The 57671-nt window shown below is 73.6% G+C and carries 41 protein-coding genes and 2 rRNA genes (2 of these 43 only partly in view); 31 read left to right on the plus strand and 12 right to left on the minus strand.

Annotated features, from left to right (window positions below; all coding sequences use genetic code 11):
• The 3 genes from ACZ5GH_RS24160 to ACZ5GH_RS24170 form a co-directional block, all read left to right on the plus strand.
• Positions 1 to 909: ribosomal RNA gene (locus ACZ5GH_RS24160) — 23S ribosomal RNA — on the plus strand (it extends 2211 nt beyond the left edge of the window).
• Positions 910 to 989: 80 nt separating this feature from the next.
• Positions 990 to 1106: ribosomal RNA gene (rrf, locus tag ACZ5GH_RS24165) — 5S ribosomal RNA — on the plus strand.
• A gap of 59 nt (positions 1107 to 1165) precedes the next feature.
• Positions 1166 to 2011 (plus strand): phosphatase PAP2 family protein, encoded by an 846-nt coding sequence (locus tag ACZ5GH_RS24170; protein WP_387760788.1) that lies wholly within the window; start codon positions 1166 to 1168, stop codon positions 2009 to 2011.
• 32 nt (positions 2012 to 2043) lie between these two features.
• On the opposite strand, the gene ACZ5GH_RS24175 is transcribed toward ACZ5GH_RS24170, so the two are convergent.
• The gene (locus tag ACZ5GH_RS24175) at positions 2044 to 2607 is read right to left on the minus strand and encodes an acetate uptake transporter (protein WP_464335213.1); all 564 of its coding nucleotides are present in this window, start codon (positions 2605 to 2607) and stop codon (positions 2044 to 2046) included.
• A 270-nt stretch (positions 2608 to 2877) separates the two neighbouring features.
• A complete protein-coding gene (locus tag ACZ5GH_RS24180; RefSeq protein ID WP_387760786.1) occupies positions 2878 to 5565 on the minus strand; it encodes a SpoIIE family protein phosphatase in 2688 nt (895 codons plus the stop codon).
• A gap of 449 nt (positions 5566 to 6014) precedes the next feature.
• Between ACZ5GH_RS24180 and ACZ5GH_RS24185 the strand changes: the two genes are divergently transcribed.
• The 9 genes from ACZ5GH_RS24185 to ACZ5GH_RS24225 all read left to right on the plus strand — a co-directional run bounded on the left by ACZ5GH_RS24185 (position 6015) and on the right by ACZ5GH_RS24225 (position 19201).
• On the plus strand, positions 6015 to 10523 hold the full coding sequence (locus ACZ5GH_RS24185; protein ID WP_464336858.1) for a HAMP domain-containing protein: 4509 nt from the start codon (positions 6015 to 6017) through the stop codon (positions 10521 to 10523).
• A 293-nt stretch (positions 10524 to 10816) separates the two neighbouring features.
• Positions 10817 to 11455 (plus strand): response regulator, encoded by a 639-nt coding sequence (locus ACZ5GH_RS24190; protein ID WP_387760789.1) that lies wholly within the window; start codon positions 10817 to 10819, stop codon positions 11453 to 11455.
• A 147-nt stretch (positions 11456 to 11602) separates the two neighbouring features.
• Complete coding sequence (locus ACZ5GH_RS24195; protein WP_464335214.1) at positions 11603 to 14275, plus strand: FtsK/SpoIIIE family DNA translocase; 2673 nt, start codon at positions 11603 to 11605, stop codon at positions 14273 to 14275.
• Between the two features lie 283 nt (positions 14276 to 14558).
• Positions 14559 to 15422: a helix-turn-helix domain-containing protein gene (locus tag ACZ5GH_RS24200; RefSeq protein ID WP_387760784.1), complete on the plus strand. Its 864-nt coding sequence runs from the start codon at positions 14559 to 14561 to the stop codon at positions 15420 to 15422.
• Between the two features lie 96 nt (positions 15423 to 15518).
• The gene (gene rimO / locus ACZ5GH_RS24205; protein ID WP_387760783.1) at positions 15519 to 17024 is read left to right on the plus strand and encodes a 30S ribosomal protein S12 methylthiotransferase RimO; all 1506 of its coding nucleotides are present in this window, start codon (positions 15519 to 15521) and stop codon (positions 17022 to 17024) included.
• Positions 17021 to 17659 (plus strand): CDP-diacylglycerol--glycerol-3-phosphate 3-phosphatidyltransferase, encoded by a 639-nt coding sequence (gene pgsA, locus ACZ5GH_RS24210; RefSeq protein WP_387760782.1) that lies wholly within the window; start codon positions 17021 to 17023, stop codon positions 17657 to 17659. Before rimO ends, pgsA begins: the two co-directional genes overlap by 4 nt.
• A gap of 17 nt (positions 17660 to 17676) precedes the next feature.
• Positions 17677 to 18159 carry a CinA family protein gene (locus ACZ5GH_RS24215; RefSeq protein ID WP_464335215.1) on the plus strand — a complete coding sequence of 161 codons (483 nt, stop codon included), beginning with the start codon at positions 17677 to 17679 and terminating at the stop codon, positions 18157 to 18159.
• Positions 18160 to 18477: 318 nt separating this feature from the next.
• Positions 18478 to 18846, plus strand: a complete 369-nt coding sequence (locus ACZ5GH_RS24220) for a helix-turn-helix domain-containing protein (protein ID WP_049660741.1) — start codon at positions 18478 to 18480, stop codon at positions 18844 to 18846.
• A gap of 103 nt (positions 18847 to 18949) precedes the next feature.
• Positions 18950 to 19201, plus strand: coding sequence for a hypothetical protein (locus ACZ5GH_RS24225; RefSeq protein WP_387760780.1), 252 nt, complete (start codon positions 18950 to 18952; stop codon positions 19199 to 19201).
• A 63-nt stretch (positions 19202 to 19264) separates the two neighbouring features.
• Here the strand turns inward: ACZ5GH_RS24225 and ACZ5GH_RS24230 are convergent, their stop codons facing one another.
• Positions 19265 to 23998, minus strand: coding sequence for an ATP-dependent helicase (locus ACZ5GH_RS24230; RefSeq protein WP_464335216.1), 4734 nt, complete (start codon positions 23996 to 23998; stop codon positions 19265 to 19267).
• 177 nt (positions 23999 to 24175) lie between these two features.
• Between ACZ5GH_RS24230 and ACZ5GH_RS24235 the strand changes: the two genes are divergently transcribed.
• The 6 genes from ACZ5GH_RS24235 to ACZ5GH_RS24260 all read left to right on the plus strand — a co-directional run bounded on the left by ACZ5GH_RS24235 (position 24176) and on the right by ACZ5GH_RS24260 (position 30407).
• Positions 24176 to 25726 (plus strand): S8 family serine peptidase, encoded by a 1551-nt coding sequence (locus tag ACZ5GH_RS24235; protein ID WP_464335217.1) that lies wholly within the window; start codon positions 24176 to 24178, stop codon positions 25724 to 25726.
• 304 nt (positions 25727 to 26030) lie between these two features.
• The gene (locus tag ACZ5GH_RS24240) at positions 26031 to 26615 is read left to right on the plus strand and encodes a GNAT family N-acetyltransferase (RefSeq protein WP_401116715.1); all 585 of its coding nucleotides are present in this window, start codon (positions 26031 to 26033) and stop codon (positions 26613 to 26615) included.
• Complete coding sequence (locus tag ACZ5GH_RS24245; protein WP_387759440.1) at positions 26612 to 26806, plus strand: DUF3046 domain-containing protein; 195 nt, start codon at positions 26612 to 26614, stop codon at positions 26804 to 26806. Before ACZ5GH_RS24240 ends, ACZ5GH_RS24245 begins: the two co-directional genes overlap by 4 nt.
• A gap of 36 nt (positions 26807 to 26842) precedes the next feature.
• Positions 26843 to 28072, plus strand: coding sequence for an AI-2E family transporter (locus ACZ5GH_RS24250; protein WP_464335218.1), 1230 nt, complete (start codon positions 26843 to 26845; stop codon positions 28070 to 28072).
• Between the two features lie 195 nt (positions 28073 to 28267).
• Entirely contained in the window at positions 28268 to 29392 is a 1125-nt protein-coding gene (gene recA, locus ACZ5GH_RS24255; protein ID WP_387759444.1) for a recombinase RecA, read from the plus strand.
• Between the two features lie 4 nt (positions 29393 to 29396).
• Entirely contained in the window at positions 29397 to 30407 is a 1011-nt protein-coding gene (locus ACZ5GH_RS24260) for a regulatory protein RecX (protein WP_464335219.1), read from the plus strand.
• A 57-nt stretch (positions 30408 to 30464) separates the two neighbouring features.
• On the opposite strand, the gene ACZ5GH_RS24265 is transcribed toward ACZ5GH_RS24260, so the two are convergent.
• From ACZ5GH_RS24265 to ACZ5GH_RS24285, 5 genes are all read right to left on the minus strand, one after another.
• Entirely contained in the window at positions 30465 to 32192 is a 1728-nt protein-coding gene (locus ACZ5GH_RS24265; protein ID WP_387759446.1) for an FAD-dependent monooxygenase, read from the minus strand.
• 122 nt (positions 32193 to 32314) lie between these two features.
• A complete protein-coding gene (locus ACZ5GH_RS24270) occupies positions 32315 to 33163 on the minus strand; it encodes an amino acid ABC transporter permease (RefSeq protein WP_387759448.1) in 849 nt (282 codons plus the stop codon).
• Positions 33160 to 33810, minus strand: a complete 651-nt coding sequence (locus tag ACZ5GH_RS24275) for an amino acid ABC transporter permease (protein ID WP_464335220.1) — start codon at positions 33808 to 33810, stop codon at positions 33160 to 33162. Before ACZ5GH_RS24275 ends, ACZ5GH_RS24270 begins: the two co-directional genes overlap by 4 nt.
• A gap of 53 nt (positions 33811 to 33863) precedes the next feature.
• Positions 33864 to 34769 carry a glutamate ABC transporter substrate-binding protein gene (locus ACZ5GH_RS24280; RefSeq protein ID WP_464335221.1) on the minus strand — a complete coding sequence of 302 codons (906 nt, stop codon included), beginning with the start codon at positions 34767 to 34769 and terminating at the stop codon, positions 33864 to 33866.
• Positions 34770 to 34884: 115 nt separating this feature from the next.
• Positions 34885 to 35658, minus strand: a complete 774-nt coding sequence (locus ACZ5GH_RS24285) for an amino acid ABC transporter ATP-binding protein (RefSeq protein WP_387759454.1) — start codon at positions 35656 to 35658, stop codon at positions 34885 to 34887.
• Positions 35659 to 36050: 392 nt separating this feature from the next.
• Here ACZ5GH_RS24285 and ACZ5GH_RS24290 point away from each other — a divergent pair, with 392 nt between their 5' ends.
• Both ACZ5GH_RS24290 and ACZ5GH_RS24295 read left to right on the plus strand, forming a co-directional pair.
• On the plus strand, positions 36051 to 36809 hold the full coding sequence (locus ACZ5GH_RS24290; RefSeq protein ID WP_387759456.1) for a response regulator transcription factor: 759 nt from the start codon (positions 36051 to 36053) through the stop codon (positions 36807 to 36809).
• Positions 36810 to 36815: 6 nt separating this feature from the next.
• Positions 36816 to 38240, plus strand: a complete 1425-nt coding sequence (locus ACZ5GH_RS24295; protein ID WP_464335222.1) for a sensor histidine kinase — start codon at positions 36816 to 36818, stop codon at positions 38238 to 38240.
• Positions 38241 to 38322: 82 nt separating this feature from the next.
• Here ACZ5GH_RS24295 and ACZ5GH_RS24300 read toward each other — a convergent pair whose 3' ends face one another.
• Entirely contained in the window at positions 38323 to 39342 is a 1020-nt protein-coding gene (locus ACZ5GH_RS24300; protein ID WP_387759460.1) for a TAXI family TRAP transporter solute-binding subunit, read from the minus strand.
• Between the two features lie 96 nt (positions 39343 to 39438).
• On the opposite strand from ACZ5GH_RS24300, the gene miaB reads away from it, so the two are divergent.
• Both miaB and ACZ5GH_RS24310 read left to right on the plus strand, forming a co-directional pair.
• A complete protein-coding gene (miaB, locus tag ACZ5GH_RS24305; RefSeq protein ID WP_387759462.1) occupies positions 39439 to 40941 on the plus strand; it encodes a tRNA (N6-isopentenyl adenosine(37)-C2)-methylthiotransferase MiaB in 1503 nt (500 codons plus the stop codon).
• Between the two features lie 108 nt (positions 40942 to 41049).
• Complete coding sequence (locus tag ACZ5GH_RS24310; protein ID WP_387759463.1) at positions 41050 to 41748, plus strand: class III extradiol dioxygenase subunit B-like domain-containing protein; 699 nt, start codon at positions 41050 to 41052, stop codon at positions 41746 to 41748.
• 4 nt (positions 41749 to 41752) lie between these two features.
• On the opposite strand, the gene ACZ5GH_RS24315 is transcribed toward ACZ5GH_RS24310, so the two are convergent.
• Entirely contained in the window at positions 41753 to 42001 is a 249-nt protein-coding gene (locus tag ACZ5GH_RS24315) for an antitoxin (protein ID WP_464335223.1), read from the minus strand.
• A 193-nt stretch (positions 42002 to 42194) separates the two neighbouring features.
• Here ACZ5GH_RS24315 and miaA point away from each other — a divergent pair, with 193 nt between their 5' ends.
• The 5 genes from miaA (at position 42195) to hflX (ending at position 49034) form a co-directional block, all read left to right on the plus strand.
• A complete protein-coding gene (gene miaA / locus ACZ5GH_RS24320; RefSeq protein WP_387759467.1) occupies positions 42195 to 43154 on the plus strand; it encodes a tRNA (adenosine(37)-N6)-dimethylallyltransferase MiaA in 960 nt (319 codons plus the stop codon).
• A gap of 228 nt (positions 43155 to 43382) precedes the next feature.
• Entirely contained in the window at positions 43383 to 43895 is a 513-nt protein-coding gene (locus ACZ5GH_RS24325; RefSeq protein WP_387759469.1) for a hypothetical protein, read from the plus strand.
• A gap of 78 nt (positions 43896 to 43973) precedes the next feature.
• Positions 43974 to 44879, plus strand: a complete 906-nt coding sequence (gene dapF, locus ACZ5GH_RS24330; RefSeq protein ID WP_387759470.1) for a diaminopimelate epimerase — start codon at positions 43974 to 43976, stop codon at positions 44877 to 44879.
• Between the two features lie 211 nt (positions 44880 to 45090).
• A complete protein-coding gene (locus tag ACZ5GH_RS24335; protein ID WP_464335224.1) occupies positions 45091 to 47322 on the plus strand; it encodes a RelA/SpoT family protein in 2232 nt (743 codons plus the stop codon).
• A 209-nt stretch (positions 47323 to 47531) separates the two neighbouring features.
• Complete coding sequence (gene hflX / locus ACZ5GH_RS24340; protein WP_387759474.1) at positions 47532 to 49034, plus strand: GTPase HflX; 1503 nt, start codon at positions 47532 to 47534, stop codon at positions 49032 to 49034.
• Between the two features lie 70 nt (positions 49035 to 49104).
• Here the strand turns inward: hflX and ACZ5GH_RS24345 are convergent, their stop codons facing one another.
• The gene (locus tag ACZ5GH_RS24345; RefSeq protein WP_464335225.1) at positions 49105 to 50223 is read right to left on the minus strand and encodes a trypsin-like serine peptidase; all 1119 of its coding nucleotides are present in this window, start codon (positions 50221 to 50223) and stop codon (positions 49105 to 49107) included.
• Between the two features lie 94 nt (positions 50224 to 50317).
• Entirely contained in the window at positions 50318 to 51532 is a 1215-nt protein-coding gene (locus ACZ5GH_RS24350; RefSeq protein WP_464335226.1) for a trypsin-like serine peptidase, read from the minus strand.
• A gap of 381 nt (positions 51533 to 51913) precedes the next feature.
• On the opposite strand from ACZ5GH_RS24350, the gene ACZ5GH_RS24355 reads away from it, so the two are divergent.
• The 4 genes in view from ACZ5GH_RS24355 to ACZ5GH_RS24370 are tightly spaced (at most 9 nt apart) and all read left to right on the plus strand, a layout consistent with a single transcriptional unit that may run on beyond the window.
• A complete protein-coding gene (locus tag ACZ5GH_RS24355; RefSeq protein WP_387759479.1) occupies positions 51914 to 53827 on the plus strand; it encodes an IucA/IucC family protein in 1914 nt (637 codons plus the stop codon).
• On the plus strand, positions 53776 to 54450 hold the full coding sequence (locus ACZ5GH_RS24360; protein WP_464335227.1) for a GNAT family N-acetyltransferase: 675 nt from the start codon (positions 53776 to 53778) through the stop codon (positions 54448 to 54450). Before ACZ5GH_RS24355 ends, ACZ5GH_RS24360 begins: the two co-directional genes overlap by 52 nt.
• A gap of 9 nt (positions 54451 to 54459) precedes the next feature.
• Positions 54460 to 55917 carry a lysine N(6)-hydroxylase/L-ornithine N(5)-oxygenase family protein gene (locus ACZ5GH_RS24365; protein WP_464335228.1) on the plus strand — a complete coding sequence of 486 codons (1458 nt, stop codon included), beginning with the start codon at positions 54460 to 54462 and terminating at the stop codon, positions 55915 to 55917.
• Positions 55895 to 57671: the 5' portion of an IucA/IucC family protein gene (locus tag ACZ5GH_RS24370; protein WP_464335229.1), read on the plus strand. Its footprint extends 47 nt past the window's final position; only the first 1777 of its 1824 coding nucleotides appear in the window; its start codon is at positions 55895 to 55897; its stop codon lies beyond the right edge, outside the window. Before ACZ5GH_RS24365 ends, ACZ5GH_RS24370 begins: the two co-directional genes overlap by 23 nt.

Below are 57671 nucleotides of genomic sequence, written 5' to 3' on the forward strand. Positions count from 1 at the left end.
TGTCTCAACCATAGGCCCGGTGAAATTGCATTACGAGTAAAGATGCTCGTTTCGCGCAGCAGGACGGAAAGACCCCGGGACCTTTACTATAGCTTGATATTGGTGTTCGGTTCGGCTTGTGTAGGATAGGTGGGAGACTGTGAAGCAGCAACGCCAGTTGTTGTGGAGTCGCCGTTGAAATACCACTCTGGTCGTGCTGGATGTCTAACCTGGGTCCGTGATCCGGATCAGGGACAGTGTCTGGTGGGTAGTTTAACTGGGGCGGTTGCCTCCTAAAGGGTAACGGAGGCGCCCAAAGGTTCCCTCAGCCTGGTTGGCAATCAGGTGTTGAGTGTAAGTGCACAAGGGAGCTTGACTGTGAGACTGACGGGTCGAGCAGGTACGAAAGTAGGGACTAGTGATCCGGCGGTGGCTTGTGGAAGCGCCGTCGCTCAACGGATAAAAGGTACCCCGGGGATAACAGGCTGATCTTCCCCAAGAGTCCATATCGACGGGATGGTTTGGCACCTCGATGTCGGCTCGTCGCATCCTGGGGCTGGAGTAGGTCCCAAGGGTTGGGCTGTTCGCCCATTAAAGCGGTACGCGAGCTGGGTTTAGAACGTCGTGAGACAGTTCGGTCCCTATCCGCTGTGCGCGTAGGAGTGTTGAGAAGGGCTGTCCCTAGTACGAGAGGACCGGGACGGACGAACCTCTGGTGTGCCAGTTGTTCTGCCAAGGGCATGGCTGGTTGGCTACGTTCGGGAGGGATAACCGCTGAAAGCATCTAAGCGGGAAGCCTGCTTCGAGATGAGCACTCCCACCTCCTTGAGAGGGTAAGGCTCCCAGTAGACGACTGGGTTGATAGGCCGGATATGGAAGCCCTGTGAGGGGTGGAGTTGACCGGTACTAATAGGCCGAGGGCTTGTCCTCAGTTGCTCGCGTCCACTGTGTTGTTCTGAAACAACGACCCGCCCGTGTCCACGGGTGTGCGGTTGACAGTTTCATAGTGTTTCGGTGGTCATAGCGTGAGGGAAACGCCCGGTTACATTCCGAACCCGGAAGCTAAGCCTTACAGCGCCGATGGTACTGCAGGGGGGACCCTGTGGGAGAGTAGGACGCCGCCGAACAATTTTTCCAAAAAGCCCCTTCCCGTCCGGGAAGGGGCTTTTTGCGTTACCCTCTGCCAATGCAGAACCTGACCCTGACCTGGCAGTCCGCCGGGGCCGCCGCGATCGGCCTCCATGCGAGCGCGTACGCCATGGCGAAGGGCCGGAAGCCGGTGCTGTCCTCGCTGTTGCGGGAGGCCGGCACGCTGCTGGCGCTGTTCGCGCTCTGGCAACTGGTCGGGCACCTCTCGGTGATGAGTACGGACCACGCGCTGGACCGCGCGAGCTGGATCCACCACGCCGAGCAGGTGGTCGGGCTGCCGGACGAGGCCTCCTGGCAGAAGGCGGTGACGCCGTACCCGGTGCTGGTGAGGCTGGCGAACTACTACTACGCGGTCATGCACTTCGCCGTCATGCTCGGCGTCCTGCTCTGGGTGTTCGTACGGCACCGCGAGCGTTACGCGTGGGTGCGCAACACGGTGGTGATCACGACCGCGGTCTGCCTGCTGGTGCAGTTCGTCCCGGTGGCGCCGCCGCGGATGCTGCCGGAGAACGGCTTCGTCGACGTGGCCGCCCAGTACGGGCAGTCGGTGTACGGCGGTGCGGTCGGCGGTGTGGTGGTGGCGGACCAGTTGTCGGCGATGCCCTCGGTGCACGTCGCCTGGTGCGTGCTGGCGGCGGTCGCGGTGATCCGGGTCTCGCGCAGTTCACTGCGTTGGGTGATGGTGCTGCACCCGGTGCTGACGGTGGCGGTGGTGGTGGTGACGGCCAACCACTTCTGGCTGGACGGCATCGTGGCCGTGGTGATCCTGCTCCTCGCCTACGCCGTGCTGGCGCTGTCGGCACGCCGACGGGGCCGGGCCTCCGCCGAAACGGAGTTCCGGCCCCGCGGCACCGCCGGGGAGCGGCTGGAGCAGGTCGGTTGAACCGGGGCTGATCCACGGCGCTCCCGGGCCGGTCACTTGACCGGCAGGGCGATCCTCCCCCAGGAGCCGTTGCTCAGTGCGGAGGTGGCCCAGTACCAGGCGGCGAGCCCGGAGACGGCCGCGATCCAGCCGGCGGCCTTGGCCAGGCCGCCGTAGCCGCCGAAGGAGCCGATGGCGGAGAGCACCAGGGAGAGCGTCAGCAGGCCGTAGACGGCGCGCCCGATCAGGTTCGCGCCCCAGCTCGCGGCGGTGAGGGTGAGGGCGAGCAGGGCCCACAGCAGCAGGAAGAGGCCGGCGGCGTTCTTGCCCGCCCCGCCGGCCGCGGACCAGGTCGCCCAGAAGGCGCCGAGGCTGGTGAAGGCGGTTCCGGTGAAGCCCTCGCCGCCGCGGAGCTGCCAGAGCCCCGCGATGAAGAGGGTGGCACCGCCGAGGACATGGGCGAGGTGGGCCGCGCTCCCGACTCCGGCGCCGTGCAGGACGCCGGTGGAGAGCAGGCCGTAGGCGAGCAGTGTGAGACCGAGCGCGAGGTAGCCGAGGCTACCGGCGTCGGCTCCGGTGGAGCGGGCGTTCGTTGCCCCGGTAGCGTCGTTGCTCACCGGAGGCTCCTTTCACTCTGGGCGCGCGCAGGGCGCAGTGACGCTGTGGTGTCGTCTCGATGAGTGGATGCGCGCGACCGCGCCGAGGGCGCACGGCGGTGAGCGTGCGCGGGCTGCGGTCGGAAGTGAGGGGCCGTCGGAAGTGACGGGCCGGCGCAGAGCCGCCGGTCACGTCCCCGCCGGAGGGAATCTCCGGTGGGATCGGTCTACCCGACCCGATCCGCTTGTACCATTGTGAATATAACAATTTGTGACTGCGTCAGCCGGGGCTCACACCTGGCGCTGGGTGGGCACCCGCAGGGTCAGGATCGCCATGTCGTCGGACGGCGGCTCCGGGGCGAAGCGCTCGACGGCCCGCTGCACCCTCGCCGCGACCGCCCCGGCGGTCAGGCCCGTGCAGCCGGTGAGCACCTCGGCGAGACCGTCGTCGCCCAGCATCCGCCGGCCCTCGCGGCGTTCGGTGACGCCGTCGGTGACGCAGAGCAGGACCTCGCCGGGGGCGAGCACCAGGTGCTCGGCGGTGAGGTCGAGATCGTCCATGACACCGAGCAGCGGCTGCGGGGTGGCGGCGCGGTCGACCTGGCCGTCGGTGCGCAGCCGCAGCGGCAGCGGATGGCCGGCGCAGACCAGCGAGAGCTCGGTGCTGCCGTCCGGGCGGGGCGTCAGCTCGCCGTAGAGCAGGGTGAGGAAGCGGCTGCGCGCGCCCTCGTCCAGGATGGCCGCGTTGAGCCGGCGCAGCACCTGCGGCGCGTCCAGGCCCTCGCGGGCGAGCAGCCGCAGCGAGTGCCGGGCCAGGCCGGTGACCGAGGCGGCCTCGGGCCCGGTGCCGCAGACGTCGCCGATGGCGAAGCCGTAGGTGCCCTCGCGGATGGTGAACAGGTCGTAGAAGTCGCCGCCGACCTCGTTGCCCTCGCCGGCCGCCTGGTAGTAGACGTCCACCTCGACGCCGGGGATCTCCGGCAGGTCCGGCGGGAGCAGGCTGCGCTGGAGGGCCTGGCTGGTGGCGGTGCGCTCGGAGTAGAGGCGGGAGTTGTCCAGGGCCAGGGCGGCCCGGCGGGAGAGGTCCTCGGCGAGTTCGAGGATCTCCTGGCGGAACCGGACGCCGGCCGGGACGCCGAGCACCAGCAGGCCGATGACCCGGTTGCGGGCGGTCAGCGCGAGGACGACGGTCTCGCCGAGCAGGCCGGCGAGTTCCGGGCTGTCGACGAGGCCGCCGGCCTCGGCGGTCTCGGTGGGGGCCGCCCAGAACCGGACGCCGCCGTGGGTGGGGCCGGCCTCCGGGGCGGGGGTCTTGTCGAGCAGGTCGCGCAGCGGGTCGATGCGGTCCTCGTCCTCGTGCAGGACGAAGGCGAGCCGGGCCGTCGAGGCGTGGTCGGCGGTGGTGTAGACGGCGCACCAGGAGGCGAGGGTGGGGACGGCCATCTGGGCCATCAGCGCGAGGGTCTGCTCGTGTTCGAGGGTGCCGGCCAGCAGGTCGGAGGCCTCGACCAGGAAGGAGAGCGAACCGCGGCGCAGCTGTTCGAGCTCGGTCAGCCGGGTGCTCTCGACGGCGAGGGCGACCCGGTCCGCGGCGAACTGGAGGCGCAGCGCGTCCTCGTTGTCGTAGCGGCCGGGCACGGCGGCGGCGATGCCGAGCGAGCCGATCAGCCGGCCCTCGACCTTGAGCGGGACGGTGACCAGGGAGCGCATGCCGCTGTCGGAGAGCAGGGGCAGGCCGGTGGGCCGGGCGGAGAGGTCCTCGTGGACGGAGGGCAGCCGGGCGGAGTCGTAGCGGTTGCCGGTCCCGACCGGGAAGCGGGCGTGCCGGCGGTGTCCGGCGGTGAGGCCGGTGGCGGCGCGGACCTCGAACTCGGCCTCGTCGTCGGTGGTGAGCAGCAGGTACGCGGCGTCGCCGTCGAGCAGGTCGCGGGCGCGTTCGACGGTGCGCTGGAGCAGGGTGTCCAGGTCGTCGGTGGGGACCGGGCCGGCCAGCAGGTCGAGCCGGGCGCCGGCCGGGTCGGGGCGCTCGCCGGGCAGGGCGCGGGCGGGGGAGCGCAGCACCGCGCGGTCGGGTTCGAGGACGAGCAGACAGAGCGTGGAGGGGACGCCCACGGTGTCGCGCAGCCGGACCTGCACGCCGTACACCTCGACCTCGCGGCCGTCCTGGCGGCGGACGCCGTAGCCGCCCTCCCAGCGGGCCATCCGCAGGGTGTCGGTCAGGCCGAGGCCGCGGGCGGGTGACTGCGGCCAGACCGCGAGGTCGGCCCAGGGGCGGCCGAGGACGGTGGTGGCGGGGTACTGGAAGAGCGCCTCGGCGTCCGGGTTCCAGGCCAGTACCCGGCCGTCCTCGTCGAGTTGGACGACGGCGACGTGCACCGGGCCGGGGCCGCTGGGCAGGTCGCTGCCGGGGGTGGCGGGAACGGCGTAGCGGGTCCCGAGCACCTGTGCGGGCAGTGCGAGGCGGAACCAGACGGTCTTGCGGCCGGCCGCGTACTCGACGCCCCACCGCTCGGAGAGCGCGGAGCACATCAGCAGCCCGCGGCCGCCCTCGCCGTCCGGGTCGGCGTAGCGGTCGGAGGCGTTGACCGGGCCGTGGCCGAGCGAGGGCAGACCGCGCTCGGGGTGGTGGTCGGTGACCTCGATCCGGACGCTCTGCTCCTCGCGCAGGCAGCAGACCTCCGCGGCGGTGCCGGCGTGCACGACGGCGTTGGTGACGAGTTCGCTGACCAGCACGACGGCGTCGTCGACGACCTCGGGCAGGCCCCAGCCGAGCAGCGCGTCCCGGACGAAGCCCCGTGCGGCGGCCGCGGACCGGCCGTCGGGGTCGAAGGTGGCGGCTGCGCGCGCGGTGACCACGTTGCCACTTCTCCTCTGCTGCTCTTGCCCTGGCTGTCCGGGGGTGCGGCGCCGACTCCCGGTGCGCGCCGTCGGGGTGGGCGGCGGCGCTGGGTCGGGTCGTGGCCCGGTGCAGCGCTCCACCCTACTTTCCGCTTGGTTCCCCGTGGGGGCGGGGAGCCGAAACAGGCACCAGAGGGTGATTCTGCCCACCTGTTTCGGGCGGTGCGGTACGAACCGAGCGCAACCGGCCGTTCACCCGGCGCCGTTGCTGCCAGACTGGGGGGTCCGCGACGGCCGGTGGGAGCAGTACGGTCGTCTGGGTGCCGGCGCGTCCAGGGCCGCCGGTACGCAGCCCAGCCGGGCCGGTGCCCGGGTGCGTGCCGCCCCGGCACGGCCGGTCACCGGACAGTTCACGATGTGGGAGGGGCCCGTTGAGTTCGGCCACCAAGGACGCAACCGGAACGACGCCGCCCGCTCCGCGCGGTGGGCGCCCCGGGGCCGTGCCGCGGAACGCGGCCGGCCGTCGGGCGAGCCACAACCGTGGTGCGGAGCCCGCCGAGCTGCGCAAGCTGCTGTCGGCGCTGACCGCGATGCGGGACGGCAACTTCCGCCGCCGACTGACGGTGCCGGGGGACGGGCCGCTGGCCGAGATCGCCGCGGTGTTCAACGAGGTCGCCGAGCGCAACCAGCACCTGACCGGTGAACTGGCGCGGGTCCGGCGCGCGGTGGGCCGGGAGGGGCGGCTGAACGAGCGGCTGGAGACCGGTGCGGGCGAGGGCGCCTGGATGGCGGCGGTCGACAACTGCAACGCGCTGATCGACGACCTGGCCCGCCCGATGGCCGAGGTGGGCCGGGTGCTCACCTCGATCGCCGAGGGCGACCTGGACCAGAAGATGGAGCTGCGCTCGCTGCACAGCAACGGGGTGAGCCACCCGCTGCGCGGCGAGTACCTGAAGATCGGGCGGACCGTCAACGGGCTGGTGGACCAGCTCTCCGAGTTCACCGACGAGGTGACCCGGGTGGCCCGCGAGGTCGGCACCGAGGGCAAGCTCGGCGGCCAGGCCAAGGTCCGCAGCGTCTCCGGCAGTTGGAAGGACCTGGCGGACTCGGTCAACACCATGGCGGGCCGGCTGACCGCCCAGGTGCGCAACATCGCCCAGGTGACCACGGCGGTGGCCAAGGGAGACCTGTCCCGCAAGGTCACCGTCGAGGTGGCCGGCGAGATGCTGGAGCTGAAGAACACCGTCAACACGATGGTGGACCAGCTGAACGGGTTCGCCGCCCAGGTCACCACGGTGGCCCGGGACGTGGGGACGGAGGGTCGGCTCGGCGGTCAGGCCCAGGTGCCCGGGGTGGCCGGGGTCTGGCGGGACCTGACCGACTCGGTGAACTTCATGGCCGACAACCTGACCGGCCAGGTCCGCAACATCGCCCAGGTGACCACGGCGGTGGCCCGCGGGGACCTCTCGCAGAAGATCGAGGTGGACGCGCGCGGCGAGATGCTGGAGCTGAAGAACACCATCAACACGATGGTGGACCAGCTCTCCGGCTTCGCCGAGCAGGTGACCCGGGTGGCCCGCCAGGTGGGCACCGAGGGGCGGCTCGGCGGTCAGGCGCAGGTGCCCTGGGCGGCCGGGGTCTGGCGGGACCTGACCGACAACGTCAACTTCATGGCGAACAACCTCACCGATCAGGTGCGCAACATCGCCCAGGTGACGACCGCGGTCGCCAAGGGCGACCTGTCGCAGAAGATCCAGGTGGACGCGCGCGGGGAGATCCTGGAGCTGAAGAACACCATCAACACGATGGTGGACCAGCTGGGCGCCTTCGCGGACGAGGTCACCCGGGTCGCCCGGGACGTCGGCACCGAGGGCATCCTGGGCGGCCAGGCCAGCGTGCCCGGCGTGGCCGGCATCTGGAAGGACCTGACCAACTCCGTCAACCTGATGGCCAACAACCTGACCAGCCAGGTCCGGAACATCGCCGAGGTGACGACGGCGGTGGCGCGCGGCGACGTCTCCAAGAAGATCACCGTCGACGCCCGGGGCGAGATCCTGGAGCTGGTGACGACCGTCAACACCATGGTCGACCAGCTGTCGGCGTTCGCCGACGAGGTGACCCGGGTGGCCCGTGAGGTGGGCACCGAGGGCATCCTGGGCGGCCAGGCCCGGGTGCGCGGGGTGTCGGGCATTTGGAAGGACCTGACCGACAACGTCAACTTCATGGCGTCGAACCTGACCGGGCAGGTGCGCAACATCGCCGAGGTCGCCGGTGCGGTGGCCCGCGGCGACCTCTCCAAGAAGATCTCCATCGACGCGCAGGGAGAGGTGGCGGCGCTCGCCGCGACCCTCAACACCATGGTCGACCAGCTGTCCTCCTTCGCGGTGGAGGTCACCCGGGTGGCCCGCGAGGTGGGCACCGACGGCACCCTGGGCGGTCAGGCGAGCGTGCCGGGCGTGGCCGGGATCTGGAAGGACCTGACCGACAACGTCAACCTGATGGCCAACAACCTCACCGGCCAGGTGCGGAATATCGCGCTGGTGATCACGGCGGTCGCCCGCGGCGACCTCTCGCAGAAGATCGACGTCGACGCGCGCGGCGAGATCCTCCAGCTCAAGACCAGCATCAACACCATGGTCGACCAGCTCTCGGCGTTCGCCGACGAGGTCACCCGGGTCGCCCGCGAGGTGGGCACCGACGGACGGCTCGGCGGCCAGGCCCGGGTGCCCGGCGTGGACGGCACCTGGCAGGACCTCACCGAGTCGGTGAACGAGCTGGCCAACAACCTGACCCGGCAGGTGCGCGCGATCGCCCAGGTCGCCACCGCGGTCACCAGGGGCGACCTGAGCCTGCGGATCGACGTGGACGCCGCGGGCGAGCTCGACGAGCTCAAGGACAACATCAACCAGATGATCGCCAACCTGCGCGAGACCACCCGCACCAACCAGGAGCAGGACTGGCTCAAGACCAACCTGGCCCGGATCTCCGGCCTGCTCCAGGGCCGCCGGGACCTGGAGGCGGTCGCCTCGCTGATCATGACCGAGCTGACCCCGGTGGTCTCCGCCCAGCACGGCGCCTTCTTCCTCGCCCAGCCGGCCGGCCGCACCGCCGAACTGATCACCGAGGACGACGACGAGAACGACACCGTGCTGCGCCTGATCGGCAGCTACGGCTACCAGCGGCGGGCGATGCCGACCACCTTCCGGCCCGGCGAGTCGCTGATCGGCCAGGCCGCGGTGGAGAAGCGGGCGATCATCCTCAAGGAGGCGCCGCCCGGGTACCTGAAGATCGCCTCCGGGCTCGGCGAGGCCTCCCCGGCCCACATCGTGGTGCTGCCGGTGCTGTTCGAGGGCCGGCTGCTGGGCGTGATCGAGCTGGCCACCTTCAGCTCCTTCACCACCGTCGCGCTGGACTTCCTGAACCAGATCGCCGACCTCATCGGCGTCACCGTCAACACCATCAGCGTCAACACCAAGACCGAGGGCCTGCTGCTGGAGTCCCAGCGCCTCACCGCCGAACTCTCCATGCGGTCCGCCGAGTTGGAGGCCCGACAGGAGGAACTGGAGCGCACCAACGAGGAGTTGCAGGAGAAGGCCGAGCAACTCGCCCAGCAGAACCGCGACATCGAGATCAAGAACGGCGAGATCGAGGAGGCCCGGCAGGTCCTGGAGGAGCGCGCCGAGCAGCTCGCCCTGGCCTCCCGGTACAAGAGCGAGTTCCTCGCCAACATGTCGCACGAGCTGCGCACCCCGCTCAACTCGCTGCTGATCCTGGCCAAGCTGCTCTCCGACAACAACGAGGGCAACCTCTCGCCCAAGCAGGTCGAGTTCGCCGACACCATCCACGGCGCCGGCTCCGACCTGCTCCAGCTGATCAACGACATCCTCGACCTGTCCAAGGTCGAGGCCGGCAAGATGGACGTCCGCCCGGCCCGGATCGCCCTGGTCCAGCTGGTCGACTACGTCGAGGCGACCTTCCAGCCGGTCGCGCTGGACAAGAACCTGGACTTCGCCGTCCGGGTCTCGCCCGCCCTGCCGGTCACCCTGCACACCGACGAGCAGCGGCTCCAACAGGTGCTGCGCAACCTGATCTCCAACGCGGTGAAGTTCACCGACGCCGGAGCCGTCGACTTCTCGATCCGCCCGGCCGGCCGGGACGTCCCGCAGCACGTGCGCGAGCGGCTGCTGGAGTCCGGCTCGATCCAGGGCCCGGACGACGAGCTGATCGCCTTCGCGGTCTCCGACACCGGCATCGGCATCCCCGGCAACAAGCTGCGGGAGATCTTCGAGGCGTTCAAGCAGGCCGACGGCACCACCAGCCGCAAGTACGGCGGCACCGGCCTCGGCCTGTCCATCAGCCGCGAGATCGCCCGGCTGCTCGGCGGCGAGATCCACGCCGAGAGCGAGCTGGGCAAGGGCTCCACCTTCACGCTCTACCTGCCGCTGCGCACCGAGGGCCCGGAGAGCGCCGGCGAGCCGCGCCAGACCGCGCCGAACGGCCTGGCGGCCCGCGCCTCGGTCGGGGTGACCCCGGTGGGCCTGCCGGTGCCGGTCGGCGAGAACCCGGCCGACCACTGGGCCCAGGAGGTCCGCGAGCTGGCCGAGGAGCGCCGCCGCGGCGCGGTGGAGCGCCGGCGCGCCGCCGCCCTGGAGAGCGCCGCCGGGCCCCGGACGGTGGAGCCCGCACCGCCCCGCCCGGTCAACGGCGACCGGCGCTTCGACGGCCAGCAGGTGCTGATCGTGGACGACGACGTCCGCAACGTGTTCGCCCTCACCAGCGTGCTGGAGCAGCACGGCCTGACCGTGCTGTACGCCGAGAACGGCCGCGAGGGCATCGAGATGCTGGAGCAGCACGAGAACGTGGCGCTGGTCCTGATGGACATCATGATGCCGGAGATGGACGGCTACGCGACCACCGAGGCGATCCGCCGGATGCCCCAGTTCGCCGGCCTGCCGATCATCGCGCTGACCGCCAAGGCGATGAAGGGCGACCGCGAGAAGTCGCTGCAGGCGGGGGCCACCGACCACATCACCAAGCCGGTGGAGACCGACCACCTGCTGTCGGTCATGCGTGAGTGGCTGAACGGGGACCGCGCGTGACCGCACGGGGAGGCGTGAACCCGGACCGGACCCTGCGGTTCACCCCGGCCCGGCGGTCGGCTTGCTGGCGGTCGGGCCCGGGAACCGGGTAGGGTCACCGATCGTTGCGAACAGTGACCGGACGGCGACACGCTGCTGAGCGTGCGCCGGAGCACTGGCTGCGCGCCGCTCCGGATCGGGTCACGACGGGGCGATGTGCCGGGCGAGGGGGTGCGGCTAGCATGACCGGGGTAGCGGTGGGCGGTACGCGGGTGCCTGCACCGAGCGGCAGGCAGGCGACAGGAGGGCGAGCCCTGATGCAGAAGGCCAAGATCCTCCTGGTCGACGACCGACCGGAGAACCTGCTGGCGCTGGAGGCGATCCTCTCGGCCCTGGACCAGACGCTGGTGCGCGCGGCCTCCGGCGAGGAGGCGCTCAAGGCGCTGCTCACCGACGACTTCGCGGTGATCCTGCTGGACGTCCAGATGCCGGGGATGGACGGCTTCGAGACCGCCGCCCACATCAAGCGCCGCGAGCGCACCCGGGACATCCCGATCATCTTCCTGACCGCGATCAACCACGGCCCGCACCACACCTTCCGCGGTTACGCGGCCGGTGCGGTGGACTACATCTCCAAGCCCTTCGACCCGTGGGTGCTGCGCGCCAAGGTCTCCGTCTTCGTCGACCTGTACGCGAAGAACTGCCAGCTGAAGGAGCAGGCCGCGCTGCTGCGCCTGCAACTGGAGGAGGGCGGCGACGGGCAGTCCCTCGGCGGGGTGCTGCTGGGCGAGCTGTCCGCCCGGCTGGCGGCGGTCGAGGAGCAGGCGGAGGCGCTCGGCAAGCAGCTGGACGGCGGCGAGGACGCCGGGGCGGCCGCCACCGCCGCGCACCTGGAGCGCAAGCTGGCGGCGCTGCGCCGGGCCCTGGACGCGATGCGCCCCGGCAGTTCCTGATCCCCCGCCGGCGGTTCACCCGTCCGGGTGGTCCGACGCGGCGACCGGGTGAATCAGGATCAGGGTGACGGTGTGTCGGCGACACGTCCGGGCGCCCGGACTCGGGCGCATGTGCAGTGGTCGCCCGCCCCGGTAGGCTGCTGACCCATGGCCACTCGCACGCCCGGGAACGCAGCACGTAAGACGAGTCCGGGTCCGTCCAAGAAGGCCGCGGCGAAGACCCCGGGCAAGCCGCCCGCGAAGAAGGCGGCGGCGAAGAAGGCGGCTCCCGCGAAGAAGACGGCGGCCAGGCCGGCCGCGCCCCCGCCGAAACCGTCCAGGTCGGTGCTGATGGGCGCGCTCAACGCGCTGGCGAGCCCGATAGCCGCGATCTTCCGGGGCTTCGGCGACGGGGCCAAGAACCTCGACCCGGCCCACCGCAAGGACGGCGTCGGCCTGCTGCTGTTCGCGCTCGCGCTGGTGACCGCGGCCGGCACCTGGTTCAGCCCGCAGGGCTGGCTGGGCGAGGCGGCCACCGCCGTGGTGTCCGGGCTGTTCGGCCGGCTCGACGTGCTGGTGCCGTTCCTGCTGGCCGCGATGGCGATCCGGCTCTGGCGCCACCCGGAGCTGCCGGAGGCCAACGGCCGGATCATGATCGGGCTGAGCGCGCTGCTGGTCGGCGTCCTCGGCCTGGTCCACATCGGCTGCGGCGCGCCCATGATGGGCAGCGGCGCCTCCCGGATAAGGGCGGCCGGCGGGATCATCGGCTGGGCCGCGTCCACCCCGATGATGGCCGCCGCCGGCCCCGCCCTCGCCGTTCCGCTGCTCCTGCTGCTGGCCTTCTTCGGCCTGCTGGTGGTCACCGCGACCCCGGTCAACCGGATCCCGGAGCGGCTGCGGTCGATCGGTGTACGGCTCGGGGTGGTCGAGCCCGGGCCGGAGGACGGGCACTGGGGGCGCACGCCGGAGCGCGAGCTGTCCACCGACCCGCCGGAGGACGCCGACCCCGACGCGCTGCCGTTCACCGTGGACTCCGACGGTGACGACCCCTCGGACGAGGTGGCCGCCCGCCGGCGCCGCCGCCGGCGCAAGCCGGCCGAGGAGCCGGGGGACGCCGAGCGGATCTCCCTGGACAAGGAGCCGCCGGACCCGTACGCCACCCGCAACCTCGCCGCCGGCGCGGCGGCCGACCTGGACGGCGCGCTGGTCTACGGCGTGCCCGCCTCCTCCGCGGTGGCGGACATGATGCACCAGGTGCAGGACCGGACCGCCCCGCCGGAGGAGGCCGCCGTCCCGGCCGCCCGCAGCGGCGGGGTGGGGGCGCCCGAGGGGCACGGCGAGGCGCCGGTGCGGATGGAGCAGCTCCAGCTCGGCGAGGGCGTCACCTACGCGCTGCCCTCGCTCGACCTGCTGGAGCGCGGCGGCCCGGCCAAGGCCCGCAGCGCCCTCAACGACGAGGTGGTCGCCCAGCTCACCAGCACCTTCGCCGAGTTCAAGGTGGACGCCCGGGTCACCGGCTTCACCCGGGGCCCGACGGTCACCCGCTACGAGGTCGAGCTCGGCCCGGCCGTCAAGGTGGAGCGGATCACCGCGCTCGCCAAGAACATCGCGTACGCGGTGGCCAGCCCGGACGTGCGGATCATCAGCCCGATCCCGGGCAAGTCCGCGGTCGGCATCGAGATCCCCAACCGGGACCGCGAGATGGTCAACCTCGGCGACCTGCTGCGCTCGCGCACGGCCGCCGAGGACCCGCACCCGATGGTCGTCGGCATGGGCAAGGACGTCGAGGGCCACACCGTGATGGCCAACCTCGCCAAGATGCCGCACATCCTGGTGGCCGGCGCGACCGGCGCGGGCAAGTCCTCCTGCATCAACTGCCTGATCACCTCGATCCTCGCCCGGGCCACCCCGGACGAGGTGCGGATGGTGCTGGTCGACCCCAAGCGGGTCGAGCTGACCGCGTACGAGGGCATCCCGCACCTGATCACGCCGATCATCACCAACCCCAAGAAGGCCGCCGAGGCCCTCCAGTGGGTGGTGCGCGAGATGGACATGCGCTACGACGACCTCGCGGCGTTCGGCTTCCGGCACGTGGACGACTTCAACGCGGCGGTGCGGGCCGGCAAGGTCACCCCGCCGCTGGGCAGCGAGCGCGAGCTGACGCCGTACCCGTACCTGCTGGTGATCGTCGACGAGCTGGCCGACCTGATGATGGTCGCGCCGCGCGACGTCGAGGACTCGGTGGTCCGGATCACCCAGTTGGCCCGCGCGGCCGGCATCCACCTGGTGCTCGCCACCCAGCGGCCCTCGGTGGACGTGGTCACCGGCCTGATCAAGGCCAACGTGCCGTCCCGGCTGGCCTTCGCGACCTCCGCGATGGCCGACTCCCGGGTCATCCTGGACCAGCCCGGCGCGGAGAAGCTGATCGGCAAGGGCGACGCGCTCTTCCTGCCGATGGGCGCCAGCAAGCCGATCCGCATGCAGGGCGCGTTCGTCACCGAGGCGGAGATCGCCAAGGTGGTGCAGCACTGCAAGGACCAGCTGACCGCCGTCTACCGGGACGACGTGATGGTCGGGGGCGGGCCGAAGAAGGAGATCGACGAGGAGATCGGCGACGACCTGGACCTGCTGATCCAGGCGGCCGAGCTGGTGGTCTCCACCCAGTTCGGCTCGACCTCGATGCTCCAGCGCAAGCTCCGGGTCGGCTTCGCCAAGGCGGGCCGGCTGATGGACCTGATGGAGTCGCGCGGGATCGTCGGCCCGAGCGAGGGTTCCAAGGCCCGCGACGTGCTGGTGAAGCCGGACGAGCTGGACGGGGTGCTGATCACCCTTCGGGGCTGACCGCCCGGGCCCGAGCGGGGCCCGGGCCGTGTCCTGACCGAGGTGTCACTCGTTCGGTGGAGGGTAGGCGGCGTGCGGGGAACCGAACGTGCGTACACCGCGTCACACGGCGGAAAGCGGACCCCGGGACCCACACGCGGCTCCGCCGACGTCCCGTCAGCGGAGTGTCGGACCCCGGTGAGAACGGGTATGCGCATTCGGGCCCGTTCCGCTTGAGAAACGATCCGCCCCCGCCCCTAGACTGTTCCCCAGCAGGTGGCCATCCGCTCGAAAGGCGTGCCCCGTGACCATCGGCAAGTCCTCCGATCGCGAGAACACCATGCCGTCCCCCGAGCCGGCCGACGACGTGGTGCAGGCGGCCGATGCCCCGAGCATCGGCCGGATGCTGTCCACCGCCCGGATCGACGCGGGACTCACGGTGGACCAGGTGAGTACCGCCACCCGGGTGCGGGTGCCGATCGTCCATGCCATCGAGGAGGACGACTTCGCCCGCTGCGGCGGCGACTTCTACGCCCGCGGGCACATCCGCCTGATCGCCCGGGCGGTCGGCCTGGACGGCGAGGCGCTGGTCGCCCGGTACGACGCCGCGCACGGCGGCTCGCCCGCCGCCAGGCGCCCGTCGACCCAGCTGATCGACAGCGGCCCGATCAAGGTGCCCCGCCGCGGCCGGCCGAACTGGGCGGCCGCCATGGTCGCCGCGATCGTCGCCGTGGTCGCGCTGATCGGCTTCAACCTGGTCAGCGGCAAGGACGGGCGCGGCACCACCGGCTCGGCCAGCGCGCCGCTGCCCAGCGGCTCCGGGACCGGCTCGGTGGCCCCCGCCGCCACGCCCACCGTCCAGCCGCCGGCGCCCGCGCCGAGCGCCGCCGCGATCGCCGCCGTCCCCGCCGACAAGGTCACCGTGAAGCTGGTCGCCGAGGGCACCAGCTGGGTATCGGCGATGGACGGCACCGGCAAGTCGCTGTTCCAGAACAACATCAGCAGCGGCCAGGACCAGACCTTCACCGACCCCAAGCAGATCAAGCTGGTGCTGGGCAACGGCGGGGCCGTGCACGCGTACGTCAACGGGAAGGACCTCGGCCTCCTCGGCAAGGACGGCCAGGTGGTGCACGTCACGTACACCCCCGGAGACCCGCAGGCAGGCTGACCACAGGGGTCGGAAGGTCCACCGATGATCAGCTGATCCGAGGCGCGCGGCCTCCGGGGCGAACGGCACCGGAGCCCGCGCGTTAATCTTGGCCCTATGCCTGAACGCCGCACTGTCGCCCTTGTCACGCTCGGATGCGCCCGCAACGAGGTGGACTCCGAGGAACTCGCCGGGCGACTGGAAGCCGACGGCTGGTTGCTCGTCGACGACGCCACCGACGCGGACGTCGCCGTCGTCAACACCTGCGGCTTCGTCGAGGCCGCCAAGAAGGACTCGGTGGACGCCCTGCTGGAGGCCAACGACCTCAAGGGGCACGGCCGCACCCAGGCCGTCGTCGCCGTCGGCTGCATGGCCGAGAGGTACGGCAAGGAGCTCGCCGACGCCCTCCCCGAGGCGGACGGCGTCCTCGGCTTCGACGACTACGCCGACATCTCCGACCGCCTCCAGACCATCCTGTCCGGCGGCCACCACGCCCCGCACCTGCCGCGCGATCGCCGCAAGCTGCTGCCGATCAGCCCGGCCGAGCGGCAGACCGCCGCCGAGGCGGTCGCCCTGCCCGGCCACGGCGCCGAGGCCGCCGCCGAGCCGATCGCCGACCTGCCCGACGGCGTCGCCCCGGCCTCCGGCCCGCGCACCCTGCGCAAGCGGCTGGACGACAACCCGGTCGCCTCCGTCAAGCTCGCCTCCGGCTGCGACCGGCGCTGCTCCTTCTGCGCCATCCCGGCCTTCCGCGGCTCCTTCATCTCCCGCCGCCCCTCCGACGTGCTGCACGAGGCCCAGTGGCTGGCCGGGCAGGGCGTGCGCGAGATCGTCCTGGTGAGCGAGAACAACACCTCGTACGGCAAGGACCTCGGCGACATCCGGCTGCTGGAGACGCTGCTCGGCGAGATCTCCGCGATCGAGGGCGTCGAGCGGGTCCGGGTCTCCTACCTCCAGCCGGCCGAGATGCGCCCCGGCCTGATCGACGCGATGACCGGGACCACCGATGTGGTGCCCTACTTCGACCTGTCCTTCCAGCACTCCGCGCCCGCCGTGCTGCGCCGGATGCGCCGCTTCGGCTCCACCGACCAGTTCCTGGAGCTGCTGGGGACGATCCGCGGCAAGGCCCCGCAGGCCGGCGCCCGGTCCAACTTCATCGTCGGCTTCCCCGGCGAGACCGAGGAGGACTTCGCCGAGCTGGAGCGCTTCGTCACGCACGCCGGGCTGGACGCGATCGGCGTCTTCGGCTACTCCGACGAGGACGGCACCGAGGCCGCGACCTACGACGGCAAGCTCGCCGAGGACGTGATCGCCGACCGGCTGGACCGGCTGAGCCGGCTGGCCGAGGAGATGACCGCCCAGCGGGCCGAGCAGCGGATCGGCACCGAGGTCGAGGTGCTGATCGAGTCGATCGAGGACGGCGTGGTCGAGGGCCGCTCCGCCCACCAGGCCCCGGAGACCGACGGCCTGACCACCCTCACGGGTGTCGAGGCCCCCCGGGTCGGCCAGTTCTGGCGGGCCAAGGTGGTCGCCAGCGAGGGCGTCGACCTGATCGCCGAGGCGCTGGAGCAGGTGCGGGTGCCCGGGACCGCGGGGGCCGAGGCCTCGGGAGCCGGGGAATGACCAAGGGGCCAGGCGCCCCGGCCGCGGCCCACCCGGGCAGACCGGTGGCCGCGGCGCCGTCGACCCCGGGGGTCTGGAACATCGCCAACGTGCTCACGATGGTCCGGGTGCTGCTGGTGCCGGTCTTCGTGGTGCTGCTGTTCGCCGACGGCGGGCACGACCCCAAGTGGCGCTCGGTCGCCTGGGCCTCGTTCGCGATCGCGATGATCACCGACCTGTTCGACGGTGAACTGGCCCGGCGCAAGGGCCTGGTCACCGACTTCGGGAAGATCGCCGACCCGATCGCCGACAAGGCGATCATGGGCTCGGCGCTGATCGGCCTCTCACTGCTCGGCGACCTGCCCTGGTGGGTCACCGTGGTGATCCTCTCCCGCGAGCTCGGCATCACGCTGATGCGGTTCTGGGTGATCCGCTACGGGGTCATCCCGGCCAGCCGCGGCGGCAAGCTGAAGACGCTGACCCAGGGCACCGCGGTCGGCATGTACGTACTGGACCTGACCGGCTGGCTGGCCACCGGGCGGGCCGTGCTGATGGGGCTGGCGGTGCTGCTGACCGTCGGCACCGCGCTGGACTACATCGGGCAGGCGCTGCGACTGCGCCGCGAGGGGCGGGCCGCGGCGCGGCCGGGCCGCTGAGCTACGGGGGGGACCGGGTGGCGGAGCGGGACTACGAACTGGCCGAGCGGGCGCACGCCGCGCTACGGGCCGAGGGCGGCACGCTGGCCGTCGCCGAGTCGCTGACCGGGGGTCTGCTGGCCGCCGCGCTGGTGGACGTCCCCGGCGCGTCCGCGACCTTCCGGGGCTCGGTCACCGCGTACGCGACCGAGCTGAAGGCCTCGGTGCTCGGGGTGGACGAGGGCCTGCTGGACGTGTACGGGCCGGTCCACCCGGTGGTGGTCCGACAGATGGCCGAGGGCGTACGGGGACTGCTGGGGGCCACCTACGGGCTCGCGACGACCGGGGTGGCCGGGCCGGACCCGCAGGACGGGCAGCCGGTGGGCACCGTACACCTGGCGGTCGCCGGCCCGGGTGGAACCCTGGTCAGTTCACCCCTGCTGTCGGGGGGTCGTGCCACAATCCGTCACGAAGCGGTGACCGCCGCGCTGGAGCTGCTGGTCGGTCGGTTCGTAGGCTAGGAGGCCGCCGGGGCGGGATCTCCACCGAACCGAGATCTGCCGGGCTGGCGCGCGGGCATGGGACAGCTGGAGGATCGTGTTACATCCAACACCCTGGTTGGGCAGAAACCAGGTGGCGAACGAGTTGCGTGACGGTGACCGGGTGGGTCGCTACGGGTACCACGAGGGGCCCGCGAACCCGGGTGCGACACCGGAACGAGGAGGGGGACGGCCTTGCAGCCCAGAGTGAACACGACCAGGGTCCCCGCACGCGAAGCGGGCAAGGCGGTACGGTGGGGACGTGACATCTCGATCCGCAGTCCGAGGAGGGAGGCACCGATGATCCTGCTCCGTCGCCTACTGGGCGATGTACTGCGTCGGCAGCGCCAGCGCCAGGGCCGCACACTCCGCGAGGTGTCGGCGGCCGCCAGGGTTTCGCTCGGATACCTCTCCGAGGTCGAGCGGGGACAGAAGGAGGCCTCCTCGGAGCTGCTCTCCGCCATCTGCGACGCACTCGACGTCCGGATGTCCGAGGTCATGCGCGAGGTCAGCGACGAACTGTCGCTCGCCGAACTTGCGGCGATGGCCACCCTCTCCGAAGGTGATCTGCTGAGGCCGGTGCTCGAACCGGTTCCGCTGCCCGCCCCCGGCACCGACCGGGCGAACATGTCGCCCAAGGCCGCCGCGATGGACGTGGTCGCCGCCTGATCCCGGCCTCGACTCCCGGGCGCCCCTGCCCGGGGCGAGCGAAGGGAGGGCGGTCGTGCGAACAGACGCGCAGACGCGCCCGAGAGCCCGAATACGGGCCAGGGTGCGACTGTTCCTCCGGGTACGGCGTCCGGTGCGGTGGGTCCTGGTGGTCTCGGCGGCCGGGGTCGCCTGGTGGCTCCTGGCGGTCCGGGGACAGCTGACCGACGGTGCGGTGCTGGGGCTGCTCGCGGCCGGCGGCTGGGGACTCGGTCTCATTCCGGTCCACGCCGACTGGAGCGAGACCGGACCGGCCCGGCGCAGGCGCGCGGAGCCGGCGGCACCGGCGCAGGCGCAGCCCCCGCCGAACGGGTGATTCGACGTGGCCGGAGGCCGCGGGGTTCTCGGCCCCGCGGCCTCCGGCTTTCGGTGCCCCGGCTCAGGGGCGCAGGCGCAGGCCGCGCGGGGTGGCGTGGAAGCCGGCCTCCTCCAGGGCGTGGCCGAGGGCCGAGCCGAGCGCGGGCTCGCCGTTGGCCCGCTCGACCGTGACGCTGCCGAGCGCCCCCTCCCGGACGGCGGCCGCGAGCGCCCCGGCCGCCAGTGCCCGGCTGGCCCCGTCCTCCGGCCAGGCCAGCAGGGACTTGCCGCCGCGCTCGACGTACAGCGCCAGCTCGCCGTCCACCAGGACCACCAGGGCGCCCGCCTTGCGGCCCGGGCGGTGGGCGGTGGACTCCTTGCCGCCGGGGGAGGCGGGCGGTTCGGGCCAGGGCAGGGCGGCGCCGTAGGCGTTGGCCGGATCGGCGGCGGCCAGCACCAGCGTCTGCGGCGGCTCGGCGGCCGGGGCGGCCGGCCACTCGGCGGCCCGGGCCCGCTCCAGCCGGCCGTTCACCGAGCGCAACCGGTCGGCCGCGCCCTCCATGGCGAACTGGGCGCCGCCCAGGCCCTCGACGAAGTAGCCCCGGCGGGCGCGGCCGCGCTCCTCCATCGCGGCGAGCACCCGGTACACCCCGGCGAAGCCTCCGGGCACCCGTTCGGCCGCCACCGTGCCCCGGGTGAGCAGGCCGTGCCGGTCCAGCAGGCTCTGCGCCTGGGCGGTGGCCCGGACCGTCGGGTCGGCGGCGGAGGCGGGCAGCAGCGACCAGCGGCCGGCCACCGTCGGCGGGCCGCTGCGCAGGGAGCCGCCGACCCGGCCGAAGGCCCGGCCGGCGCCGCCGTAGCGGCCGCGCGGGGTGGACCGGGGCGCGCGGTGGGCGGTGGCGCCCGCCGTCCGGCCGGAGCCGAGCAGGGCGCGCAGCGGGGCGAGGGTGTCGTTGGTGACGTAACCGGCCCAGACGAGGTCCCAGAGCGCTTCGACGACCTCCGGCTCGGCCGTCCCCTCCGGCAGCTGCTGGACGAGCTGGCGGAAGAACAGACCGTAGCCGCCGGCCAGCGCGGACATCAGGGCGCTGTGCACCGGGGTGAGCGCGGGCGGGACGGGCTCGGGGCGCAGCAGGTGGGCGTTCTCGGCGAGGTGCAGGCTGAGCCAGCCGTCCTTGCCGGGCAGGGCGCCGGCCCCGCACCAGCCGACCTCGCCGGCCGCCATCAGCTCGTCCAGCAGGCCGGGGGAGTAGTCGGCGAGCCGGGCCGGGAGGATCAGCTTCTCCAGCGCGGAGGCGGGCAGGGCGGTGCCCTGGAGCTGCTCGACCACCCGCAGCAGGCCGTCCGGGCCGCGCAGCCGGTGGCCGGCCAGGTGCTGCCACTGGGGCAGGAAGGCGGCCAGGGCGCGCGGCGGGACCGGTTCGACCTCCTGGCGCAGCGCGGCCAGCGAGCGGCGGCGCAGCCGGCGCAGCACCTCGGCGTCGCACCACTCGGCGGCGGTGTGCCACTCGGGGTCGGTGTGGCTTCCGGCGGGCCGGAACTGGCCCTGGACGAGGCGGCCGGCGGCGGTCATGCGGTGCAGGGTGCCGGTGACCACGGCGGTGCCCAGGCCGTAGCGGTCGGCGGCCTCGGCGGCGGTGAACGGGCCGTGGGTCCGGGCGTGGCGGGCGATGAGGTCCCCCAGCGGGTCCTTGACCGGCTCGGTGAAGGCCTCGGGGACGCCGACCGGCAGCGGGGTGCCGAGGGCGTCGCGCAGCCGTCCGGCGTCCTCGATCGCGGCCCAGCGCCGCTCGCCGGCGATCCGGACCTGGATCACCCGGCGGGCCGCCTCCAGCTCCAGGGCCCACAGCGGCTCGGCGCCGCGGAGCGTCAACTCGGCCTCGCTGAGCGGGCCGAGCAGGCGCAGGGCGTCGGCGACGCCCTCGGCGTCCCTGATCCGCCGTTCGGGGGTGAGGCGCTGGAGCTCGGCCTCCAGCTCGGTGAGCACCTGAGGGTCGAGCAGTTCGCTCAGCTCGGCCTGGCCGAGGAGTTCGGACAGCAGCCGGGAGTCGAGCGAGAGGGCGGCGGCGCGGCGCTCGGCGAGCGGGGAGTCGCCCTCGTAGAGGAACTGGGCGACGTAGCCGAACAGCAGCGAGCGGGCGAACGGCGAGGGCTCCGGGGTGGTGACCTCGACCAGGCGGACGGCGCGGGACTCCAGATCGCGCATCAGCTCGACCAGGCCGGGGACGTCGAAGACGTCCTGCAGGCACTCCCGGACGGCCTCCAGGACGATCGGGAACGAGCCGTACTCCGAGGCGACTTCCAGCAGTTGGGCGGCGCGCTGGCGCTGCTGCCAGAGCGGGGTGCGGCGGCCGGGGTTGCGGCGGGGGAGCAGCAGGGCGCGGCCGGCGCACTCCCGGAAGCGGGAGGCGAACAGGGCGGAGCCGCCGACCTGGTCGGTGACCAGCTGCTCGATCTCGCCGGGGTCGAAGAGGGCGGCGTCGGCGCCGACCGGGGCCTCGTCCGGGGCCGACTGCTCCGCGGGGGCGCTGAAGTCGAAGTCGAGGGAGAGCAGGTCGGCGTCGGGCAGGCGGAGCACGATGCCGTCGTCGGCGTGCATGACCTGTGGGTCCAGGCCGTGCTTCTCGCGCAGCCGGGCGCCGAGGGCGAGCGCCCAGGGGGCGTGCACCTGGGCGCCGAAGGGGGAGTGGATGACGATCCGCCAGTCGCCGAGCTCGTCCCGGAAGCGTTCGACCACGATGGTGCGGTCGTCCGGGAGGTGGCCGCAGGCGGTGCGCTGCTCGGCCAGGTAGTCCAGCAGGTTGGCGGCCGCCCAGTCGTCCAGGCCGGCCTGCTTGAGCCGCTCGGTGGCGGCCTCGGGCTGGAGGGCGCCCAGTTCGCGGGTGAACGCGCCGAGGGCGCGGCCGAGTTCGAGCGGCCGGCCGAGGGCGTCGCCCTTCCAGAACGGGAGCCGGCCGGGGACGCCGGGGGCGGGGGTGACCAGCACCTTGTCGTGGGTGATGTCCTCGATCCGCCAGGAGGTGGTGCCGAGGGTGAACACGTCGCCGACGCGGGACTCGTAGACCATCTCCTCGTCGAGCTCTCCGACCCGGCCGCCGCCCTTCTTCGGGTCGGTCCCGGCGATGAAGACGCCGAACAGGCCGCGGTCGGGGATGGTGCCGCCGGAGGTGACGGCCAGCCGCTGGGCGCCGGGGCGGCCGGTCACCGTACCGGCCACCCGGTCCCACACCAGCCGGGGGCGCAGCTCGGCGAAGGCGTCCGAGGGGTAGCGGCCGGCCAGCATGTCGAGCACGGCGTCGAAGGCGGACTGCGGGAGGGAGGCGAAGGGCGCGGCGCGCCGGACCACGGCGAGCAGGTCGTCCACCGGCCAGGCGTCCAGGGACGTCATCGCGACCAGCTGCTGGGCGAGCACGTCCAGCGGGTTGCGCGGGATGCGCAGCGCCTCGATCCGGCCGGCCCGCATCCGCTCGGTGACCACCGCGGACTGCACGAGGTCGCCCCGGTACTTGGGGAAGAAGACGCCGGTGGAGACCGCGCCGACCTGGTGGCCGGCCCGGCCGACCCGCTGCAGGCCGGAGGCGACCGAGGGCGGGGACTCGACCTGGACGACCAGTTCGACGGCGCCCATGTCGATGCCCAGCTCCAGGCTGGAGGTGGCGACCACGGCGGGCAGCCGGCCCGCCTTCAACTCCTCCTCGACGAGCGAGCGCTGCTCCTTGGAGACGGATCCGTGGTGCGCCCGGGCGATCACCGGGGGCGCGCCCTTGGCCGCGCCCGAGCCGCCCATCAGCTCGGCGGGGGCGTGCGCCTCGGGGACGGCGGTGCCGGTGGCGCGCTCGTGGGCGATCTCGTTCAGCCGGTTGCACAGCCGCTCGGCCAGGCGGCGGGAGTTGGCGAAGACGATGGTCGAGCGGTGCGCCTCGACCAGGTCGACGATCCGCTCCTCGACGTGCGGCCAGATGGACGCGCCCCCAGCCTGGCGGCCGGGAGGTGCCCCCAGCCGCTGCGGGTCGCTGCCGGCGGCGCCGCCGGTGGCCGGGGCGGCGGGCAGGTCGTCCAGGTCGGGGACGGGGACGACCACCGAGAGGTCGAAGTCCTTGGCGGCGGCGGGCTGGACCACGGTGGCGCCGCGCTGGGGGCTCAGGAAGCGGGCCACCTCGTCGACCGGGCGGACCGTCGCGGACAGGCCGATCCGGCGGGCCGGACGGTCCAGCAGTTCGTCCAGCCGCTCCAGGCTGAGCGCGAGGTGGGCGCCGCGCTTGGTGCCGGCGACGGCGTGCACCTCGTCCAGGATCACCGTGTCCACGCCGCGCAGGGCGTCCCGGGCGGCGGAGGTGAGCAGCAGGAACAGCGACTCGGGGGTGGTGATCAGGATGTCCGGCGGGTGGGTCGCGAAGCGTCGGCGGTCGGCGGCCGGGGTGTCGCCGGAGCGGATGGCGACCTGGACCTCGGGCTCGGGCAGGCCGAGCCGGACGGCGGCCTGGCGCAGGCCGGCCAGCGGGGCGCGCAGGTTCCGCTCGACGTCCACCGCGAGGGCCTTGAGGGGTGAGACGTAGAGGACCCGGCAGCGGCGCTTGGACTCGGCGGGGGGCGGGGTGCTGCTGAGCCGGTCGAGGGCGGCGAGGAAGGCGGCCAGCGTCTTGCCGGAGCCGGTGGGGGCGACCACCAGGACGTCCGTCTCCCGCTGGATGGCCTGCCAGGCCTCGGCCTGGGCGGCGGTGGGGGCGGAGAAGGCACCGGTGAACCAGGCCCGGGTGGCCGGGGCGAAGCCGGCCAGGGGGTCGTGGGCGGGCGGGGTCGGGTGCTGGGGCGCCATGCCCCCATGGTGCCGGGTGGGACTGACAAGTGGGGGTGGGGGCGGAGGGAGGGGGAGGAGGTGGGGCGGGGCGTGGGGTGCAAGCTGAGGGGCAGAAATGGTGATCCGCTCATATGGTGAGAAATCGGATGCTTGATCCATCCGTGACCCATCGGACCGACGAGCGGAGACCGTGCGATGGCGCAGGCGTACCCGCCGGGCGGGACCGCCCGCGCCGCCCGTCGCCGCCGGGTCCGCGGGCCCGCCCGGGCACTGCTCGCGATGCTGCTCCTGGCGCTCGTCGTGGGCGGCGCCGTCCCGTACGTGTCGGGGCCGGGGCGGGCCTACCTCAGCTACCTGGTGCTGGCCGAGGGCGAGGACGCCGCCGGCGCGGCCCGGGCCGGGAAGGAGAGCCGGGCGGCGGGCGGACAGGTGGTCCAGGAGTACCCGCAGATCGGGGCCGCGCTGGTGTACGCGACCGGCCCGTTCGCCGACCGGGTCCGGGCCCGGCCCGGGATCGCCGCGGTCGGGGCCACCAGGACCGCGCCGGTGGTCGCGCCGCCCCGGGCGGTGGCGGGGGCGGGGGACTTCACGGCGGGGACGGACCGGGCGGCCGACGGGGGGCGGGGTGGAGACGGGGTCGGCGGGCGGGGTGGGGACCGGGGGGACTCGGGGACCGTCACGGTGCCCGACCCGGGGGAGGGCGGGGCCTGGAACCTCGCCATGGTCGGGGGCGCCGGCGGCCGGGCGGGAGACGCCTCGGCGGTGTCCGCGGCAACCGCGCCGAGCGTGGAGGCGCTGCACAAGGTGCTGGTCGCGGTGCTGGACTCCGGGGTCGACGACACCCACCCGGACCTGCGCGCCGCCGTCGACCCGAAGGCCTCCGCCTCCTGCGCGGACGGCCGGCCCGACGCCCGCACCGGCGCCTGGCGGCCCGACGCCGGGGTGGTCGAGAGCGGCCACGGCACGCACGTGGCCGGGATCGTCGGCGCCACCCGGGACGGCCACGGCGTCACCGGGGTCGCACCGGGCGTGCGGATCGCCGCCGTCCGGCTGCTCGGGCCGCTCGGGCAGTACTACGCGGAGAACATCGTCTGCGGCATGCTCTGGGCCGCCGACCACGGGGCCAAGGCGATCAACAACAGCTACTTCGCGGACCCGTGGAAGTACAACTGCCCCGAGGACCGGGACCAGGCCGCGCTGGTCGCGGCCGTCGGACGGGCCGCCGGATACGCCCAGCGCAAGGGGGCGGTGGTGGTGGCCTCGGCGGGCAACGACGGGCAGGACCTCGGCGCCGCCCGGACCGACGAGCGGAGCCCCAACGACCGGGTCTCGGGGCCGGCGCCCGTCCGCCACCTCGGCACCGAGTGCGTACGGCTGCCCGGCGAACTGCCCGGGGTCGTCACCGTCACCGCGGTCGACCGGGACGGGCACCCGGCGGGGTACTCCAACTACGGGCGCGGGCGGGTCTCGCTGGCCGCGCCGGGAGGCGATCCGGACGGCGGGACGCAGGGGGCGGTCGTCTCCGACTGGCCGGGCGGGCAGTACGCGGCGCTGGCGGGGACCTCGATGGCGGCCGCGCACGTGACCGGGGCGGTGGCGGTGGTGGCGGCTCTGCATCCGGAGCTGGGGGCGGACGGGTTGGCGGGGGTGTTGGCGGGGGCGGCGGCGGGAGGGTGTCCGGTGGGGGGTCGGGGGTGTGGGGAGCGGGGGTATTTCGGGGCGGGGGTGTTGGTGGTGCCGCGGTGAAGGGGGGTTTCTGTTCGGGGTTCGGGCTTTCGGGAGGGTGGGGGGCCGGGGGCGGCTCCGGGGGTGGGTGCTGCGGGGGCTGGATGATTTTCAGACTGCCGGTCCTGTGCCTGCGGGCTGGGGAGCGTTGGCAGTCTGAAAATCACCCGTCACGCCCCTCTCCGCACCCACCCCCTGCGCCGCCCCCTTCCGCAGCGCGTCCCTCTCGCTGGGGGGAGGGAGGGGTGCGTGGGTGGGCGGGTGCGTGGGTGGGGGTGGGGAAATGGGGGTGACGGGGTGGTGGGGGCGGGGTGAGGATCGGGGGATGAGTGATGGGGGCGTGTTCCTGGTGACCGGGCGGTTGGTGTTGCGGCGTTTCACGATGGGGGACGTGGAGCGGCTCGTGGAGTTGGACGGGGATCCGGAGGTGATGCGGTTCCTGACCGGGGGGAGGCCGAGTGCGCGGGAGTGGGTCGAGGGGGAGCTGTTGCCGCAGTACCTGGAGCACTACCGGCGGTACGGGGACCTGGGCTGGTGGGCGGCGGAGGAGCGGGTGGGCGGGGCGTTCCTGGGGTGGTTCGAGTTCCGGCCCACGCGGGAGGGGGAGCGTGGGGAGGTCGAGCTCGGGTACCGGTTGCGGCGGGCCGGGTGGGGGCGCGGGTACGCGACGGAGGGGGCGCGGGCGCTGGTGCGGCGGGGGTTCGTCGAGGCGGGGGTGGAGCGGGTGGTGGCGTACACGATGGCGGTGAACGCGGGCTCGCGGCGGGTGATGGAGAAGAGCGGGTTGTCGTACGTCCGGACGTTCCACGAGGACTACCCGGAGATGATCGCCGGGAGCGAGCACGGGGAGGTCGAGTACGCGGTGACGGCGGGGGAGTGGCGGGCCCGGTCCGGGATACTTGGGGCATGAGGCTGACGGAGTTCTGGCGACGGATGTACGCGCACTTCGGCGAGGCGTACGCGGAGTCGTTCGCGACCGACCACGTGATGAGCGAGCTGGGCGGGCGGACGGTGCGGCAGGCGCTGGAGTCGGGCTGGGAGGCCAAGGACGTCTGGCGCGTGGTCTGTGACACCCAGGGGATCTCCGGCGTGCTGCGCTGAGTGCCGGCTCGCGGGGGCATGGGACAGACTGTTCGGGTGACAAGTAGCGCGGAACAGAAGGATTCGGACGAGCGGGGTGCCGGCGGCGCTCCGGCGGGCGGGGGGCTGTGGGGCGGCGGGACGCCGCGCTGGCTGCCGCGGGCGATGGTGCTGTTCCTGGTGCTGGTGGGGGCGTTCCAACTCGCCGACTGGGCGTTCCGGCAGCTGATCGACCTGTTCGTGATGCTGCTGGTGTCGTTCTTCCTGTCGTTGGCGCTGGAGCCGGCCGTGGACCGGATGGCGGCGCGGGGGGTGCGCCGGGGGGTCGGGACCTTCCTGGTGTTCGTGGCGGTCCTGGTCGCGCTGGTGGGCTTCCTCGCCGCGCTGGGCACGCTGCTGGTCGACCAGGTGGCGAAGATCGCCGGCGACCTGCCCCACCTGGTCGACAACCTGATCGGCTGGATCAACCGGACCTTCCACCAGGACCTCTCGCTGGGCGAGTTGCAGAATCGGTTGCTCAAGGATTCCGGCACCATCGAGAACTACGTCCAGCAGGCCGCCGACAACGTCTGGGGCGTCTCCTCCACCCTGATCGGCGGGCTCTTCCAGGCCTTCACGGTCGGGCTGTTCACCTTCTACTTCACCGCCGAGGGCCCCCGGGTGCGCCGGACGGTCTGTTCGATGCTGCCGCCGGCCAAGCAGGGCGAGGTGCTGCGGGCCTGGGAGATCGCGATCGCCAAGACCGGCGGGTACCTCTACTCGCGGGCGCTGCTCGCGGTGGTGTCGTCCGTCGGGCACTGGGTGATGTTCCAGCTGCTGGGCCTGCCGTACGCGGCGGCGCTGGCGGTCTGGGTGGGCGTCATGTCGCAGTTCGTGCCGACCATCGGGACCTACCTGGCCGGGGCGCTGCCGGTGCTGGTGGCGCTGACGGTGCGGCCGGTGGACGCGCTGTGGGTGCTGGGCTTCGTGGTGGTGTACCAGCAGATCGAGAACTACCTGCTGCAGCCGCGGATCACCGCGCGGACGGTGGACGTGCACCCGGCGCTGGCCTTCGGCTCGGTGATCGCGGGCGCGGCGCTGCTCGGCGCGGTGGGCGCGGTGATCGCGATCCCGGCGGCGGCGACGCTCCAGGGCTTCGTGGGGACGTACGTGCGGCGGTACGAGGTGGCCACCGACCCGCGGATCGACCGGGGCGAGCAGCGGCGGGCCCGTAGGGAGCTGCGCCGGGAGGCGGCCCGGCGGCTGCGCCGGATGGTCGGCGGGGACGGGGGAAGGCGCGGGGAGTGACCCGGGCCGCCGCCCCCGGGGATTCCTCGGGGGCGGCACCGTGCGGACGTGCGACGCTTGAATCGAACAGATGTTCTTTGTACTCTCCGGCCAAGAGTTTTCCACAGGCTGAGCCCGGTCGGGCTCGTTTGTCAGTGGGACGCGCTAGCGTCGAGGACGATGAAGCGCACAGCACAGAACCCGAGGGAAAAAGCCATGGCAGGTACGGACCGCGAGAAGGCACTAGAGACCGCTCTCGCCCAGATCGAGCGGCAGTTCGGCAAGGGCTCGGTGATGCGCCTCGGCGAGAAGGCCAACGAGCCGGTCGAGGTGATCTCCACCGGGTCCACCGCCCTGGACGTCGCCCTCGGGGTCGGCGGCATCCCGCGCGGCCGGGTGATCGAGATCTACGGCCCCGAGTCCTCCGGCAAGACGACCCTGACCCTGCACCTGGCCGCCAACGCCCAGAAGGCCGGCGGCACGGTCGCGTTCGTCGACGCGGAGCACGCGCTCGACCCGGAGTACGCCAAGAAGCTCGGCGTGGACACCGACGCCCTGCTGGTCAGCCAGCCGGACACCGGTGAGCAGGCCCTGGAGATCACCGACATGCTGATCCGCTCCGGCGCGATCGACCTGGTGATCATCGACTCGGTCGCGGCGCTCGTCCCGCGCGCCGAGATCGAGGGCGAGATGGGTGACTCGCACGTCGGTCTGCAGGCCCGACTGATGAGCCAGGCGCTGCGCAAGATCGCCGGTGCGCTGAACCAGTCGAACACCACCGCGATCTTCATCAACCAGCTGCGCGAGAAGATCGGCGTGATGTTCGGTTCGCCGGAGACCACGACCGGTGGCCGGGCGCTGAAGTTCTACGCCTCGGTCCGGCTCGACATCCGCCGGATCGAGACCCTGAAGGACGGCACCGAGGCGGTCGGCAACCGCACCCGCGTCAAGGTGGTCAAGAACAAGGTCGCCGCGCCGTTCAAGCAGGCCGAGTTCGACATCCTCTACGGCGTGGGCATCAGCCGCGAGGGCGGCCTGATCGACATGGGCGTGGAGCACGGCTTCATCCGCAAGTCGGGTGCCTGGTACACCTACGAGGGCGACCAGCTGGGCCAGGGCAAGGAGAACGCCCGCAACTTCCTGCGGGACAACCCGCAGCTCGCCGACGAGATCGAGCGGAAGATCAAGGGCAAGCTGGGCATCGGCCCGAAGGTGGAGGAGCCGGCCGAGGGCGGCGCCGAGGCCGCGGTCGCCGCTACCGACGGTGCCGCCGCCAAGCCGATCACCGCGACCGCCACCAAGACGGCCGCGGCGAAGAAGACGGCGGCGGCCAAGGCCTGAGCCGTTGACGCAGCACGACACGGTGGGCGGCGGCCCGGCGGGCCCGGAGGACGACGACTACGGGCCGCCGGACTGGTTCGCCGCGGTCGCGGAGGAGCCCGAACCCGAACCGGTGGCCGAGCGGTCCCGGGGAACGCGCTCCCGGCGCGGCCGCCGGTCCACCACGCAGTGGGCATCCGGCCCCGAGCCGGAGTTCGACCTGGCTCCGGCCCGGGCGGTGCGCGGCGCGGCGCCCGGGCCGGGGCCGGCGGAGGCCTCGATCGAGGAGCTCGGTCTGGTCTCCGCCTCCGAACTGCCCACCGGCCGTCGCCGGCGCCGCTCGGCCGTGGCGGCCGAGGGCTTCGAGGCCGCCCGGCCCGCTCCGACCGCGGCCGGGGACGAGAGCGGCCGAGCCGGGGGCGGCGCGGCCGGTCACGGGGGTGCGCCCGCCCCGAGCCCCCGTCGGGGCACGCGTCGGGGCCGTTCCGCCGGGCCGTCCGGGGAGGAGGGCTCCGCCCGTACCTCCCGGAGGCAGGCCGAGGAGTCGGTCGATCCGGAGACCCGCGCCCGGGACATCTGCCTGCGGCTGCTGACCGGTGCCGCCAAGTCCCGCAAGCAGCTCGCCGACGCCCTGTGCAAGCGGGAGATCCCGGACGAGGTCGCCGACGAGGTGCTCACCCGGCTCGAAGAGGTCGGGCTGATCGACGACGCGGCCTTCGCCGCGGCCTGGGTGGAGTCCCGGCACGCCGTCCGGGGCCTGTCCCGGCGGGCGCTGGCCCAGGAGCTGCGCACCAAGGGCGTCGCCGCCGACCTGGTCGAGCAGGCCGTCGCCCGACTCGACCACGACGACGAGACGGACGCGGCCCGCGCACTGGTCGAGCGCAAGCTGCGGTCCACCCGGGGGCTGGACGCCCAGGTGCGCACCCGGCGGCTGGTCGGGATGCTGGCCCGGCGCGGCTACTCCGAGGGGCTGGCGTTCCGGGTGGTGCGCAGCGCGCTGGAGGAGGAGCGGAGTGAACCGTCGGGTCGGGAGTAGTGGCCGTTCTGTAGGCGTCCTGGCCTGAGCCCCGCACCAGACCTTCTGGAACAAGCTTCAGGAGACGCCCTGGCTGGGGGTGTCCACCTGCTGGGGAGCGGGCTGCTCGGCCGGGTCGGGGGCCGGGGTGAGCGTGGCCGGGCCGCCGCGGGCGCGGTCGGCGAGGGCGAGCAGGTCCTCGGCGACGGCGCCCTGGGTGACGCCGACCAGGTGGCCGTCCGGGCGGATCAGCAGGACGGTGTGCGGCCCGGCGCCCGGGTACTCCTCGGTGACCAGCACCTCGGCCGGGACGGGCAGTGCGGCGGCGACCTCGGCGAGGCGGGGCATCAGCCCGGCGCCGAGCCAGTGCTCGGAGGACCAGACGGCGGTGCCGGGGGCGACCAGCAGCAGCAGGAAGGCGGTGCCGAGCCGGGCGTGCAGGTGGTCGGGGGTGCCGTCGTCGGCGAGCACCGGGAGGTCCGGGACGAGCACGCCGGGGGCGGTGGCGGGCAGCAGTTCGCTGAGCGAGGTGGTGCCGCGCGCGCCGCGCTGCACCGGGACCCGGCCGGGCACGCCGGAGGGCGCCGCCGGGTAGGCGGGGGCGCCGCCGAACCGGCCGGTGCCGAGCTGGCCGTCGGCGAGCAGCGGGGCGTGCTTGCGGAAGCCGCCGGCCAGCAGGGAGCGCCGGGTCTGCTGCCAGCCGCGCAGCGGGCGCAGCAGCGGCATGGACTGGTCGACCGCGCGCAGCCGGGCGCCGACCGCCCCGCGCCGTTCGGCCTCGTAGCCGTCCAGCAGCGAACCGCCGGGCTGCGGTCCGCCGGAGTGGAGGTGCCAGGCGAGGGCCAGCCGCCAGGCGAGGTTGTCGGCGTCGCGCAGCCCGTCCGTGAGGTTCTGCATGCCGAGCGCGCCGTGCAGGTGGGCGGCGTCGCCGGCCAGGAAGCAGCGGCCGACCCGGAAGCGGGCGGCGAGCCGCTGCTGCGCGGTGTGGTCGGCGGCGGCCAGCAGTTCGAAGCGGGGCAGCTCGCCGCACCAGCCGGTGAGGGTGGAGGTGACCCGGGTGAGCAGGGTGTCGCCGGTGACGATGCCGGGCCAGGTGGCGTGCGGGTCGACGGTCTCGGTGGCGGCGGGCCGGCCGGGGGGCAGCCGCCAGTCGAGCCGCCAGACGCCGTCCGGCAGCGGTCGGGCGGAGGCCTCGCGGTCGCCCCGCCACGGGGGCTCGCGGTGCAGCCGGGCGCCGTCGAAGGGCAGGTCGACCCGGACGGTGGCGATGGCGTTGCGGTCGACCGCCGGGCGGCCGGGGAAACGGATCTTCAGGAGCCTGCGCACCATGGATCTGGCGCCGTCGCAGCCGACCAGGTGGCTGCCGCGCCACCAGGTGGTGGAGCCGTCCTGGGTGCCCGTGGTGCGGACGCTGACGCCGTCCCGGTCCTGTTCGAGCTCGACGACCCGGCTGAGCGGGACGAGTCTGATCAGCGGGGTCCCGGTCAGGGCGTCCCGCAGCCCGCGCTGGAGGCGGTGCTGGGGCAGGTGGAAGGTGGGCGAGTCGGTGAGGTCGATCCGCAGCACCTCCTGGCGGCGGCGCCAGATGGCGAAGGAGTCCCACAGCGCGGAGTCCGATACGGCCCGCGGGTAGCCGATCCGGGTCAGGAAGGCGGCGGTGTCGGCGCCGAGCACCAGGCTGCGCGGGCCCTCGGGGCAGAGCCCGGAGCCCTCGTCCAGGACGATGGTGGGCACCTCGTGCCGGGCGAGGGTGAGGGCCAGGGCCAGACCGACCGGTCCGGCCCCGACCACGATCACCGGGTCCATGAGGGAACCTCCGGGCACGAACCGGCCGATCGGCCGGCGTCAGTTACCGCTGCCGCATATGCCGCGTGGATGCTCCCGGGAGGTGTCACGAAGAGCAATGCAACAGTTCGCCTGCGTGTCCGTCAAGCAGAAGCCGAAGTGCGCCGGTTCGCGCCGCGACGGCCGCGTGCTTCGATCCAGCGTGCGAGCGCGGTCAGCAACAGGCACATCGCGATGTAGATCGGGCCGATCACCAGTACCACGGGGATGTAGGGGAAGCCCGCGGCGTTGAGCGGCTGGCTGGCGAGCTTCTTCCCGACGAACAGCAGCTCGTGGTAGGTGATGACGAAGCCGAGCGAGGTGTCCTTGAGGGTGACGACCAGCTGGCCGATCATCGAGGGCAGCATCGAGCGGACGGCCTGCGGCACCAGGATCGACGTCATCACCTGGGTCTTGCGCATGCCGAGCCCGTAGGCCGCCTCGCCCTGGCCGCGCGGGACGGCGTTGACGCCGCTGCGGATGATCTCGGCCTGGACCGCCCCGTTGTAGAGGGTGAGGCCGAGCACCAGCGCCCACATCGGCTGCTGGGCGAAGAACGCGTAGTAGAGCCCGACGATCAGGATCAGCAGCGGCATCGCCCGGAAGAACTGGGTGAAGGCCGTGCAGGCCCAGCGGACCGGCCGGTGGTCGGAGAGCTGACCGGCCGCCAGCAGCGAGCCCAGGGCCAGCGAGAACAGCGCGGCCAGGCCGAAGGCCTCCAGGGTGGAGACCAGGCCGTCCACGATCTGCTGCTGGACGAAGGTGTACTGGAAGGCGTCCCAGAGGCCGGCGTCGAACTGGCCGTTGTCGTTCAGTGCGCTGAAGACGTACCAGAGGAGGCCGCCGATGGCGAGCACCGAGAGGACGCCGAAGGCGCGGTACCGGGTGCGGGCCCGCGGGCCGGGGGTGTCGTAGAGGACGCTGGCCGATGCCTGGCGCTGGAAGATGCTCATCGGGCCACCGCCAGTCGGGATTCCAGGAAGCGGAAGAACGTGGCGACCGTCGCGCTGATCAGCAGGTAGGCGCAGGCCACCCAGAAGAAGATGGCGAAGATCGAGTAGCCGCGCTCGGAGAAGGTCTGCTGGGCGCTGTACAGCTCGGAGACGCTGAACGCGCCGGCGATCGCGGAGTTCCTGGGCAGGGCGATGAACACGCTGCTCATCGGGCCCAGGACGGTCCGGGCGGCCTGCGGCAGGACGACCAGGGTGAGGGTCTGGCCGAACGTCATGCCGAGGCTGCGGGCGGCCTCCGCCTGGCCGAGCGGCACGGTGTTGATGCCGGAGCGGATCACCTCGCAGACGAACGAGGCGGTGTACCCGCCGAGTGCCAGCACCGCGAACACCAGGTGGCTGAAGTGCACGCCCAGCGGCGGCAGGCCGAAGGTGACGGCGAAGAACAGCAGGGTCAGCGGGGTGTTGCGGAAGAGCGTCACCCAGGTGGTGCCGAAGGCGCGCAGGACCGGCACCGGGGAGACCCGGAAGGCCGCCAGCAGGGTGCCCAGCAGCAGGGCGAGCAGAGCGCTGAGCGCGCTCACCTCGATCGTCTGTAGGAAGCCGTCGCGGAACAACCCGAAGTTGTCCTCCTCGAACAGGAACCCCATCCGGCGGCCCTCCTCTCAGTTCATGGTCGGGAAACCGACGTACGGCGGGTGGATCAGTAGCGCTCGAGGGCCGGGACGTCCGGCGCGGGGGAGCCGGAGGCGCCCAGGGTCGCGTCGTAGGCCTTCTTCCAGTCGCCGTTGTCCTCGTGGGCCTTGAGGGCGTCGCTGATCGCGTCGCGCAGCGCCTTGTCGTCCTTGTTGAGGCCGACGCCGTAGTTCTCCTTGGTGAACGGCTTGCCGACCACCTTGAGCTTGGGGGCGTACTTGGAGGCGTAGCCCTTGAGGATGGCGTCGTCGGTGGTGACGGCGTCGACCTCGCCGGACATCAGCTTCTCGACGCAGGCCGAGTAGGTGTCGAACTGCGTGACCTTCGGGTTGTACTGCTGGATGTTCTTGATCGAGGTCGAGCCGGTGGCGGTGCAGACGTTCTTGCCGCTGGTGCTCTCCGCGCCGGTGATCGAGCTGTTGTCGGCCTTCACCAGCAGGTCCTGGCCGGCGATGTAGTACGGGCCGGCGAACGAGACGGACTTCTTGCGCTCGTCGTTGATGCTGTAGGTGCCGACGTAGAAGTCGATCTGGCCCTTGGCGATGGCCGGCTCGCGCTGCGAGGAGACCAGGGTCTGCCACTTGATCTGCTGCGGGGTGAAGCCGAGGTCGGCGGCGATCATCTTGGCGATCTCGATGTCGAAGCCGCTGCGGTCGCCGCTGGCGACGTCCTCCCAGCCCAGGTTCGGCTGGTCGGCCTTGGCGCCGATGATCAGCTGGCCGCGCTTCTTGGCCTCGGCGAGGACCGGGGAGTCGACCTTGACGTCGGTCTTGACCGTGTAGGTCGGCAGCGCGGGGGCGTTGGCGCCGCTGCTGGCGGCGGTGGAGCCGGGGGTGCCGTCCTTGCCGCAGGCGGCGGTGGCGGTGAGCGCGACGGCACAGAGCGCGACGGCGAGGGTGCGGGACGTCCTCATGAGGGTTCTCCTGGGGGTGGGCCGCGGTGTCAACCGGGCTCTGGAGTCTGGAAGGCGTGCACGGACGGGGCCGGCCGGCGCCGTTGCCGGCGGCGGCCCCGCTGGTCTCGAAGCGTCAGTGGTGGAGGATCTTCGAGAGGAAGTCCTTGGCGCGGTCGGAGCGCGGCGCGGTGAAGAAGGCGTCCGGGGTGTTCTGCTCGACGATCTTCCCGTCGGCCATGAACAGCACCCGGTTGGCGGCGGAGCGGGCGAAGCCCATCTCGTGGGTGACCACGACCATCGTCATGCCGTCCGCGGCCAGCTGGCGCATGACCTCCAGTACCTCGTTGACCATCTCGGGGTCCAGCGCCGAGGTGGGCTCGTCGAAGAGCATCACCTTGGGCTTCATCGCCAGCGCCCGGGCGATCGCCACGCGCTGCTGCTGACCGCCGGAGAGCTGGGCCGGGAACTTGTCCGCCTGCGCGCCGACGCCGACCCGCTCCAGCAGCTCCCGGGCGGTCTTCTCGGCCTGCGGGCGGGGCACCTTGCGCACCTTCACCTGGCCGATGACCACGTTCTCCAGCACGGTCTTGTGCGCGAACAGGTTGAAGCTCTGGAACACCATGCCGACCTCGGCGCGCAGCCGGGCCAGCTCCTTGCCCTCGTCGGGCAGCGGCCGGCCGTCGATGGTGATCGTGCCGGAGTCGATCGCCTCCAGCCGGTTGATCGTCCGGCAGAGCGTCGACTTGCCCGACCCGGACGGGCCGATCAGCACGACCACCTCGCCCTGGGCGATCTCGAGGTCGATGTCCTGCAGCACGTGCAGCGCGCCGTAGTGCTTGTTGACGTTGCTCAGCACGACCAGTGGGGCGGCTGCGGGGGTGGAGTCCTCGACCGGGCTCTCGGTCATCGCGCCTGCTCCCTGCTGTCGTCGAATCAAGCCTGCCCGAGAAGTCTCAACTCCCTTGGGAGGCAATGGTGGTACGAATCCGGGAGCCGCGGCCGGCGGAGCCGCAGCCCCCGGTGGGCCGACCTTAGGAGCCGCGACCGCGCGCCGTCAGCCGATCTGAGCGGAACTTGAGGATCACGAAACGGCCACACGGTGCCTACGTGCTGTTCGCGAGGGCGCCGGAGGGGCATGTCACAGCGGGAATCCGCGCCGGTGCTCCCCGTCCCCCAGGAGCCCGGAGCGCGGTCGAGCCTGGCGCCGGGCCGTTCCCTGGCCCATACTGCGCAGGACCGGGACCTGACCGATCGGCCCGGTGATCACCGGTGATCAGGTGGGGGAAGGAGGAGAACAGGATGCGACTGCTACTCGTCGAGGACGACGAACGCGTGGCCGCCGCGCTGGTCGCGGTGCTGGGCCGGCACGGCTTCCAGGTCCGGCACGCCCGCAGCGGGCACGAGGCGCTGGACGCCCTGGTGCCGGACGGCAACGAGCCCTACCGCGTGGTGCTGCTCGACCTCGGGCTGCCCGACCGCGACGGCTTCGAGGTGTGCAGCCGGATCAGGGCCGGCAGCGGCGTTCCGGTGATCATGGTCACCGCCCGCGCCGACGTCCGCTCCCGGATCCACGGCCTCAACCTGGGCGCCGACGACTACGTCACCAAGCCGTACGACATGGGCGAGCTGCTCGCCCGCATCCACGCCGTGGCCCGCCGCGGCGCCGCCCCCTCCGCGGTGGCGGTGCCCGCACCCGACACCGTCCCGCAGCAGCGCGGCCCGCTGGAGTCCCGCGGCATCCGGATCGACCGGGAGCGCCGCCGGGTCAGCGTGGACGGCCGCGACGTGCCGCTCACCCGCAAGGAGTTCGACCTGCTCGCGCTGCTCGCCCAGAGCCCGGGCGTGGTCTACCGGCGCGAGCAGATCTTCAGCGAGGTCTGGCGCAGCGGCTGGGAGGGCAACGGGCGCACCCTGGAGGTGCACATCGGCTCGCTGCGCAACAAGCTGGCGCTGCCCGGCCTGGTCGAGGCCGTGCGCGGGGTCGGCTACCGGCTGATCCCCGACCGTCCGGCCCCCGCCGCGACCGAACCGGCCCCGCCCGCCCCCGCAGAGCACTGACCGCACGTGCGCACCCGCCTGCTCGGCATCCTGATCGCCCTCATGCTCTGCGTCCTGGCCGCCCTGGGGCTGCCGCTCGCGGCGGCGGTCGCGGCGGCCGAGCAGACCAAGGTGGTCGTCGACCGGCTCGACGACGCCGCCCGCCTCGCCCAGGACCTGCCCACCTCCGGCGCCGCCGACTCGGCCCGCAAGGGCGACCCGGAACCCGCCCCGGGCGACCTCAGCCGGCAGCGCGCGATCAACGCCGAGGTCCGCCGCTACCACGACCTGTACGGCGTGCGCCTGGGCATCTTCCAGCGCGACGGCCAGGCGATCGCCGCCGCCCCGGCCGACTGGCGGGTGCCCTCCGGCGGCTGGGGCGCCCAGGCCTTCCAGGAGGCGCTGGACGGGCGGCGCAGCCACAACCCGCCGCAGGTCTGGCCGTGGACGCCGGACCGGACGATCACCGTCGCCGCCCCGGTGGTGCGCGACGGCGACGTGGTCGCGGTGGTGCTGAGCGAGTCCCCGACCGAGGCGCTGCGCGCCCGGATGCTGCGCAAGTGGCTGGTGATCGGCGCGGGCGAGGCCGCCGCGATGATCGTCGCCGTGCTGCTCGCCGTCCGGCTCACCGAGTGGGTGCTGCGCCCGGTGCGCACCCTGGACCGGGCCACCCACGACATCGCCACCGGCCGGATGGCCGCCCGGGTCGCCCCCGGCGGCGGGCCGCCCGAACTCCAGCGGCTGGCCCGCTCGTTCAACGAGATGGCGGACCACGTGGTGCTCGCCATGGACCAGCAGAAGGCGTTCGTCGCGGACGCCTCGCACCAGCTGCGCAACCCGCTGTCGGCGCTGCTGCTGCGGGTCGAGGTGCTCGGCCTGGAACTGCCCGAGGGCCACGAGGAGGAGCTCAGCGGCGTCCGGGAGGAGGGCGTCCGGCTGGCCCGGGTGCTGGACGACCTGCTCGGGCTGGCCACCGCCGAGCACGCCCGTCCCGAACCCGAGCGCACCGACCTCGCCGAGCTCACCCTGGCGCGGGTGGACGCCTGGCGGCCGGTGGCCGAGCAGCGCGGCATCGCGCTGCGCTGGGAGGGCCCGGCGCTGGCGATCGGGATGGCCGACCCGATCGGCTTCGGCTCGGCCCTGGACGCCGTGCTGGACAACGCGCTCAAGTTCGGCCCGCCCGGCAGCGAGGTGCGGCTGCGGGTCGCGGTGCGCCGGGACGAGGTCGCGGTGACGGTCACCGACGCCGGGCCCGGCCTCACCGAGGACGAGCTCTCCCGGGCCGGGGACCGGTTCTGGCGCAGCCCGCGCCACCAGAACGTGGACGGGTCCGGGCTGGGACTGTCCATCGCCCGCACCCTGCTGGCGGCCGGCGGCGGCTCGCTCGGCTTCGCGCCGGTCAAGCCGACCGGGCTCGCGGTGACGCTGGCGGTGCCGCGACCGGAGAAGTAGCCGCCGGGGCGCGTGCACCGGCGTCCGCCCGCGGAGGCGCGCGCCGGCGCCGGCCCGCGGTCGGGGTTCCGAGGACCGGCCGCTACGGCTTCACGGAGCGGTAGTAGCGCGCCGCGCCGGTGTGCAGCGGCAGCGGGTCGGTGTAGACGGCGGTGCGCAGGTCGACCAGCTGGGCGGCGTGCACCTGGGCGCCGATCTGGTCCCGGCTGTCGATCACCGCGCGGGTCATCCCCTCGACCAGGCGCGGGTCCGCGTCGTCCCGGGTGATCAGCAGGTTGGGCACGGCCACCGTGGCGACGGCGTCCTTCGGCTCGGCGTTGGGATAGGTGCCCTTGGGCATGGTGGCCGCCCGGTAGGCGTCGGTGCCGCCGCCCTCGGCCAGGTGCAGGGCCTCGGAGAGGTCGCTCAGCGGAACGATCCGGATCCGGACGTGCTCGGAGAGGTCGGTGAGCGCGCTGGTGGGCAGGCCGCCGGACCAGAAGAACGCGTCCAGCCTGCCCGCGCGCAGGTCGTCGGCGGCCTCGCCGATCCCCTTCGGCACCGGGACGATGTCGTGGTCGGGGTCCAGCCCGGCGGCGGACAGCAGCCGCTTGGTCACCAGGTTCACCCCGGACTGCGGCAGCCCGACGCCGACCTTCAGGCCCTTGAGGTCGGCGGTGCGGCGCACCGGAGAGGCGGCCGGGACGACCAGCTGCAGGTAGTCGTCGTACAGCCGGGCGATCGCCCGCAGCTTCTCCTTGCCGGCGCCGTGGTAGTCGGCCACCGCGTCGGCGGTCGCTATCGCGAAGGTGTCCCGGCCGTCGATCACCCGGGCGAGGTTGTCGATCGAGCCCTCGGAGTTGTCCAGGGCCAGCCGCACGCCCGGCATCGCCCGGGAGACGTGGCCCTGGAGCAGCTGCCCGTACCGGTCGTAGACGCCGCGCTGCACCCCGGTGGCGAAGCGGACCTCGCCGCGCGGGTACCCGGGCGAGCGGCCCGCCGACAGCCACCAGCCGCCGAAACCGGCCACCAGCAGCACCACCACCAGCACCGTCCGCCACAACGGGCTGCGGGCCGCGGTGCGGACGGCGGCGCCGAGACGGGACGGGGTGGTGGGGGCCATGGCAGGGATACTGCCAGGCGCTCCGGCGGAACGGGAGTGGAACGGGGGGTGGAAGCTCCGGGAAAAGCGCTTCGCCACTGCCCGTACCCTGGTCTGGTGAGCGGTGAGAGCGGATTGAAGAGCTACAAGGTCGTCACGCACGGCTGCCAGATGAACGTCCACGACTCCGAGCGGCTGTCCGGCCTGCTGGAGGACGCGGGGTACGTCAAGGCCGGGCCCGAGGGCGACCCGGACCTGGTGGTGTTCAACACCTGCGCGGTGCGCGAGAACGCCGACAACAAGCTGTACGGCAACCTCGGCCAGCTCGCGCCGGTCAAGACCCGCCACAAGGGCATGCAGATCGCCGTCGGCGGCTGCCTGGCCCAGAAGGACCGGGAGACGATCGTCAAGCGCGCCCCCTGGGTGGACGTGGTCTTCGGCACCCACAACATCGGCCACCTGCCGGCGCTGCTGGAGCGGGCCGCGGTCGAGCGCGAGGCCCAGGTCGAGATCCTGGAGTCGCTGGAGACCTTCCCCTCCACCCTGCCGACCCGCCGCGAGTCCGCCTACGCCGCCTGGGTCGCCATCTCGGTCGGCTGCAACAACACCTGCACCTTCTGCATCGTCCCCGCGCTGCGCGGCAAGGAGGAGGACCGCCGCCCCGGCGACGTCCTCGCCGAGATCGAGGCGCTGGTGGACGAGGGCGTCATCGAGGTGACCCTGCTCGGCCAGAACGTCAACGCCTACGGCTCCGACCTGGGCGACCGCGAGGCCTTCTCCAAGCTGCTGCGCGCGGCCGGCCAGGTCGAGGGCCTGGAGCGGATCCGCTTCACCTCGCCGCACCCGCGCGACTTCACCGACGACGTGATCGCCGCGATGGCCGAGACCCCGAGCGTGATGCACCAGCTGCACATGCCGCTGCAGTCCGGCTCGGACCGGGTGCTCAAGGCGATGCGCCGCTCCTACCGGCAGGAGCGTTTCCTCGGGATCATCCGCAAGGTCCGCGAGGCGATGCCGGACGCGGCCATCTCCACCGACATCATCGTCGGCTTCCCCGGCGAGACCGAGGAGGACTTCGAGGAGACGATGCACGTCGTCCGCGAGGCCCGCTTCACCAACGCCTTCACCTTCCAGTACTCCAAGCGCCCCGGCACCCCCGCCGCGGAGATGGCGGACCAGGTGCCGAAGGCGGTCGTGCAGGCCCGCTACGACCGGCTGATCGCCCTCCAGGAGGAGATCTCCTGGGAGGAGAACAAGAAGCAGGTCGGCCGGACCCTGGAGATCCTGGTCGCCGAGGGCGAGGGCAAGAAGGACGACCGGACCCAGCGCCTCTCGGGCCGGGCGCCCGACAACCGGCTGGTGCACTTCAGCAAGCCCGAGGAGCCGGTGCGGCCGGGCGACATGGTGACCGTCGAGATCACCTACGCCGCCCCGCACCACCTGCTCGCCGAGGGCCCGGCGCTCGCGGTGCGCCGCACCCGGGCCGGCGACGCCTGGGAGAAGCGCCAGGCCGCGGCCGCCGCCAAGCCGGCCGGCGTGATGCTCGGCCTGCCGAAGATCGGCGCCCCGGCGGAACTGCCGCAGGCCGTGCCGGCGGGCGGGGCCTGCTGCGGCGACTGACCCACCGCCCGTGGCGGCGGCCCGGGCGGTCCGGGCCGCGCCGCTTCGGTTCGGGGGCGGGCGGGCGAACAGCGGGCCGGGCCGCCGTCGTTGGCTAGAGTGATCCACATGCTGGTAGCCGCCGCCGTGTGCCCCTGTCCGCCCCTGCTCGTCCCCGAGGTCGCCGCCGGGGCCGCGCCCGAGCTGGACGGCCTGCGCGCGGCCTGCGACGACGCCCTGGCGGCGCTGGTCGCGGCCGGACCGCAGCTGGTCGTGGTGGTCGGCACCGGGCCGGCGGCCGAGGTGTGGACCGAGGGTGGGGCCGGCTCCTTCCACCGCTACGGGGTGCCGCTGGTCGCCAAACTGCCCGGCGGCCGGGTCGAGGGGCCGGAGCTGGCCCCCTCGCTGACCGTCGGCGCCTGGCTGCTGGAGCGCGCCGGGGTGACGCTGCCGACGCACGCCTGCGCGGTGCCCGCCGACGCCCCCGCCGACCGGATGCTCGGCCTCGGCCAGGGCCTGGCCGGTCTGGCCGACCGGGTCGCGCTGCTGGTGCTCGGCGACGGCAGCGCCTGCCGCACGGTGAAGTCGCCCGGCTACCTGGACGAGCGGGCCGAGGGCTACGACACCGCCCTGGCCGCCGCCCTGGGCACGGCCGACCTGCCCGCCCTGGCCGCGCTGGACCCGGGCCTGGCCGCCGAGCTCAAGGCCGACGGCCGGGCGCCCTGGCAGGTGCTGGCCGGCGCCGCGGAGGGCGCCGGCCTCACCGGACGGCTGGGCTACCAGGACGCGCCGTACGGGGTCGGGTACTTCGTGGCGTCCTGGTCCTAGGGCTTCAGGAGCGCGGGGGCGGCTGACCCTCGTCGCCCGGCTTCGGCTTGTGGGCGAAGTCGTCGACCGCGTCCTTGGCCTTGCCGGCGCCGTGCTCGATCTTGTCGCTGTACTTGCCCTTGGTCGCCTTGTCGATCGCGCCGCCGGCCTTGTCCACGACCTTCTCGATCTGGTCGCTGTGCTTGCCGGCGAACTCGCCGGCCTTGCCCTTGAGCTCCTCGGCCTTGCCCTTGAGGTTGTCCATCAGACCCATGGCGATCTCCTTCATCCGCTGTCCCCCGGACAACGACCGTGCCCGGCGAAGCGTTCGCAAACCGGACCCGATCGGAGAAATGTCCGGAAAACATCCAGGAAACAGTCATATCGTCGCGCAGCAGCGGGCCGGTGGCAGCCCGGTCCGCACCGGCCCGGGCCCTCCCGGACCGGGCCGGTGCGAGACTGGAGCGGTGAGCAGCTCCAGTACCCCGCGTGTCGCCCCTCCCCGTGTGATCTGCGTCGTCGGCGCGACCGCCGCGGGCAAGTCCGACCTGGCCGTCGCCATCGCCCGCAGCCTCGACGGCGAGGTGATCAACACCGACTCGATGCAGCTGTACCGGGGCATGGACATCGGCACCGCCAAGCTCACCATGGCCGAGCGCGGGGGAGTGCCGCACCACCTGCTGGACATCTGGGACGTCACCGAGGCCGCCAGCGTCGCCGAGTACCAGCGGCTGGCCCGGGCCGAGATCGACCGGCTGCTCGCCGCCGGCCGCCCTCCCGTCCTGGTCGGCGGCTCCGGGCTGTACGTCCGGGCGGCGATCGACGAGATGGAGTTCCCGGGCACCGACCCGGCGGTGCGGGCCCGGCTGGAGGCCGAGCTGGAGCAGGCCGGCCCGTACGCGCTGCACCGGCGGCTGGCCGAGCTGGACCCGGCCGCCGCGGAGGCGATCCTCACCACCAACGGCCGGCGGATCGTCCGCGCCCTGGAGGTCATCGAGATCACCGGGCAGCCGTTCACCGCCAACCTGCCGAGCAACACCGCCGTCTACGAGGCGGTGCAGATCGGCGTCGCCGTGCCGCGGCCCGAACTGGACGAGCGGATCGCGCTGCGGGTCGACCGGATGTGGGAGGCCGGACTGCCGGACGAGGTGCGGGAACTGGAGAAGGCCGGGCTGCGGGAGGGGCGGACCGCCTCCCGGGCGCTCGGCTACCAGCAACTGCTCGACCACTTCGCCGGCGGGTGCACCGAGGAGGAGGCGCGGGCCGAGACCGTCCGGGCCACCAAGCGCTTCGCCCGCCGTCAGGAGTCCTGGTTCCGCCGCGACGACCGGATCAACTGGCTCTCCCGGCCTGCCGGAACCGACCCCGTCGAGCTGCTGGAACGGTCCCTCGAACTGATCGGCCGTCAGGGAGTTCCGGCCGCGTAGGAAGGGTTTCCGGCCAATCCGGCGGTGCACCTGCGCGCGCAGGCGACCGTGCAGGACGAACCGACGGTCACGGCCCGATCACGTGATGGCCACGGATCACCCGTCGACCCCGGTCAGGCCCGGAACGCCTCCCTGGACATGCCATCATCGATGCCGTAGGGGTCGGCCGGACGGGCCGACCGTGCCCGGCCGCGAGTCCGCTCGTGTCGAACTGTCAGGGGAGGCCGTGTGTCGACGGGTACCGGCCCCGAATCCGGCCAGAGCGGAAGCGTCACCGCCCCGGCCGAGGAGTTCGACGAGTCGACGATGGGCGACCTCCCCGTGCTGACCGGCCTGGAGGCGCCGACCTCCTACGCGGTCGCGGTGCCCGCCCTGGACACCCGAACCCCGCCCGACGCCGCGGTGCACGAGCGGGAGATCCGCCCGCTGCGCCGGCTGCGCTGGTGGCAGACGCTGCCGATCGCCCTGCTGGGCACCCTCGGCTCGCTGATGTTCGCCTTCCCGCTCGCCTTCGGCTCGGCCGGGGCGCGCGCCACCATGGTCGGGATGCTCGGGCTGCTGTTCACCGCCGCCTCGGTCGGCTGGGGCGCGATGGCCGCCCGGCACGCCGGCTACAAGTGGCCGGGGCTGCCGCGCCGGGGCTCCGGCAAGCGGGCCGGCTGGAAGGCGATCGTGGTCTACACCCTGATCGCGGTGGCCGCCTGCGCGCTCGCGGTCTGGCGGGTCGCCTACCTGCGCTGAGCGTGCGCTGAACGCCTCCCGGCGGTGAACGCCTCCCTGCGCCGAGCGGGCGGATCGCCGCTCAGTACCATCGGAGGGGTGAGCGCATCCTCTCCCCGGCAGGGCGGCATCGCCTTCTTCAAGGGGCACGGCACCCAGAACGACTTCGTCATCGTCCCCGACCCGGACGGCGCGCTGGAGATCGGTCCCGAGACCGTCGCCGCGCTGTGCGACCGGCGGGCCGGCGTCGGCGGGGACGGGCTGCTGCGCGTGGTGCGCGCCGCCGCCGACCCGGCCGCCGCGGGGATGGCCGACCGGGCCGAGTGGTTCATGGACTACCGCAACTCGGACGGCAGCGTCGCCGAGATGTGCGGCAACGGCCTGCGGGTCTTCGCCCGCTTCCTGGTCGACGCCGGTCTGGCCGAGCCCGGCGAACTGGCCGTCGCCACCCGCTCCGGGGTGCTCACGGCGAAGGTCGCCGAGGCCGCCGCGGACGGCACGCCCGGCGACGTCACCATCGACATGGGCCGGGCCCGGCTGCCCGGGCCGGACGGCATCGAGGTCGCGGTCGGCGAGCGGCGCTGGCCGGCCCTGAACGTCAACATGGGCAACCCGCACGCGGTGGCCTTCGTGGAGAGCCTGGAGCACGCCGGCGATCTGTACGCCGCGCCGCTCACCAGCCCCGCGAGCGCCTACCCGGAGGGCGTCAACGTCGAGTTCGTGGTGGACCGCGGGCCGCGGCACGTCGCGATGCGGGTGCACGAGCGCGGCTCGGGCGAGACCCGCTCCTGCGGCACCGGCGCCTGCGCGGTGGCGGTGGCGGCCATCCGTCGGGACGGTGCCGATCCGGCGGTCACCGGCGAGGCGGTCTCGTACACCGTGGACGTGCTGGGCGGCCGGCTGGTCATCACCGAGCACCCGGACGGCCGGGTGGAGATGACCGGTCCGGCGGTGATCGTCGCCGAGGGACGGCTGGACGGGCGCTGGTGGGAGTCGGTGCGCTGAGGCCCGGCGGGGACGGGCGGCCCGGTTTGCCCAATTCGTGCGGTGACGAATCCCCCCGATCGGGTGATACCGGTCGCGGACGGGAATCAGGGCGTCGCGGAACGTGCTCTGCTCGGTAGCATGGACCACCGGGTCGATCACCCCTGGGGAGGGGTAGCAAGATCACCCCCTCAGGAGGGGCGGCGCCCGGTGACCGTTGCCGGAGGTGCCGATGACCATCGAAGCCGGGCAGTCCCTCACGGGGCAGCCGACGACCGTACGGCAGGCCGGGGCCAGGAGGCCCCTCGGGGAGCTCGGCCGGGCCGCGCTCGGCCGGGCCGGGCGGGCCGCGTTGCTCGCCACCGGCCGGCCGGCCGTGCCGGACGCCCTGGAGCCGCTCGTCCGGGTCCACCGCCGGCACCACCCGCAGGCCGACCTCGGCCTGCTCGCCCGGGCGTACCGGCTCGCCGAGGCCAGCCACCGCGGCCAGAAGCGCAAGAGCGGCGAGCCGTACATCACCCACCCGCTGGCCGTCACCATGATCCTGGCCCAACTCGGCGCCGGGACGACCACCCTGGTCGCCTCGCTGCTCCACGACACGGTCGAGGACACCGAGTTGACGCTGGACCAGGTGGGTGCCGGGTTCGGGCCCGAAGTCGCCTACCTGGTCGACGGGGTGACGAAACTGGAGAAGGTCGACTTCGGCGCCGCCGCCGAGGCCGAGACCTTCCGCAAGATGCTGGTCGCCACCGGGGACGACGTCCGGGTGATGGTGATCAAGCTGGCCGACCGGCTGCACAACATGCGCACCATCCGGCACATGAAGCCGGCCAGCCAGGTGCGGATCGCCAAGGTCACCCGGGACGTGCTGATCCCGCTGGCCGAACGGCTCGGCATCCAGGTGCTCAAGGCGGAGCTGGAGGACATCGTCTTCGCCACCCTGCACCCCGAGGAGCACGCCCGCACCCGCGCCCTGATGGCTGGTCACGAGGACCAGCCGGACGCCCTGCTGGAGCCCTTCGCCCGGCAGCTGGCCCGCCAGCTGGCCGAGGCCGGGGTGCCCGCCGAGGTGACCGTCCGGCCGCGGCACTGCGTCTCGCTGCACCGGGTGCTGCTCCGGCGGGCCGCCGTGCCCGGGCCGGACGGGCGGCCGCAGGGACCGCGGCCGGCCGACTTCGGGCGGCTGCTGGTGGTGGTCGAGGAGAACGCCGACTGCTACGCGGTGCTCGGCGAGCTGCACACCTGCTGGACGCCGCTGCCCGGGGAGTTCAAGGACTTCGTGGCCGCGCCCAAGTTCAACCTCTACCAGTCGCTGCACACCGCCGTGGCGCTCAGCGGCGGCGCGGTGGTCGAGGTGCTGGTCCGCACCCGGCGGATGCACGAGGTGGCCGAGACCGGGGTGGTCGCGCTCGGCGATCCGTCCCCGGCCGGCGCCGTGCAGGACGCCGACGAGCTGGACCGCACCGACCCGGCCCGCCCGGGCTGGCTCAGCCGGCTGCTGGAGTGGCAGCAGGAGACGCCCGACCCGGACGCCTTCTGGTCCGCGCTCACCGCCGACCTGGCCGGCGACCGCGAGATCACCGTGGTGACGGAGGGCGGCGAAACGCTTCAGCTGAGGGCCGGCGCCACCTGCGTGGACGCGGCCTACCTGCTCGGCGAGGAGACCGGCCACCGCTGCATCGGCGCGCGGGTCAACGGGCGGCTCACCGCGCTGTCCACGGTGCTGGAGGACGGCGACCAGATCGCGGTGCTCACCGAGACCCTCCCGGCCGGCGGCGGGCAGCCCTCCGGCCCCGCCCCCGAGTGGCTGGCGCACGCCCGCACCCCGGCCGCCCGGCTGGCCATCGAGCGCTGGCTGGCCGACCACCCGGCCCGCCAGCCGGTGGTCCGCACCGGCCCGGCCGGCGGCCAGCCCGCCCCGCCCGGGCGCCCGGCCGCCGAGCGGCGGGTGGCCCCGGTCGCGGTGGCCGGACGGCCCGGGGCGTCGGTCCGGCTGGCGCGCTGCTGCACCCCGGTGCCGCCGGACGAGGTGACCGGCTACCCGATTCGCGGCGGCGCGGTCGCGGTGCACCGCACCGGCTGTCCGGCGGGGGAGCGGATGCGCGCGGACGGGCGGGCCGAGCTGGAGGTCCGCTGGCAGGCGGAGGGCGCGCCGGCGGCCGGGCACCGGGCCACCCTGCGGGCCGAGGCGTTGAACCGGCCCCGGCTGCTCGCCGACCTCACCGCGGCGATCTCCGGTGCGGGCGTCGGCATCGTCTCGGCCGAGGTCGAGCCGCCGCAGGAGTCCCGGGTCCGGCACACCTACACCGTGGAACTGCCCGAGCCGGCCGCGCTGCCGGGGCTGATGCGGGCGATGCTCAAGGTCTCCGGGGTCTACGACGTGAGCCGCCCGCACGCCCCGGAGACGGGCCGGGAGCCGGGGGAGCGGCCGCTCGGCCCGGTGGCCCGGGGGAAATGGGGATGACCGCCCCGCGCACGGCGTGCGACCATCATGGGGAATTCACGGCCGGTCCACGGCGTTCTCCGGGCACAGGAGCCCGGGGCGGAACCCGGGGGCCTGAGGGGTAGCTCACCCCGCCCGGACGGTAGCCGGGGCGGCAGCTGGGCAGACTCCGTACGGGACCGCCACCGCGGTCCCCGAAGCCAATCCGTACCAGCGAGCCAAAGGACAGAATGACCTCCACGTTCGACACCCGCGACCACGCCGACGCTCCGCGCCGCCTCGACGGTCTGCGGGCGGAAGCCCTCATGGACGAGGACCTCGCGGCTATCGACGAGGACCTCGGCCACCACTACGACGGCGACCAGTACGACCGCAGCGAGCGCGCCGCCCTGCGCCGGGTCGCCGGCCTCTCCACCGAACTCGAAGACGTCACCGAGGTCGAGTACCGCCAGCTCCGCCTGGAGCGCGTGGTCCTCGTCGGCGTCTGGACCGACGGCACGCTGGAGGAGGCGGAGAACTCGATGGCCGAGCTCGCCGCGCTCGCCGAGACGGCCGGTTCCCAGGTGCTGGACGGCGTCATCCAGCGCCGTGACAAGCCCGACGCGGCCACCTACATCGGCTCCGGCAAGGCCAAGGAGCTGCGCGACATCGTCGCCGCCACCGGTGCCGACACCGTGGTCTGCGACGGTGAGCTCACCCCCGGCCAGCTGATCCACCTGGAGGACGTGGTCAAGGTCAAGGTCGTCGACCGGACGGCCCTGATCCTGGACATCTTCGCCCAGCACGCCAAGTCCCGGGAGGGCAAGGCGCAGGTCTCGCTCGCGCAGATGCAGTACATGCTGCCGCGCCTGCGCGGCTGGGGTCAGTCGCTGTCCCGGCAGATGGGTGGCGGTGGCTCCGGCTCCTCGGGCGGCGGCATGGCCACCCGCGGTCCCGGTGAGACCAAGATCGAGACGGACCGGCGCCGGATCCGCGAGAAGATGGCGAAGCTCCGCAAGGAGATCGCCGACATGAAGAAGGGCCGCGACACCAAGCGCCAGGAGCGCAAGCGCCACCAGGTGCCGTCCGTGGCCATCGCCGGGTACACCAACGCCGGCAAGTCCTCCCTGCTCAACCGGCTCACCGGCGCGGGCGTGCTGGTGGAGAACGCCCTGTTCGCCACCCTGGACCCGACGGTCCGCCGGGCCGAGACCCCGAGCGGGCGGCTCTACACCCTGGCCGACACCGTCGGCTTCGTCCGGCACCTGCCGCACCACCTGGTCGAGGCCTTCCGCTCGACCATGGAGGAGGTCGCCGACGCGGACCTCATCCTGCACGTGGTGGACGGCTCGCACCCCGAGCCGGAGACGCAGCTGGCCGCCGTCCGCGAGGTCATCGTCTCGGTCGACGCGCAGAACGTGCCGGAGATCGTGGTGATCAACAAGGCGGACGCCGCCGATCCGCACGTCCTCCAGCGCCTGCTGCGCCGCGAGCCGCACGCCATCGTGGTGTCGGCCCGCAGCGGCGCGGGCATCGAGGAACTGCTGCAGCTCATCGACGACGAACTGCCGCGTCCGGCGGTCGAGGTGCGGGCCCTGGTGCCCTACACCCAGGGCGCGCTGGTCTCCCGGGTGCACGCCGAGGGCGAGCTGCTCTCCACCGAGCACACCGGCGAGGGCACCCTGCTGCACGCCAAGGTGCCGGCCGAACTGGCCGCCGAGCTGGAGTACTTCGCGGTGGCCCTGCAGGGCTGAGCGGTAGCGCGCCGAAGGGCCCCGGGACGAACCGTCGTCCCGGGGCCCTTCGCCGTCCTCCCGATGGCGGCTACCTGACGTTCTTGGCGAAGTAGTCGAAGGCCTGCTTCGCCTGGTCCTGCAGGGCGGGCCCGGCCTGGTAGCCGGCCGGGTCGCGGTCGCCGAGGGCTCCGACGCTGATCAGGTTGGGCTTGCCGTCCCTGGTGACGAACCAGCCGCCGCCGCCGGAGCCGGCCGTCATGGTGCAGCCGATCACGTACAGCGGCGGGCGGTTCCGGTCGAAGGAGAGCCGCCCGGGCGCGACCGGGGAGTCGCAGTGGGCGAGCCGCAGGCCGTCGGACGGCCGCTCGGCCGGGTAGCCGTACGCGGCGACCGCGGTGATCAGGTCGCGCGGGGCGTTGAACCAGATCGGCACCGAGCCGCCGACCGTCTCCTCCAGGGACCTCCCGGAGCCGTCCTCCCCGCGCACCCGCAGGATGCCGTAGTCGTACTGGTGGTGGGCACCGACGCCGCTCTCCTGGAGCCAGGTCGGCGAGACCAGCGCGCGCACCACCGTCCACCGGCCGTACGGGGCGGCGCGCTGGTCGGGGTTCGGCTTGCCGTGGACCATCTGGCCGTCCCGGTTGAAGCCGGGCACGAAGACCAGGTTCCGCAGCCAGCCGCCGCCCTTGCCCTCGTGCAGGCAGTGGGCGGCGGTGAGGACGAGGTCGCTGCGGCCCGGGTTGACCGGGTCGGAGACCACGGTGGCGGAGCAGGCCGCGTCGCCCTGCGGCGTGGCCGCGAAGAGCCGGCCGACCACCGAGCCGACCGGGCCGTACGGGTGCGGCTGCGGCACGGCCGGCACGGCGGCGGGCGGGGCGTCCCGTTCGACGCCGTCCGCCGCGGGGGCGGTCAGGGAGTACTCCGGGATGGGCCGGCCCCGGGCGGCGTCCATCCGGGCCGCCGGCCAGGAGCCGGGCGGCGCGTCGTTGGCGAAGGCGCTGCCGGCGACGTGGCGCGCCCAGTCCTCGACCTTCCAGCCGGACAGGTCGCCCAGGCTGGTGGGTGCGGACCGGGGCAGGGCGAGGGGCGCGGTGGCGGGCCGGGCGGGGCCGTCCGGCCCGCACCCGGCCGCCCCCAGCGCGAGCGCGGTGAGCAGCGCGGCGCCGGCCGTCGCGGCCCGGCGACCCCGGCTGGTGGTTCTCGGCATGCGGGCTCGTCCCCCCGTGCTGTGCTGGTGGTTCCGTCACCGCCCCCCGGTGGCGGCTGCTTCCTCGGAGCGGCTGCCGGCCGCGGAGGCCCGGCTACTTCTTGGAGATCCAGTCCAGCGCCTGCCGGGCGACCGCCTCCAGGTACGGGCCGCTCAGCGAGGTGTGCTCCGGGGTGCCGATCGAGGTGTTGCTGACCAGGGCGGTCCTGCCGTCGGGCATCTTGGCGAACCAGCCGCCGCCGCTGGCGCCCTGGGTCATGTCGCAGCCGATGGTCAGCATCGTCGGACGCTTGGCGTCGAAGGAGAGCCGGGTCGGCTTGCCGCCGTCGCACCGGTACAGCTCCTGGCCGTCGAACGGCTTGACCAGCGGGTAGCCGACGGCCGACACGTCGAGCCGGTCGCGCGGCGCGTCGAACCAGACCGGGACGGCCGAACCGACCGTCTCCTCCAGGGACTTGCCGGTGTCGTTCTGGTTGTGCACGCGCATGACCGCGAAGTCGTACTGGTTGGCGGCGTCGCCGCTGCCGCCGCCCTCGACCATCCACTGCGGCGAGGTGGTGACCTGGTCGGCCCACCAGGTGCCGAGCGGGGCCAGCTCGGACAGCGGGGCCCGCTTGCCGCCGCTGGAGGCGCCCGAGTTGTTGTAGGCGGGCACGAAGACCAGGTCCTTGAAGAAGCCGCCGCCCCTGCCCTCGTGCACGCAGTGGCCGGCCGTCCAGACCAGGTTGCTCCGGCCCGGGTGCCGCGGGTCGCCGATCACCGTCGCCGAGCAGTTGCCGCGGCCGCCCTTGGCGGAGAAGAACACCTTGCCGGAGGGCTGCCCGGTGTACGGGCGGGGCATCGCCGTGGCCTTGACCACCGGGGGATCGGGGTCGGTCACGCCGTCGTCGGCGGACGGCCCGGGAGCGGACGGCCCGGGGGTGCTGGGGGCGGGGGTGGTGGGGACGGGCTTGGCGGCGGGCGGCGCCGGGTCGGCGGGCCTGGAGTCGCCCATCTTGTCCGGGTCCCAGAAGTCCTTCACCACCGGGTTGTCGAAGACGTGCTTGGACGCCCACTTGTCCCAGTCCTCGAACTTCCACTTCTTCAGGTCGTCCCAGCTCCTGGGCAGCCCCTCCAGCAGGCTGGTCGGCAGCCCGGACGGGAGGGTGATCCCGCCGATCGCGCCGCCCGAGCCCGCGGCCGCCGCGGAGGAGGGCGGCGGCGCGGGGCTGGTCCTGCCGCCCGCCGGGCCGTCCGGCCCGCAGGCGCTCACGGCGAGCAGGGCGCCCGCGGCCAGGGCGGCCAGGGCTGACCGGTGGATCGATGGCATCTGTGCGCTTCCCCCTGTGCTCGGTCGGTCGGTGCTGGGCGGTGCTGGGCGGAGCTCGGCGGTGCCGGCTCGCCGGGTGGTGCGGGCGGCCGGGCGGCGCCGGGGCCGGTGGCCCCGCGCCCGGGCGGCGCGTGCCCGGCCGGTGCGCGGCGCGGCGCTCCCCCGCCCTGGAGTCTTCCATCGCGGACGAGGACGGCGGTGCCCGCCCCCCGGGTTGCGGTGCGGGCCGGAGGTCACCGATCCGTGATCCCGGCCCGGCCGGTCCACCGGCTCAGCAGGGCATTCGGTCCCAGATGTGGACAATCGCCGATTCTCACCCGGACGAGTGAGCCGTCCTTGTGATCACCCGTCATGGATAGGTAACCCTTACCTGACGCGACGGTGCGAGCGCCCGCCGATCCCCTCCACCACAGAGCGCGTCCGCACCCCCACGCGCCCCAAGGAGCAGCCTTGAGCACCGCCGCCCTCACCGGAGCCCCGCCCGTACCGCCGCCCACCGCGGAACCGGCCCACGGCCACGACCTGCTGCTGCACCCCGACCCGGCCGTCGCCGCCGAACAGGCCGGGCTGGAGGCCCTGTTGCGATGCTGGACGCGGGAGACCGGAGCCCGGCCCGGCCCGGACGGCCGGCTGCGGATCGCCGTCCTGGGCGGGGCCGCCCGGCTCACCGCCCCGGTCCGCTACTGGTCGCCCGGCGGCTGGCACCGCTTCGGGCCCGCCACCCTCGCGGCCGGCGAAGGCGCCGCCGAGGCCCCGGTGGACGCCGTCACCGCCGCCGCTCTGCTCGCCGCCGCGGCCGCCGAACGGCCCGACCCCGGACAGGTCGCCGACCTGGCCGGCCGGGTCGCCGACTCGGTCGTGCGCACCGCCGAGATCCTCGCCCACCGCCGCACCGCCGCCGTCCCCGGCGGGCCGGAGCACTCGCACTTCCTCGCCGCCGAGCAGTCCCTGCTGCTCGGCCACCCGCTGCACCCCACGCCGAAGAGCCGCGACGGCCTCGGCCCGGCCCAGAGCGCCGCCTACTCGCCCGAACTTCACGGCTCCTTCCAACTGCACTGGTACGCCGTGGACCGCGAACTGCTCGCGGCCGGCTCCGCCGTCGCCGAGAGCGCCGAGCAGCTCACCGCCGGCCTGCTCGACGGCGGCACGGCGCTGCCGCCCGGCACCGCCGCCCTCCCGCTGCACCCCTGGCAGGCCCGCGAACTCGCCCACCGCCCGGCCGTCGCCGCCCTGCTCGCCGACGGGCTGCTGCACGACCTCGGCCCGGCCGGCGAACCCTGGTACCCCACCTCCTCGGTGCGCACCGTCTACCGGCCCGGCACCCCGTGGATGCTCAAGCTCTCGCTCGGCCTGCGGATCACCAACTCCCGCCGGGAGAACCTGCGCAAGGAACTGCACCGGGGCCTGGAGATGCACCGGCTGCTGGAGAGCGGGCTGGCCGCCGAGTGGCGGGCCGCCCACCCCGGCTTCGACATCGTCCGCGACCCGGCCTGGATCGGCGTCGACCACCCCGCCCTCGGCGACCCGGGCGGCCTGGACACCGTGCTGCGCGCCCAGCCCTTCGCGCCCACCGACCGCGCCCTGTGCGTCGCCGGGCTGGTCGCCGAACAGCCGCTGGGCACCGGCGACACCGTGCCCTCCCGGCTCGGCGACATCCTGCGGACGCTCGCCGCCCGCTGCGCCCGCCCGCTGCCGACCGTGGCCGCCGAATGGTTCCTGCGCTACCTGGACGCGGTCGTGCTGCCCATCCTCTGGCTGGACGGCCGGGGCGGCATCGCCCTGGAGGCGCACCAGCAGAACAGCCTCGTGCTGCTGGACGCCGAGGGCTGGCCCTGCGGCGGCCGCTACCGCGACAACCAGGGCTACTACTACCGGGAGAGCGCCACCGCGAGGCTCGCCGCCCGGCTGCCCGGGCTCGGCGCCGACAGCGACACCTTCCTGCCGGACGAGGTGATCGACCACCACTTCGCCTACTACCTCGGCATCAACCACGTGCTCGGCCTGATCGGCGCCTTCGGCTCCCAGCGGCTCGCCGACGAGACGGTGCTGCTGGCGGCGCTGCGCCGGTTCCTGACCGGCCCGCGGGCCGCCGCCACCGGCTCGGCGCTGCCCGCGCTGCTGCTGGACGCGCCCACGCTGCCCTGCAAGGCCAACCTGCTCACCCGGATCAACGGCATGGACGAGCTGGTCGGCCCGGTCGCCAGCCAGTCCGTGTACGTGGACATCCCCAACCCACTGGCCGGGTGCCCGGGCGAGCGGTGGGGGTTCCCCCGGCCGGAGGCTGGGGGAGCGTGAACCGGAAGGACGCGCGCCCGGGCGAACGCGGTGACGTGGCGCCGCCCGACCTGCCCGGGTGGGGCGCCGTCCCCACCCCGGCCGGCGGGTTCCGGCTCGCCCCGGTCCGGCTGCCCGCCGACCTCGCCCTGCTCGCCGGCTGGATGAACGATCCCGAGGTCGACGCGTTCTGGGAGCTGGCCGGGCCGCCGGAGGCCACCGAGCGGCACGTCCGGGCCCAACTGGACGGCGACGGCCGCAGCATCCCGTGCCTCGGCCTGCTCGACGGCGAGCCGATGAGCTACTGGGAGGTCTACCGCGCCGACCTCGACCCGCTCGCCGCGCACTACCCGGCCCGGCCGTACGACACCGGCGTGCACCTGCTGCTCGGCCCGGCCGCCAGCCGCGGCCGCGGGCTGGGCGCCGTCCTCCTGGCCGCGCTCGCAGAATTGATTCTCCGCCGGAACCCGCGCTGCGAACGGGTGGTGGCCGAACCTGACGTCCGCAACCGGCGGTCCGTCCGGGCCTTCGAGCGGGCCGGATTCCGGGCCGCCGCCGAACTCGACCTGCCCGGAAAACGCGCCGCCCTGATGGTCCGCGACCGGGCCGACGGGCCCGCCGCGCAGACCCGACTCCCTGCCTAGGACACCCCTGTGGACACCTCGACACCCCCCGCGTACGACCTGCTCGGCGTCGGCATCGGCCCGTTCAACCTCTCGCTCGCCGCGCTCGCCGAGCCCGTCCCCGGCCTGCGCACGCTCTTCTGCGACCAGCGCCCGGAGTTCCGCTGGCACCACGGCATGCTCGTGGACGGAGCCCGGATGCAGGTGCCGTTCCTCGCCGACCTGGTCTCCCTGGTCGACCCGACCAGCCCGTGGTCCTTCCTCAACTACCTGCGCGAGCAGGACCGGCTGTTCCCGTTCTACTTCGCCGAGCGCTTCCAGCTGCCCCGCCGCGAGTACGACCACTACTGCCGCTGGGCCGCCGAACGGCTGGCCAACTGCCGCTTCGGCACCGAGGTCACCGCCCTGCGCTGGGACGCGCCCTGGTACCGCGTCGAGCTGACCGACACCGCGACCGGTCGGCGCTCCGAGGCCCGGGCCCGCAACATCGCCCTCGGCGTCGGCACCCGGCCGGTACTGCCGGAGGCCTTCGCCCCGCTGGCCGGCCACCCGCGGGCCTTCCACTCCGCCGAGTACCTGGACCGCCGCGCCGACCTGGCCGGCGCCCGGGACATCACCGTGGTCGGCAGCGGACAGTCGGGCGCCGAGGTCTTCCTCGACCTGCTCCGGCGCCACGAGGGCGACGGCGTCCGGCTGCGCTGGCTCACCCGGACCAGGGCGCTCGCCCCCATGGAGTACTCCAAGCTCGGCCTGGAGCACTTCACCCCCGACTACACCCGGTACTTCCACGGCCTGCCCGCCCCCGTCCGGGACGCGCTGGTCGCCGCCCAGTGGCAGCTGCACAAGGCCGCCAGCGCCGAGACCCTCGCCGAGATCCACGACCACCTCTACGAGCGCACCATCGGCCGCCCGATCGGCACCGCCCCGGTCGAGATCACCCCCGGCACCGCCGTCGACACGGCCCGCCCCGGCCCCTGCGGCGGCCTCGAACTGCACTGCCGGCACACCGACTCCGGCGCCGAGCACCTGCTGCGCACCGACGCCGTGGTGCTCGCCACCGGCTACCGGGCGGCCCGCCCGGCCGCGCTCGAACCGCTCGCCGGACTGATCGACTGGGACGAGGCCGGGCGCTACCGGGTCGACCTGCACCACCGGGTTGCCACCCGGCCCGAGCTCACCGGCGGGCTGTACGTCCAGAACGCCGAGCTGCACACCCACGGCGTCGGCACCCCCGACCTCGGGCTCGGCGCCCACCGGGCCGCCGTGATCCTCAACGCCGTCACCGGGCGCACCGTCCACCGGCTGCCCGACCGCACCGCCTGGACCGGCTTCGCGCCGCCCGCCGCCTCCGCGCCCGCCCCGGCCGCCAGCTCCGCGCCCGCCCCGGCCGCCGCCGCTGCTCCCGTCCCCGCTCCCGCGACCCCCGACCGGACCCCCGCCGTCCCCCGCCCCCAGGAGTTGACCCGTGCCGCAACCGTCGGCCGCTGAACCGCCGCTCCACCTGCCCCCGCACCTCACCGCCGGGCACTGGCAGCGGGCCGGCCGCGCCCTGCTGGCCAAGATGCTGGGCGAGTTCGCCTACGAGGAGCTGCTCCGGCCAGTCCCCGGCGACGCTCCCGGCGAGTACCGGCTGGAGCTGCCCGAGGCCGAGTACCGCTTCACCGCCCGGCGCGGCGCCTACGACAGCTGGCAGGTCGACCCGGACTCCGTCCGCTGCGACCGCCCCGACGGCCTGGACCCGCTGCGCTTCCTCCCGTACGCCCGGCAGACCCTCGGCATGCGCGGCGAGACCACCGGCCACCTGATCCGCGAGCTGTGCGCCACCCTGACCGCCGACGCCCGCCAGCTCGCCACCGCGCTGACCGCCGCCGAACTCGCCGACCTCGACCACACCGCCCTGGAGGGGAGGCAGACCGGCCACCCCTGGATCGTCCCCAACAAGGGCCGGATCGGCTTCTCCGCCGCCGACGCCGCCCGCTGGGCCCCGGAGGCCCGCAGCCCGCGCCCGCTGCCCTGGATCGCGGTGCACCGCCGGCTCGCCGAGTACCGCGGGGTGCCCGGCCTGGAACGGCCCGAGCAGCTCTACGCCCGCGAGCTGGACGACGTGGACGCGCTGCGCGCCGCGCTCGGCCCGGACGCCGAGGACTACCTGCTGCTGCCCGTCCACCCCTGGCAGTGGGAGGAGACGGTCCTGCCGCTGTTCGCCCCCTGGATCGCCTCCGGCGAGATCGTCCCGCTGCCCTCGGACGGCGACCCACGGCTGCCCCAGCAGTCCATCCGCTCCTTCTTCAACACCGCCCACCCCGAGCGCTGCACCGTCAAGCTGCCGCTGTCCATCCTCAACACCCTGGTCTGGCGCGGCCTGCCGGTCGAGCGCACGCTGGCCGCGCCCACCGTCACCGCCTGGCTGCTCGGGCTGCGCGACGCCGACCCGTACCTGCGCGACGAGTGCCGGGTCGTCCTGCTCGGCGAGATCGCCTCCGTCACCGTCGACCACCCGCTCTACCGCGAGCTGCCCGAGGCCCCCTACCAGTACAAGGAGCTGCTCGGCGCGATCTGGCGCCAGCCGCTCGGCCCCTTCCTGGAGGGCGGCGAGCGGGCCCGCACCCTGGCCGCGCTGCTGCAGACCGGCTCCGACGGGCGGGCGCTCGCCGCCGAGCTGATCGAGCGCTCAGGCCTGCGCCCCGGAGACTGGACCGCCCGGCTGTTCGCCGCGATGATGCCGCCGCTGCTGCACTTCCTCTACCGCTACGGCCTCGTCTTCTCCCCGCACGGCGAGAACGCGATCGTCGTCTTCGACCCGTCCGACGTACCGGTCCGGCTCGCGGTCAAGGACTTCGTGGACGACGTCAACCTCAGCGCGCAGAGCCTGCCCGAACTGCACGGCCTGCCCCCCGAGGTGGCCGAGGTGCTGCTGCGGGAGAGCCCGCAGGGGCTCTGCCAGTTCATCCACTCAGGGCTGTTCATCGGCGTCTTCCGCTACCTCGCCCCGCTGCTGGAGGCGCAGACCGGGCTGCCCGAGACCGAGTTCTGGGCCCTGCTGCGCGCCGAGGTGCTCCGCTACCAGGACCGCTTCCCCGAGCTGCGCGAGCGCTTCGAGCTGTTCGACCTGTTCCGCCCCCGGATCGACCGGCTCTGCCTCAACCGCAACCGGCTGCTGCTGGACGGCTACCAGGACCGCCCGCACCGCCCGCACGCCGCCCGGTACGGGACCGTGCCGAACGCGCTGGTCGCCGTGGACG

It is taken from the genome of Kitasatospora sp. Xyl93, from assembly GCF_055383135.1.

Coding starts and splice junctions, on each gene's coding strand:
- ACZ5GH_RS24170 (WP_387760788.1), top strand. CDS start 1,166: ATGCAGAACCTGACCCTGACCTGGCAGTCCGCCGGGGCCGCCGCGATC.
- ACZ5GH_RS24185 (WP_464336858.1), top strand. CDS start 6,015: ATGCGGGACGGCAACTTCCGCCGCCGACTGACGGTGCCGGGGGACGGG.
- ACZ5GH_RS24195 (WP_464335214.1), top strand. CDS start 11,603: ATGGCCACTCGCACGCCCGGGAACGCAGCACGTAAGACGAGTCCGGGT.
- rimO (WP_387760783.1), top strand. CDS start 15,519: ATGCCTGAACGCCGCACTGTCGCCCTTGTCACGCTCGGATGCGCCCGC.
- pgsA (WP_387760782.1), top strand. CDS start 17,021: ATGACCAAGGGGCCAGGCGCCCCGGCCGCGGCCCACCCGGGCAGACCG.
- ACZ5GH_RS24220 (WP_049660741.1), top strand. CDS start 18,478: ATGATCCTGCTCCGTCGCCTACTGGGCGATGTACTGCGTCGGCAGCGC.
- ACZ5GH_RS24230 (WP_464335216.1), bottom strand. CDS start 23,998: ATGGCGCCCCAGCACCCGACCCCGCCCGCCCACGACCCCCTGGCCGGC.
- ACZ5GH_RS24235 (WP_464335217.1), top strand. CDS start 24,176: ATGGCGCAGGCGTACCCGCCGGGCGGGACCGCCCGCGCCGCCCGTCGC.
- ACZ5GH_RS24240 (WP_401116715.1), top strand. CDS start 26,031: ATGAGTGATGGGGGCGTGTTCCTGGTGACCGGGCGGTTGGTGTTGCGG.
- ACZ5GH_RS24245 (WP_387759440.1), top strand. CDS start 26,612: ATGAGGCTGACGGAGTTCTGGCGACGGATGTACGCGCACTTCGGCGAG.
- recA (WP_387759444.1), top strand. CDS start 28,268: ATGGCAGGTACGGACCGCGAGAAGGCACTAGAGACCGCTCTCGCCCAG.
- ACZ5GH_RS24265 (WP_387759446.1), bottom strand. CDS start 32,192: ATGGACCCGGTGATCGTGGTCGGGGCCGGACCGGTCGGTCTGGCCCTG.
- ACZ5GH_RS24270 (WP_387759448.1), bottom strand. CDS start 33,163: ATGAGCATCTTCCAGCGCCAGGCATCGGCCAGCGTCCTCTACGACACC.
- ACZ5GH_RS24275 (WP_464335220.1), bottom strand. CDS start 33,810: ATGGGGTTCCTGTTCGAGGAGGACAACTTCGGGTTGTTCCGCGACGGC.
- ACZ5GH_RS24280 (WP_464335221.1), bottom strand. CDS start 34,769: ATGAGGACGTCCCGCACCCTCGCCGTCGCGCTCTGTGCCGTCGCGCTC.
- ACZ5GH_RS24285 (WP_387759454.1), bottom strand. CDS start 35,658: ATGACCGAGAGCCCGGTCGAGGACTCCACCCCCGCAGCCGCCCCACTG.
- ACZ5GH_RS24290 (WP_387759456.1), top strand. CDS start 36,051: ATGCGACTGCTACTCGTCGAGGACGACGAACGCGTGGCCGCCGCGCTG.
- ACZ5GH_RS24300 (WP_387759460.1), bottom strand. CDS start 39,342: ATGGCCCCCACCACCCCGTCCCGTCTCGGCGCCGCCGTCCGCACCGCG.
- ACZ5GH_RS24310 (WP_387759463.1), top strand. CDS start 41,050: ATGCTGGTAGCCGCCGCCGTGTGCCCCTGTCCGCCCCTGCTCGTCCCC.
- ACZ5GH_RS24315 (WP_464335223.1), bottom strand. CDS start 42,001: ATGGGTCTGATGGACAACCTCAAGGGCAAGGCCGAGGAGCTCAAGGGC.
- ACZ5GH_RS24335 (WP_464335224.1), top strand. CDS start 45,091: ATGACCATCGAAGCCGGGCAGTCCCTCACGGGGCAGCCGACGACCGTA.
- hflX (WP_387759474.1), top strand. CDS start 47,532: ATGACCTCCACGTTCGACACCCGCGACCACGCCGACGCTCCGCGCCGC.
- ACZ5GH_RS24345 (WP_464335225.1), bottom strand. CDS start 50,223: ATGCCGAGAACCACCAGCCGGGGTCGCCGGGCCGCGACGGCCGGCGCC.
- ACZ5GH_RS24350 (WP_464335226.1), bottom strand. CDS start 51,532: ATGCCATCGATCCACCGGTCAGCCCTGGCCGCCCTGGCCGCGGGCGCC.